A 57,671-nucleotide genomic window follows, 5' to 3' on the forward strand; every position below is an offset into this window, starting at 1 on the left:
CGATGGCGGTTGCACATACAACACTTTTGTTGGCTGACACACCGCCATCGCGAGCAGGCTCGCTCCCACAGGGTTCTGGGTGTGACAGGGCAATTTGCTACGGCGCTGTTGCTGCAGCAACAGTTCAGGCCACATTGAGGCACGTACGCCCCGCAGATCATGGCTGCCCCTCTCCGGCATGGACCATGCAATCCCCCTTGGCATCCACTGCCGATCCAAGGAGCTGTCCCATGACCGAACACCAGGTAATCAATCCGCTGTCCATTGGCACTGACTATGAAGCGCTGGCCGCAAGATTCCGTCCTGTTTTCCAGCGCATCGCCGCCGGTGCCGTTGAGCGTGAACAGTCGCGCAGCCTGCCTTACGAGCCCATTCAGTGGCTGAAGGAAGCCGGTTTCGGCGCGGTGCGCGTGCCGGTGGAATATGGGGGTGGCGGCGCCTCCCTGCCGCAGCTGTTTGAGTTGCTGATCGAATTGGCCGAAGCCGATTCCAACGTGCCCCAGGCACTGCGGGGGCATTTCGCGTTTGCCGAGGACCGCTTGAACGCCACGCCAGGGCCGGCACGGGACCTGTGGTTCAAACGCTTTGTCGACGGCGACATTGTCGGCTGTGCCTGGACAGAAATCGGCAATGTGGCGATTGGCGATGTGATCACCAAAGTCTCGCCCAACGGCAACGGCTGGCGGCTCAACGGTGAAAAGTTCTACAGCACCGGCAGCCTGTTTTCCGACTGGATCGACGTCTACGCCCAGCGCAGTGACACCGGTGGCGATGTCATCGCAGCGGTGCGCACCCGACAACCGGGGATCGTGCAAAGCGATGACTGGGACGGTTTCGGTCAGCGCACCACGGGCAGCGGTACGTCGCGGTTTATCGACGCCGAGGTGGACGCCGAAAACGTCATCGACTTCGCCACCCGTTTCAAATACCAGACGGCGTTCTATCAGCTCGTGTTGTTGGCCACGCTGGCCGGAATCGGTCGCGCCGCGTTGCGCGACGTGGCGCATCAGGTACGTGAGCGCAAACGTATTTACAGCCATGGCAATGCCCAGCGCGTCAGTGAGGACTCGCAAGTTCAACAAGTCGTCGGTGAAGTGGCTGCGCTGGTGTACGCCGCCGAAGCGAGCGCGTTGAAGGCTGCACAACCGGCGCAGCGGGCGTATCTGGCGCGGTTTTCGGGGGATGACGCGCTGGAGCGGGCGGCGAATGTTGCGGCGGAACTCGAATCGGCAAAAGCACAGGTTGTGGTGTCTGAGCTGATTCAGCGGGCGACCACCGAGCTGTTCAATGCGCTGGGGGCTTCGGATGTTCGTCAGGGGAAATCGCTGGACCGGCATTGGCGTAATGCGCGGACCGTGTCTTCACATAATCCGGTGATCTACAAGGCGCGGATTGTCGGGGATTGGGAGATTAACGGGACTGAACCGCCGTTTGTGTGGCAGATCGGGAATGGGCCGGCCGCCAAGTGATGTAGCGCCCGCGAAGAGGCCACACCAGTCGCCGCAGAAGTTGGATATAGGTAAGATATCGGCCCTTCCCCGCAGCCCTTTGCTGCACCCCGCCGAATAAGCCCATTTCCATGCCTTTCGAACTCAGCGTTGACCTCACCACCCTCGCCATCCTGGCCGTCGTCGCCTTCATTGCCGGTTTCATCGACGCCATTGCCGGCGGCGGTGGTCTGTTGACCACGCCGGCGCTGTTGACCGCTGGCCTGCCGCCGCACCTGGTGCTGGGCACCAACAAACTCAGTTCGACCTTCGGCTCGGCCACCGCCAGTTTCACCTTCTATCGGCGCAAACTGTTCCATCCCCGGCAGTGGGTGCACGCCATCGTCGGCACTTTGGTCGGCGCGTTGACCGGTGCCGTAGTCGCGCATTACCTGCCCGCCGAATGGCTGAACAAAATGCTGCCGGTGATCGTGTTCGCCTGCGGCCTCTACCTGTTGTTCGGTGGCACGCCGAAAGCGCCGCTGGACAGCAACGCACCGATCAAGAAAAAGTGGCAATCGACCCAAGGCTTCAGCCTCGGTTTCTACGACGGCGTGGCCGGCCCCGGCACCGGCGCGTTCTGGACCGTGAGCAGCCTGCTGATGTACCCCATCGATCTGGTGAAGGCCAGCGGCGTGGCGCGCAGCATGAACTTCGTCAGCAACATTGCGGCGCTGTCGGTGTTCATCTTTTCCGGACAAGTGGACTGGATCATCGGCCTGAGCATGGGCCTGTCGGTGATGGTCGGTGCGTTCTTCGGTGCGCGCTCCGCCATCAGCGGCGGAGCCAAGTTCATTCGCCCGGTGTTCATCACCGTGGTGCTGGGCCTGACTGTGCGCCTAGCCTGGCAGCACTGGTTCAGCGTGGCCTAAGCGCCGCGCCACATAGACGTCGATCAGGTAACGGGCAATCGAGCGTGACGCCGGCAACGGCGGCAGCTCGTGCACGTTGAACCACTGGGCGTCCTCGATCTCGTCCTCCTGGCAGACAATCTCGCCGCCGGCGTACTCGGCGTGGAAGCCGAGCATCATCGAGTGCGGGAACGGCCAGCACTGGCTGCCCATGTACTGGATGTTCTTGACCTCGATCTGCACCTCTTCACGCACCTCGCGAATCAGGCAGTCTTCAGCGGACTCACCCGGTTCGGCAAAACCCGCCAGCGTGCTGTAGACCCCGGTGACAAACCGTGGCGAGCGCGCCAGCAAGACTTCATCGCCACGGGTGATCAGCACGATCATGCTCGGCGAAATCCGCGGGTAATAGCGCAAATTGCACGGCTCGCAATACATCGCCCGCTCACGCGGCACCTGCAAGGTCGCCTGCCCGCAGTTGCCGCAAAAGCGGTGTTCACGGGCCCAGGTGCCGATCTGCGCGGCATAACCCAGCACTTTGTAAACCGCGTGATCGCCATCGAGCATGAACGCCCGCAAGCCTTTCCAGTTGCAGCCCGGCACTTCGCTGTGACTGCGCAGCTCCAACAGGTAGACCGGTTCGCCATCCAGATGACCGATGCCGTGCTCGGCCAGAACCGGCAGGTCCTGACGCTTGAGCCATTCACGCGGGAACAGCGCGCCATTGTCGTCGAACAGGAAGCCTTCGGGGCTGCGCGCAACGGCCCAGCCGCCCGGTTGATCGGTGTCCAGTACTGCAGTGGTCCAGCGTGAAGTCATTTTTCAATCAATCCAGAAATTCGGGTTTCTGTTTGCTCATATGGGCGGCCATGGCCACGCGCAAGTCAGTGGATTGCAGCATGGCGGCGTTCCAGGTAGCGACGTATTCAAGGCCGTCGTCAATGCGATGGTCGCGCATGTAGCTGATCATCTCCTTGGTGCCGGTGATCGCAATCGGCGACTTGCCGGCGATGTCCCGGGCAATGCCCATGACACCGTCGAGCAGGCTGGCGGCGTCGCTGTAGACGCGATTGACCAGGCCGATACTGCGCGCTTCCTCGGCACCGAACGAGCGACCAGTGTAAGCCAGTTCACGCAGCATGCCGTCACCGATGATCCGCGGCAAGCGTTGCAAGGTGCCAACGTCGGCGGCCATGCCGATGTCGATTTCCTTGATCGAGAATTGCGCGTCTTCGGCGGCATAACGCATGTCGCAGGCGGCAATCAGGTCGATCGCGCCACCCAGGCAATAACCCTGGATTGCTGCCAGCACCGGCTTGCGGCAGTTGTCGACGGCATTGAAGGACGCTTGCAGCGCGAGGATCTTGCGGCGCAGCAGGCGCGCATTGCGGCCGACGTCCTTGCCCAGCTCATTGGCCACGCCGGCCAGCATCATCAGGTCGATACCGGAGGAAAAATGTTTGCCGGCGCCGCTGAGCACCACCACCCGGACTTCGTCGGTGTCATCGATCCACTGGAAGATCTCGATGATCTCGTTCCAGAACGCGGCGTTCATCGAGTTGATCTTTTCCGGACGATTGATCTGCACATGGGCAATTTTATCGGCCAGTTCGACGGTGAACGCAGTGTACTGAGACATGGCAGTGATCCTTTACCGGGCAAAAAATGAGGCCCGAACTATAACAAGGCAACCCGCGCCGCAGTAAGGCAGCGGTTCGGCCAAAAGCGGGACCTGAGAGCGCACCACAACAGTGCGCAGTCGTAATCGCCCTCGCACATTCATGTGACTGGCAGGTTACTTTTTGGGGCTGAATCGCAAAAAAACATGCCCTTCGTCGGGGCGTTTGGCTGCCTATCCGGTACGTCCGTACCGCTTTGAACCGATTGTCGAACAATTTTGCCAACTGGCCTTCACCGCTCTAAGTTCTGGCCTAGACTCCTTTTCGCGGGGCAAAACCGGTCGGTCACAAAGTGTCAAAAAAATCGAAACTTTTGCCATTTGTGGCCGGTCCTCTGAAAGGTAGGTGCGTTGCGACTGGTGCAATCCTTGCAACGGCCACTCCAGCCATTCTGCTTTAACGCATGGGCAGCGTTTGCTCACCGATGCGTAGCGCGTTTGCGCCCGGCCACAGGATTTGGCCACGAAACACCGTTTGCCAGACCTAGAACTAGATCAACAACACGGGAGATTCATATGATCAGTACGGCATTAGATATCCAGGGAGAACGTGCTCATCAGCAGGTCGGCGAAACAAGCGCCGTGAGCGCCCCAAGTGCCCAATCGATCAACGTCACGGGTACCAAGACGTTGACGCCGGTGGTCAGTCAGAATCCCAACAGAAAGAAAGTGTTGTTTGTGACCTCGGAAATCGCCGACCTGGTGAAGACCGGCGGTCTGGGTGACGTTTCCGCGGCGCTGCCCCGGGCCATGGCGAAATTGCACGATGTGCGTGTGCTGATCCCCGGTTACCCGCAAGTGCTGCACAGCGAAAACCCGATCCACATTATTGGTGAGCTCGGCGGTCATGCCGCGCTGCCTGCCTGCAAGATCGGGCGCATGGACATGCCCGACGGCCTGGTCATTTACGTGTTGATCTGCCCTGAACTCTACGAGCGCGAAGGTTCACCTTACGGCGCCAATAACGGTCGCGACTGGCCGGACAACCATATTCGTTTCGCCCGCCTGGGCCTGGCGGCTGCCGACATCGCCGCCAACCTCGCACAAATCCACTGGTGCCCGGACCTGGTGCACGCCCATGACTGGCCCGCCGGCCTGGCCCCCGCCTATATGCACTGGCGCGGTCAACGCACGCCGACGCTGTTCACCATTCACAACCTCGCTTATCAAGGCGTGACCAGCCTGGGGTCGTGCCCCGAGCTGGGCATTCCCGCGCATGCCCTGCAACAGGAAGGCATGGAGTTTTACGGCAAGATGTCGTTCCTCAAGGCCGGCATGGCTTATTCGAGCCACATCACCACCGTCAGCGCCACCTACGCCCAGGAAATCACCACGCCGGCCTTCGGCTGCGGCCTCGACGGTTTTCTCGCCGCCAAGACCCAGCAAGGCCTGCTCAGCGGGATTCCCAATGGCATCGATGAGAGCTGGGACGCCGCCACTGACAGCCACCTGTTCCGTCCGTTCAGCATCGGTGACTGGGAAGGCAAAGCGGTCAACGCGGCGCACGTACGCGAGCTGTTCGGGCTGGACGACTCCGAAGGTCCGCTGTTCGCCGTGGTCTCGCGTCTGGTCTATCAGAAAGGCCTGGACCTGACGGAAGCCGTGTCCGAGTACATCGTCAAATCCGGTGGCCAGATCGCGATCATCGGGCGCGGCGAGCCGGAAGAAGAACAGGCAATGCGTGAACTGGCCCTGCGCTTTCCAGGGCAGATCGGTGTGCGCATCGGCTTCAACGAAACCGACGCCCGCCGCATGTTCGCCGGCAGCGATTTCCTGCTGATGCCCTCGCGTTATGAACCGTGCGGCTTGAGCCAGATGTACGCCCAGCGATTTGGTTCGTTGCCGGTGGCACGCAACACCGGCGGCCTGGCCGACACCATCGAAAATGGCGTGACCGGTTTTCTGTTCGACGAGTCCACGGTCGAGAGCTATCAGGAAGCCCTGAGCCGTGCCTTCAAGGTGTTCGCCTTTCCTGGCTTGCTCAATGCCATGCGTTGCCGGGCCATGGCCGCACCGTTCAACTGGTGCAAAGCCGTCGAACCCTACGCCGAACTCTACGAACAGCTGGTGGCTAAAGCGCTGGGGAAATCGAACAAACAGTAAGAGGTTTTCAACGATGCCGTTACGGACCCTTGAGACCTGGCCCCACGGCGCAATCATGCTGGACGCAGAGCACACGCGTTTTGCCTTGTGGGCGCCGGATGCTTTTTTTGTCAGTGTCGAACTGGAAGATGGACAGTCCTTGCCGTTGCTGCCTCAGGCCGATGGCTGGTTCGTGATCAAGACGCGCTGTCCTGCGGGCACGCGTTACCGCTACAACATTGATGGCGAACTCGAGGTGCCCGACCCGGCCTCCCGCGCTCAGGCCGGTGACATTCACCGGCACAGCGTGGTGGTCGATCCCCTCGCCTACACCTGGCGACACCGCGACTGGCTGGGGCGGCCCTGGAACGAGGCGGTGATCTACGAGTTGCACGTCGGTGCGCTCGGCGGTTTCGTCGAGGTCGAGCAGCACCTGGCGCGGCTTGCCGGACTGGGCGTTACCGCCATCGAACTGATGCCGCTGGCGCAGTTCCCCGGTGATCGCAATTGGGGCTACGACGGGGTTCTGCCCTACGCGCCCCAAGCCTCCTATGGCACGCCCGAGCAACTCAAGCACCTGATCGACAGCGCCCACGGCCATGGTCTGGCGGTGATGCTCGATGTGGTCTACAACCACTTCGGCCCGGATGGCAATTATCTGCATCGCTACGCCAAGGCGTTCTTCAATGAAGACAAGCACACGCCTTGGGGCGCGGCCATCGACTTCCGGCGACGCGAGGTGCGCGACTTCTTTATCGACAATGCATTGATGTGGTTGCTGGAATACCGTTTTGACGGTTTGCGCTTCGACGCGGTGCACGCGATCAAAAGCCCGGACTTTCTACAGGAACTGGCGCAACGCATCCGGCAGCAAATCGACCCGGCGCGCCACGTGTGGCTGACAGTCGAAAACGAACACAACCAGGCCAGTTTGATGCAGGAAGGTTACGACGCGCAGTGGAACGACGACGGCCACAACGCCTTGCACGTGCTGCTGACCGGTGAAACCGAGGCCTATTACGCCGACTATGCCGACAACCCTACCGAGCAGTTGGCGCGCTGCCTGAGCCAGGGCTTCGTGTTCCAGGGCCACACCAACCGCCACGGCGTAGCTCGCGGCGAGCCCAGTGGTCATTTGCCGCCCACGGCGTTCGTGCTGTTCTTGCAGAACCATGACCAGATCGGCAATCGCGCATTCGGTGAACGGCTGCACCAACTCGCCCATCCCGACGCCTTGAAAGCCGCGACGGCGTTGTTGCTGTTATCGCCGATGATCCCGCTGATGTTCATGGGCGACGAGTTTGCCGTCGAGCAACCGTTCCTGTTTTTCACCAGCCATCACGGCGAACTGGCGGAACTCGTTCGCGAAGGTCGGCGTAACGAATTTTGCGCGTTCGATGCATTTTCGGACCCGGCCAGGCGTGAACAGATTCCCGACCCGAACGCGCAGCAAACCTTCGAAGACTCACGACCGAATCTGACGGCGAGCGGGCAATCGGCCATTTACACGCTGTATCGCCAACTGCTGAAAATCCGCCACGAGCAGATCATCGCGCACCTGCCCGGTGCACACCCGTTGGGTGCCGAGGTACTGGCGCCAGGCGCGGTGAGCGCACGCTGGCAACTGGGCGATGGCAGCCTGCTGCGCATTGACCTGAACCTCAGCGACAAGCCGGTGGTCCACTCCCCACAGGCCGGCACTTCGTTGTTGTTCGAACACCCGCCGAAGTCCGCCGACCTGCTGAATCAGGGCACCCTTGCCCCGTATTGCGCGCTAGTCAGCCTCACGACCGCAGCCCCTTTGCTACCCCCGGATGGAGAGCGCCCATGAGCGATGCGCAATTGGAAATACTGGCCAGCCGCGCTGGCCTGGCCGTCGACTGGATCGATGCCAACGGCCGCCCACAAAAAGTCGCGCCATCGGTGTTACGCAATGTCCTGACCGGGCTCGGCCATCCGGCCGGCAGCGCCCAGGAGATCGATGCCAGCCTGCAAGAATTGCAGCAAGTGCAACAAACCCGGCATTTGCCGCCGCTGCTGACCGCGGACGTTGGCGTGGGCCTCAACCTCGCACATTATTTCGAGCCGCAGACCCCCTGCGAGATCCACCTTGAGGACGGATCGCGGCTCAACCTGAAACTCGATGCCCAGGCGATGTTGCCCGGCCTGATTCCTGTCGGTTATCAGCACGTCAGTATCGAAGGCCAATCCTTTACGCTGGCCGTGGCGCCGGCACGCTGCTACAGCGTCAGCGATGCGGTCGACAGCCCGATCCCTCGCGCCTGGGGGCTGAGCGTGCAGCTGTACTCGCTGCGCCGTCCCGGCGATGGCGGTTTTGGCGACACCCAGGCGCTGGAAGACCTCGCCCGCGTTGCCGGTGAGCGTGGCGCCGAAGCGCTGGCGATCAGTCCGCTGCACGCGATGTTCAGCAGCGACACCCAGCGCTATAGCCCTTATTCGCCGTCCAGCCGCCTGTTCCTCAACAGCCTGTACGCAGCACCCGGCGCGATCCTTGGCGAACGAGCGATGCGCACGGCGATTGACGCCACCGGGCTCGCCGCCGAGCTCAAGCATCTGGAACAACAGCCGCTGGTTGACTGGCCTGTGGCGGCCGACGCCAAGCACCGTTTGTTGCAGGCGTTGTACGAAGGCTTTGTCCAGGGCGAACACCCGTTGCACGCCGACTTCAGCAGCTTCCGCCACGCGGCTGGCGAAGCGCTGGAGAACCACTGCCGTTTCGAAGCCATTCAGGAGGCCCGTGCCGCCAAAGGTGAAAACCTCGACTGGCGCGAGTGGCCCGAGCAATGGCGCGACCCGCGCAGTGCTGCGCTGGCTGAATTTGCCGAAGAGAACGCCGGGCGCATCGGCTTCTTCGCCTTCTGCCAGTGGTTGATTACCCGTTGCCTGGAGCGCGCACAAACCGCTGCGCGCAGTAGCGGCATGAGCATTGGCCTGATCGCTGACCTCGCGGTCGGTGCCGACGGCGGCGGCAGCCAGGCCTGGAGTCGCCAGGACGAATTGCTCGCCTCGCTGACGGTGGGTGCACCGCCGGACATTCTTAATCGCACCGGGCAGGGCTGGGGGATTTCCGCGTTCTCGCCCGAAGGCCTGGTGCGTCACGGATTTCGTGCGTTCATCGAAATGCTCCGGGCCAACTTCGCCCATGCCGGTGGCCTGCGCATCGATCACGTCATGGGCCTGCAACGGCTGTGGGTGATCCCCAACGGCGCGTCACCCGCCGATGGCGCTTATCTGTATTACCCGGTGGACGATCTGCTGCGCCTGCTGACCCTGGAATCCCATCGGCATCAAGCCATCGTCCTCGGCGAAGATCTCGGGACAGTGGAAGACGGCCTGCGGGAAAAACTCATCGCCCGTTCGATTCTCGGCATGCGCGTGTTGCTGTTCGAGCAGGACAACACACACTTCAAGCCGATCCTCGACTGGCCGGACAACGCACTGGCCACCACCAGCACCCACGATTTACCGACGCTCAACGGCTGGTGGCATGGCCACGATATCGACTGGAATGCCCGATTGGGCCTGGTCGACGCCACGGGTGAAATCGAGTGGCGCCGTCACCGCGAACGCGAGCGTGAAGGCCTGCGCCGGGCGTTGAGCCAGGACCCGCAGAACTTCCGCGAAGAGTCCCATGAGACCGATCAGATACTCGACGCAGCCATTCGCTTCCTCGGCCATACCCGCGCGCCGCTGGTGTTGCTGCCGCTGGAGGATGCCCTGGGTATCGAACAGCAGGCCAACCTGCCCGGCACCATCGACACCCATCCGAATTGGTCGCGCCGCTTGCCCGGCGCCAGCGAAGCCCTGCTCGATGACCTGGACGCGGCCCGACGTCTGGAATTGCTTGCCTGCGCGCGGCTTCAGGCGGCCGAGCGTGACCGATGAATCAACCACGCGCGACCCTGCGTTTGCAGTTTCATAAAGGCTTCACGCTGGACGACGCGGTGCCGCTGGTGTCCTATTTCGCCCGCCTCGGCATCAGCCATGTCTACGCCTCGCCGCTGCTGAGCGCACGCGCAGGTTCCATGCACGGCTATGACGTGGTGGACCCCACCACGGTCAACCCGGAACTGGGCGGCGAAGCGGCGTTGCGCCGTTTGGTCAGCGCGTTGCGTGAGCAGAACATGGGGCTGATCCTCGACATTGTCTCCAACCACATGGCCGTCGGTGGCGGCGATAATCCCTGGTGGCTGGACTTGCTGGAATGGGGCCGGTTGAGCCCGTACGGCGAATTTTTCGACATCCAATGGCATTCGCCCGATCCGTTGATGGAGGGTCAGCTCTTGCTGCCATTCCTCGGCAGCGACTATGGCGTGGCGTTGCAGGACGGCACCCTGCCCTTGCGCTTCGATGCGCAGCACGGTGCTTTTTACGTCCAACACTACGATCATCACTTCCCGATTTGCCCGATGAACTACGGCGAATTGCTCAAAGACGATACCGAGCGATTCAAGTCACTGGCCGACCGCTTCAGCACCTTGAGTTACCAGACTGACGCCCACCGCCTGGCCAAACCGTTGAAAGACGAGCTGCGCGAACTGGCCAGCGACCCGGCCCTGCTTCAAGTCATCGAGCAGAACCTGCAAGCCTACGATTCGCTCACGCCGGACGGTTTCCAGCGCCTGCACCAGTTGCTGGAACGTCAAAGCTATCGCCTCGCCAGTTGGCGCACGGCGGCGGATGACATCAACTGGCGGCGCTTTTTCGATGTCAACGAACTGGGCGGTCTACGTGTGGAGCGCCCGGCGGTGTTCGAAGCCACTCACGCAAAAATCTTCGAACTGGTCGCCGAGGGCCTGATCGACGGCCTGCGCATCGACCACATCGATGGCCTCGCCGATCCACGCGGTTATTGCCGCAAACTGCGACGCCGGGTCGACAGCCTGACGCCGGGCCGACACCTGCCGATCTACGTCGAGAAGATTCTCGGTGAAGGTGAAACCCTGCACCGTGACTGGTCGGTGGATGGCACCACCGGTTATGAATTCATGAACCATGTGTCCTTGCTGCAACATGATCCCGCTGGTGAGAAAACCCTCGGCGAATTGTGGAACCGCTACAGCGAACGGCCCGCCGATTTCCGTCAGGAAGCACACCTGGCCCGTCAGCAAATTATCAACGGCTCGCTTGCCGGCGACTTCGAAAGCGTCGCCCAGGCGCTGCTGCAAGTGGCCCGGGATGATGTGATGACCCGCGACCTGACCCTCGGCGCGATTCGTCGGGCGTTGCAGGAACTGATCGTGCACTTCCCGGTGTATCGCACCTACATCAGCCCTTGTGGGCGTTCCGCTGAGGACGATGGTTTTTTTCAGCAAGCCATGGACGGCGCGCGGCAAAACCTCAGCGAAGCCGATTGGCCGGTGCTCGATTGCCTGGCCCGATGGCTGGGCGGCGAACCCTGGCGCAAACGCCCGGTGGGCCGCCCGCGCAAGATGCTCAAGCATGCCTGCGTGCGTTTTCAGCAGTTGACGTCACCGGCAGCGGCAAAGGCTGTCGAGGACACCGCGTTTTATCGCTCGGCGGTTTTGCTGTCGCGTAATGACGTGGGGTTCAACACGGAACAATTCAGTGCACCGGTGGCTGACTTCCATGCCGCGTGCCTCAATCGTCTCGAAGAATTCCCCGACAACCTGCTGGCCACCGCGACCCACGACCACAAACGCGGCGAAGACACCCGCGCCAGGCTGGCGGTGTTGAGCGAGCGCAGCGCGTGGTTCGCCGAGCAGGTGCCGCTCTGGCAGACACTGGCCCGGCCGGTGCGCGCCGACGATGCGATGCCGTCGGCGGGTGATGAATTGATTCTGTATCAGACGATTCTCGGCAGTTGGCCGCTGGAACTGCGCGTCGACGATCGGCCCGCGCTCGAGGACTACGTCAAACGTCTCTGGCAGTGGCAGCAGAAAGCCTTGCGTGAAGCCAAGCTGCAAAGCAGCTGGAGCGCGCCGAACGATGCGTATGAACGTGCGACCCAGGCGTTCATCGAACGTCTGCTGCTAAGCCCCGAAGCCGAGCTGCTGCGCGCAGCCCTGAGCAAAGCCGTGACGTCCATCGCTGCCCCCGGCGCACTTAACGGATTGGCGCAAACCTTGCTGCGCATGACCGTGCCGGGCATTGCGGACCTTTACCAAGGCAACGAGTACTGGGACTTCTCGCTGGTCGATCCGGACAACCGTCGCCCGGTGGATTACGCAAGTCGCCAACACACCATGCAACGTTCGCCAGAACTGCCGGAACTGCTGGCCAACTGGCGTGACGGACGCATCAAACAAACCCTGATCGCGCGCACATTAGGCCTGCGCGCCCAACAGGCCGAGCTGTTTCAACGCGGGACGTATCAAGCGCTGGAAGTGGTCGGCTGCGAGGCACACCGGGTGCTGGCATTTGTGCGCTCGTACAACCAGAAGCAGGCCATCGTGATCGTCCCGATTCGCTGTGCAGGCCTGCTGAAAAACAGTGCCATACCCCATGTCGGCGCGCCGCAGTGGGGCGATACGCGAGTCAAATTACCGTTTACCACCCCTGCCGAAAATCTGAAGGGACTTTTTTCCAGCGTCGCAGTCACAGAACACAAGGAGCTGATGATTGGCGCCGCGCTGGGGGATTTCCCGGTCAATCTCTTTATCCAAAACTTTGAGTTCAGTTCAGGAGCATAGCGATGAGTACCGACGATAAACGCATCCGCGAATTTGCCTATCAGATCTGGGAATCGGAAGGAAAACCCGAGGGCCATGAAGCCCGGCACTGGGAGATGGCTCGAAAACTGGCAGAAGCCGAAGCCCTGGCCCCCAGCAAATCGCCCAAGGCGGCCGGCAGCAAAGCGGCAGGCACCAAGCCTGCCGTCAGCAAAACCGCCAACGGCAAGGCTGGCGAGCCGAAAACCAAAGCCAAGGCGAAACCCGCCGCTGCGGCAAAGGTGATCCCGCCCGGGGAAAAATCCACCGAGAAGAAACCTCGCGCAGCGCGTAAACCGCCTGCGGTCTGACGCTTCCCGGCATTGCCCTGACTGACCTTGTGGCGAGCGACCTCTCGCCACCGTGGGCGCGTTCGCCCCCGATAAACCTGTAGGAGCATCTATGACCAGTCCAAAAAAAGCCGCGCCAGAACCTCAGGCCGAGGCTTCGCGAATCCGGGAAGGCCTGCCCTTCCCGCTGGGCGCCACCTGGGATGGTCTGGGGGTCAACTTCGCCTTGTTCTCCGCCAACGCGACCAGGGTCGAACTGTGCATCTTCGATGACGCCGGCGAAGTTGAACTGGAGCGCATCGAACTGCCGGAATACACCGACGAGATCTACCACGGCTACCTGCCCGACGCTCATCCGGGGCTGATCTACGGCTACCGTGTTTATGGCCCGTATGACCCGGCCAACGGGCATCGCTTCAATCACAACAAACTGTTGATCGACCCCTACGCCAAACAACTGGTCGGCAAGTTGAAGTGGTCCGAAGCGCTGTTCGGCTACACCATCGGCCACCCCGACGCCGACCTCAGTTTTGACGAACGCGACAGCGCGCCGTTCGTACCGAAATGCAAGGTGATCGACCCGGCGCACACCTGGGGCCACGACCATCGCGTCAGCGTGCCATGGGACAAAACGATCATTTACGAAACTCACGTGCGCGGCTTCAGCATGCGTCACCCGTCCGTCCCCGAGAACGTGCGTGGCACCTTCGCCGGGTTGATGGTCGATGACATGCTGGAACACATCCGCAAGCTCGGCGTTTCGACCGTGGAATTGCTGCCGATTCACGCGTTCGTGAATGACCAGCACTTGTTGCACAAAGGCATGACCAATTACTGGGGCTACAACAGCATCGCGTTTTTCGCCCCGGACCCGCGCTACCTGGCCAGCGGAAAGATCGCCGAGTTCAAGGAAATGGTCGCGCACCTGCACGAAGCCAATCTGGAGGTGATTCTCGACGTGGTGTACAACCACACCGCCGAGGGCAACGAACAGGGCCCGACCCTGTCGATGCGCGGCATCGACAACGCCTCGTATTACCGCTTGATGCCCGACGACAAGCGCTTCTACATCAACGATTCCGGCACCGGCAACACCCTGGACCTGAGTCACCCGTGCGTGCTGCAAATGGTCACCGACTCCCTGCGTTACTGGGCGTCGGAAATGCACGTGGACGGGTTCCGCTTCGACCTGGCGACCATTCTCGGGCGCTACCACGACGGTTTCGATGAACGTCACAGCTTTCTCGTTGCCTGCCGCCAGGACCCTGTATTGCGCCAGGTGAAAATGATTGCCGAGCCGTGGGACATTGGTCCCGGTGGCTATCAGGTCGGTCGCTTTCCACCGGGCTGGGTTGAATGGAACGACAAATTCCGCGACACCGTGCGCGCGTTCTGGAAAGGCGACGACGGCCAACTCGCTGACTTCGCCAGCCGGATGACTGCCTCCGGTGAAATGTTCAATCAGCGTGGTCGGCGGCCCTACGCGTCGGTGAACTTCGTCACCGCTCACGACGGCTTCACCCTCAACGACCTGGTGTCGTACAACGAAAAACACAACGAAGCCAACGACGAGAACAACCAGGACGGCAGCAACAACAACCTGTCCTGGAACCACGGCGTCGAAGGCCCGACTGACGACCCGGAGATCAATGCGCTCCGCCAGCGGCAGATGCGCAACTTCTTCGCCACCCTGCTGCTGTCCCAGGGCACGCCGATGCTGGTGGCCGGTGACGAGTTCGCCCGCACCCAGGACGGCAACAACAATGCCTATTGCCAGGACAGTGAAATCGGCTGGGTCAATTGGGACCTGAGCGAAGATGGCAAGGCGTTGCTGAAGTTCGTCAAACGCCTGATCAAGTTGCGCCTGGCCTACCCGATCCTGCGACGCGGGCGCTTCCTGGTGGGCAATTACAACGAGGACATCGGCGTCAAGGACGTCACCTGGCTGGCGCCGGATGGCAGCGAGATGAGCACCGAACAATGGGAGGAATCCCACGGCAAATGCCTCGGCATGTTGCTCGATGGCCGAGCCCAGGAAACCGGGATTCGCCGCAAGGGCGGTGACGCCACCTTGCTACTGGTGGTCAACGCGCACCACGACATCGTCAACTTCACCTTGCCGCAAGTGCCGGATGGCAGGTTCTGGACCTGCATGGTCGACACCAATCAGCCATCGATCCGCGGTCAGGAGCGCTTCGAGTTCGGCCATGAATATTCGGTCACCGGCCGTTCGCTGCTGCTGTTCGAATTGCAGCGTGAGGAAGAAGAGTGAAATGAATTTACGGAGGTTTCTACATGGCCAGGCAGCGGCCGGATACGGGAGCGACTCCAGCGAAAATTGCGCGATCTGGCACAGCCCGGAGAAAAATATGCACCGGTGGGAACATCGACGCGACGAATAGCGTGACTTGAGCAATACTCTGCTCGCGGCAATCCAGGGTTCGGAGAGCGGCACATTGCTATCAATTAGAACAAGGACGTAGCCCGATGAAATCCGTTTCCATCAGCGACAGCAGCCTTACTGCACAGATCTGGAACAACGCGCCTCAGCTCGACAACATTCCCGTCATCAACACCCAGACCCTGGTCCCGCCCGGCGCCCGCGCCGTGGTGATCGCGCCGCACCCCGGCGATGAAGTCGTGACCTGCGGCGGACTGCTGCAATTACTCAGCGCTCTGGGCCATCCCCTGCAATTGATCTCGATCACCGACGGCAGCGCCAGCCATCCGGGGTCACAGCAATGGTCGGAGAAACGCCTCAGCGTGTTTCGTCCCCAGGAAAGCGTCGAAGCCTTGCGCCGCCTCGGTTTGCCGATGCACAGCCTGAAGTGGATTCGCGGTGGGTTCACCGACAACGCCCTGGCCGAGCGCGAACTTCAGTTGACTCAATTCATCGCGCGGTACTTGCGGCCTGGTGATGTGGTGTTCAGCACCTGGAGCGAGGACGGCAATGTCGACCACGACGTCGTCGGCCGCGCCAGTGCCAAAGCCGCCGCCTCGGTCGGTGCTGCGTTCAACGAAGTGCCAGTCTGGGCGTGGCATTGGCCCTCGCGTGATCGAGGGCTGATCCCGTGGCACCGCGCCCGCAAGGTTCGCCTCGACACCTGGACCGTCGCGCGCAAAAGCCACGCCACCCACGCCTACGCCAGCCAGCTCGACGGCGAACCCGCCATCGGTATCGCCCCGCTGCTGCCCCGGGTGCTGCTGGAACGCATGCGGTTGCCCTATGAAATCGTCTTCGTCTAAACCAACACCCCCTGCAGGAGCCGGCTTGCTGGCGATAAGGCCCTTGAACCGTGCGCTATTCTTGCGGAAGCCATCGCCGGCAAGCCAGCTCCTACAAGGTTGTGTCGATCACAGGTTTGAAATTACCCCCACCCCTGTAGGAGCCAGCTTGCTGGCGATGAGGCCCTCGAACCTTGCGCTAATCTTGAAGACGCCATCGCCGGCAAGCCAGCTCCTACAAGGTTGTGTCGATCACAGGTTTGAATTTACCCCCGCCCCTGTAGGAGCCAGCTTGCTGGCGATGGGGCCCTTGAACCTTGCGCTAATCTTGAAGACGCCATCGCCGGCAAGTCGGACCGCAGCGCCCGCTCAAACTGAACTGCCCGCCCCCGCATCAGTCGCATACATAAGCCAGTCTGATTCAGAGGAGTCAAAGTGACCAGTGATTCCAAGCGCCAGACCGTCGAATCGACGCCATTGAACACGCCGCCGGCGATTAATCGACTCAGAGTACTGACGGTCAACACCCACAAGGGCTTCACCGCGCTAAACCGACGCTTCATCCTCCCGGAACTGCGTGAAGCGGTACGCAGTACGTCCGCCGACCTGGTGTTCCTGCAGGAAGTCGTCGGTGAACACGAACGCCATTCTTCCCGCCTCAACAACTGGCCGCAGACCTCGCAATACGAGTTCCTCGCCGACAGCATGTGGAGCGATTTCGCCTACGGCCGCAATGCGGTCTACCCCAACGGTCACCACGGTAACGCGCTGCTGTCAAAATACCCGATCCGCGAATACCGCAACCTCGACGTCTCGATCACCGGCCCCGAACGCCGCGGTCTGCTGCATTGCCTGCTCGACGTACCGGGCCACGCCGAAGTCCACGCGATTTGCGTACACCTGAGCCTGCTGGAAAGTCATCGTCAATTGCAGCTCCAGTTACTCTGCCAACTGCTCGAGTCTTTACCCGACGATGCACCGGTGATCATCGCCGGCGACTTCAACGACTGGCAGCTACAAGGCAACGCCGCCCTCGCCCGCCACGACTACCTGCACGAAGCCTTCGAGCGCCACCATGGTCGCCCGGCAAAAACCTACCCAGCACGGTTTCCGTTACTGCGCCTGGACCGGATCTATCTGCGCAATGCCAGCAGCCATGAGCCGCGGATATTGGGCAGCAAGCCGTGGACGCATCTGTCGGATCATTTGCCGTTGGCGGTGGAAGTGCGTCTTTAGTGTTTCAGGCATGATCCGTCAGGCATCATTGATATTGACAGTAATGTTCTAAGGGATGCGCCCGTGAATCTCGCCGTTCACATCGACTTTCTTACCGACCGTCGGCTGCTCAAACGCCTCTGGAACAATACTTTCACGATGATTTTTCGTACAAACAAGAACTTAGATAAGCGCCAAAAAACAATCAGTTGCAACGGCTAAATTAGACATACCGCTTATCGTTCATTTTCTTGACGCGACGCCATCGGTCTTCTTGACTTGACGTTACTACCCCCGGAAGTACCACCCGGAGCAACCCCCAGACACCCGTCAAAACGGGCCGCCAGCGGCTTGCCCCAGTCCATTCGGTCGCCCCTCAATCAGGGGTAGGAGAGACGCCAGAGCGAGATACCACATGCGACTGCAAGGTAGACCTCCATGAAAACTTCATTCACCCCACAAGAGATCAAAGTTACTTTTTGCACAGTGTCGAGTTCACTCTTGCTGTGTTCATCCATGGAAGTGCAGGCCTCGCCTGCCGAGGAAGAAACAACCCCCTGGTATGACCAGGAGGTCCCGGTGCTCACCTTGCCCTCGCTCGCTACCAACTACCCCGGCCGCTTCAGCGCCAACCCTGATCTGCGAAGTTCACACCTGACCATCGAAGACGCTGCGCCCTCGGCCTGGGATCAGCTCTATGGACAGGTATCGCGTCAGGCACAAACCGATTATCTGTCCCAGGGATTCAGCATTCCTGGCGCCAACGAATTCAAAGGCCCGGCGATCCTCACCCTGCAAAGCGGTAGCGGCCATACCCAGCAGGTCGGGCTGATCGGCGGGATGAGCCAGTTTCAAGGCAACAGCAACGGCCTGCTGACCAGTCGCGCCCTTGCCGACCCCAACACCGACACCCTCAACCTGCAAGGCCAGAGCCTCGGCGCCTACTGGAGCCTGACCGGCCCACAGGGCTGGCACGTCGACTTGACGGCCAGTGGCGGTCGGGTCAACGGCTTCAGTCGTAATGAACAGGGAGCCCGACAAGCCACCGAAGGCAGCGCAGTCACCTTCTCGGTGGAAGGCGGCTTTCCGATTGGTCTGGGCGACAACTGGGTGGTCGAACCCCAGGCTCAGTTGATCAATCAGCGCATCACCCTGGACACCCCGTACGCCGGTTCCGGTAATGCTTCCTCCAGCGACCTGACATCCTGGAGCGGTCGGGTCGGTGCACGGTTGAAAGGTAGCTACGACATCAACGGCCTCGGGGTCGAACCGTATGTGCGGACCAACTTGTGGCACACGGTGTACACCGGCAATACCGTGACCCTGGATCAAGTCGACAAGATCAGCACCAGCCGCTATTCATCGACGGTCGAAGTGGGTTTGGGCCTGGTGGCCAGAGTGACTCCCGCCGTTAGCCTGTATGTCAGCGCCGATTACAGCAGCAGTGTGGATGAAAATGATTTGAATGGGCTGATTGGCAGTTTGGGTGTGCGGATGCGTTGGTGAGCGTCGGTTTTCAAGAAATGCGTTGTCCCGGCTGACACCATCGCGGGCAAGTCGGGTCGTCGCACCGCTGCTCCCACAGGTACAGCGTGACCCCTGTGGGAGCGAGACCGGCTTGCCGGCGAATGGCAGCGACGCGGTTTCAGATCACCCCTCCGGCCGCAACATCAACACCGCCAACGGCGGCAAATTCAGCACCAGCGAAAGCGCCTGCCCATGGCTCGCCTCTTCCTCGGTAGACGCCCCGCCGCTATTCCCGTAATTCGAACCGGCATACGTCGCCGCATCACTGTTGATCACCTCAGTCCAGCGCCCCGCAAACGGCACGCCAATGCGATAAGCCTGACGCGGCACCGGCGTAAAGTTGGCCACCACCAGCACCGGCCGACCATCCTTGCTCCAGCGCAGGAACGCATAAACGCTGTTGATCGCGTCATCGCCAATCAGCCACTGGAACCCTTGCGGCACGTCGTCCTGCTCATGCAACGCCGGTTCTTCGCGGTACAGCCGATTCAGGTCACCGACCAATGTCTTCACACCTTGGTGTTCCGGGTACTGCAGCAAGTACCAATCCAGCTGCTGATCATGATCCCACTCGCGCCACTGGCCAAACTCGCAGCCCATGAACAACAGCTTCTTGCCCGGATGCGCCCACATGAAACTCAGGTACGCGCGCAGGTTGGCGAATTTCTGCCAGCGGTCGCCGGGCATTTTGTCGATCAGCGAGTGTTTGCCGTGGACCACTTCGTCGTGGGAGATCGGCAGGATGAAGCGCTCGGACCAGGCGTATACCAGGCCGAAACTCAGTTCGTTGTGATGATGCGCGCGGTACACCGGATCCTGCTGGATGTAATGCAGCGAATCGTGCATCCAGCCCATGTTCCATTTGTAATCGAAACCCAGGCCGCCCTGCTGCGTGCTCTGGCTCACGCCTGGCCACGCGGTGGATTCTTCGGCGATCACCAGTGCGCCAGGGGCTTCGAGGTTGACCACGTCGTTGAGGTGGCGCAGGAAGTCGATCGCTTCAAGGTTCTCCCGCCCGCCGTGACGGTTCGGCACCCATTCGCCGGCCTTGCGCGAGTAATCGCGATACAGCATCGACGCCACCGCATCGACGCGCAGGCCATCGACATGGAAATGCTTGAGCCAGTGCAACCCCGACGCCAGCATGTAGCCGTGCACTTCGGTGCGTCCGAGGTTGTAGATCAGCGTGTCCCAATCCTGGTGGAAACCTTCCAGCGGGTTGCCGTATTCGTACAGCGCGGTGCCGTCGAATTGCGCCAGGCCGTGGACATCGGTCGGGAAATGCGCCGGCACCCAATCGAGGATGACGCCGATGTCGGCCAGGTGACAGGCGTTGACGAACGCGGCAAAGTCATCCGGTGAACCGTAGCGCGCACTTGGGGCAAATTGCGAGAGCAGTTGATAGCCCCACGAACCGCCGAACGGGTGCTCCATGATCGGCATCAGCTCAATGTGGGTGAAGCCCAGATCTTTCACGTACGGGATCAACCGTTCACCCAGTTCGTGCCAGGTGTACTGGCGCGCGACTTCGCCCAGATCGTCCAGTTCGCACTGCCAGGAGCCGGCGTGCAATTCGTAGATCGACAGCGGCGCGCTTGGTTGTGAACGCTCGACGCGTGCCTGCATCCACGCGTGATCCTGCCATTCGATGCTCAGCGGTGAGGCAACTTTCGACGCGGTGTCCGGCGGCAGCGCGGTGGCCAGGGCCATCGGATCGGCCTTGAGTGGCAGAATGCCGTGGGCACCGAGGATCTCGTACTTGTAAGCCTCGCCTGCCTGCATGCGCGGGATGAACACTTCCCAGACACCGGTCGGGTGACGCGAGCGCATCGGGTGCCGGCGGCCATCCCAGTTATTGAAATCGCCGACCACCGACACCCGTCTGGCGTTGGGTGCCCACACGGCAAAACGCACGCCGTCGACGCCGTCGACGTTTTTCAGCTGCGCACCGAGGCAACTGCTCAAGTCGCGGTGATTGCCCTCGGCGAACAGGTACAAGTCCATTTCACCGAGCAACGGGCCAAAGCTGTAAGGGTCCTCGGACACCTGTTCGCCACCGGCCCAACGGGTGCGCAGCACGTACGGCTGCGCGTGCTCGAAATGCCCGACAAACAACCCCGGCGTCTGGGTGGCTTCAAGGCTGCCGAGTTCTTCGCCGGAGTCCTTGGCCAGCACCTGCACGCTCAGCGCGTCAGGCAGATAAGCTCTTATGAATTGCCCGCCAGCACCATCGCCATGGGGGCCGAGGATTGCAAAGGGGTCGTGATGTTCAGCGCGTACCAGCGCATCGATGTCCCGGGATCTGGGCAGTAACGCCTCTCTAGCGTGACCCTGTTCCTTGTTCGAGAAACTCATGACTACTCTCCACCAAGATCGGAAAAGGGTTTAAGCCCACTCAATAATCCATATAAACCGTGCAACGGCACGGGCAACCAGGTGGGCCGATTCTCTGCCTCATAGGCCACCTCATACGCCGCTTTCTCCAGACCGAACAACGCCAGCGCGGCGTCCTCGCCTTCCGGATCTTGCCACGCATGAGCAAGACTAGCTGCCGCCAGCCGATAAGCGTCGACAAATGCCTGTCGCGCTTCACTTAAATAGCGATCGGCAACGCGCTGGCGAGCCGCCTGCACATCGGCGGTGTGATCAGCGTTGTGCACGTTGATCGTCATCGCCGCAGCGTAGTCGAAGGAACGCAACACGCCGCTGACATCTTTATAGGGGCTGTGTTTGCCGCGCCGTTCGGCCAGTGGCCGCGCCGGCTCGCCTTCGAAGTCGATCAGGTACGCATCACCCTTGATCACCAGCACCTGCCCGAGGTGCAAGTCGCCGTGGACACGAATCCGCAGACCACCGACTGCTTTTTTACCCAGTTCCTGGACGTGGGCGAGGATGGCTTTTTTGTTGTCCTGTAAACGGCTGACCAGGGTTTTGTCCGCCGGGTTCAGTTCGCTTTGATGCTGTTTGAGCAACTTCAGCGCGTGCTCCAGTTGCGCCGCGACATCCTTGGCCGAGGCCAGGGCGTCTTTTTGCGTAGTGACGTGCGGGGCGAAGTCCGGGTCGTCGGTAGACGCCGCCAGCACCAGGTGCATTTCACCCAGACGCTGACCAAGTATTGCGGCGAAGTCTTTCAACTCGCCGAGGGCGTTGTAATGCTGTTCCTGCTCGGACATCGCGTCGGCCAGTTCATCACGCAGCGCCCGTTCGAGGTTGTTCTGCGTCCATTCCCACGCATCGCCCTGATTGCTCAAATAGCCTTGAGCGATCATCAGCAGATTGTCTTCGCCCTTGACGTCGCGGCGAACCACCGAGCCCAGCAGCGGCGAGATATTGGCAAAGCCTGCGTTGGTCAGGTACGCGCTCATTTCCAGTTCCGGGTGCACGCCCGAGGCGATCTTGCGGATCAGCTTCAGCACCATGGTTTTGCCCACTACCACCGAACTGTTGGACTGCTCGGCGGACAGGTAACGCACTTCCGATTCCGCCGTCAGCCCCAGGCCGGCCAGTGCGGCAGTCGGCTCGAAACGGATTTCGCCGCCATCGGAAGGCAACACCGTGTTGCCCTGCATGGCTGAGAGCACGGCGCGGATGAAGTGTTCGAGGCTGAAGGCATCGGTGATCAAACCCACCTGCGGTCCGCGTCGCACGCGCGACAACGCCAGCTGCTGCGGCAATGCCGGCCCGACCTGATCGTCCGCAATGAAGCCGAACGGCAACTGGTAACGACTGGTCTGGTCGCCGCTGGTGACTTCGATTTCACTCAACAGCACCGGATGCTGCGCATCTCCAAAACGCACGCCGTAGGCCAGGTTGACCTTGTCGATGGCAGCGTCCTTGCCGGCAAACCAACGCCGGTTCTGCAACCAGCTCGGCAAGATGCTCTGCTCCAGCGTGCCACGGGACGGCGCTTCGAGCAGTTCCTCCATACGTTTCTTCAGCACCAGCGTGGTGAAATCCGGCAGGCTTTGCGCCGGTTCGACGTGCCAGCTCGGCATCTGGTTTTCTGCTGCCAGCACGAACCAATAGAAACCGTACGGTGCCAGGGTCAGGAGAAAATTCAGCTGACCAATCGGTGGGAACGCATTCCCGCCGAGCATCTCCACCGGCACCATGCCGACGTAGGCCGACAGGTCGAGCTCTGCCGCTTGCGCGCTGCGGGACACGTTGGCCACGCACAGGATGATTTCGTGCTTGCCGTCGGCCCCGGTGAATTCACGGGTGTAGGCCAGAATCCGGCGGTTGCTCGGCGACAGCATTTTCAGGGTGCCACGACCGAAGGCCTTGGACTGCTTGCGCACCGCGAGCATGCGGCGGGTCCAGTTCAGCAGCGAATGCGGGTCGCCGGCCTGGGTTTCGACGTTGACCGACAGGTAACCGTATTGCGGGTCCATGATCGGCGGCAGCACCAGGCTCGCCGGGTCGGCGCGGGAAAACCCGCCGTTACGGTCGATCGACCATTGCATCGGCGTGCGCACGCCATCGCGGTCGCCGAGGTAGATGTTGTCGCCCATGCCGATTTCATCGCCGTAATACAGCGTCGGCGTGCCGGGCATCGACAGCAACAGGCTATTGAGCAATTCCACGCGACGACGATCACGCTCCATCAGCGGCGCGAGGCGACGGCGAATCCCCAGGTTGATCCGCGCTCGACGGTCGGCGGCGTAGTAATTCCACAGGTAATCGCGCTCCTTGTCGGTGACCATTTCCAGGGTCAGCTCATCGTGGTTGCGCAGGAAAATCGCCCACTGACAGTTGGCCGGGATTTCCGGGGTTTGACGCAGAATGTCGGTGATCGGGAAACGGTCTTCCTGGGCCAGCGCCATGTACATTCGCGGCATCAGCGGGAAGTGGAACGCCATGTGGCATTCGTCACCGTTCAGGCCTTTTTTATCGGTTTCACCGAAGTACAACTGGGTGTCTTCCGGCCATTGGTTGGCCTCGGCCAGCAGCATGCGGTCGGGATAATTGGCGTCGATTTCGGCACGTATCTGCTTGAGGACATCGTGGGTCTCGGGCAGGTTTTCGTTGTTGGTGCCGTCGCGCTCGATGAGGTACGGAATCGCATCCAGACGCAAACCGTCGATGCCCATGTCCAGCCAATAGCGCATGACCGAGAGCACGGCTTTCATGACCTGCGGGTTATCGAAGTTCAGGTCCGGCTGGTGGGAATAGAAGCGGTGCCAGAAATACTGACCGGCGACCGGGTCCCAGGTCCAGTTGGATTTCTCGGTGTCGAGAAAAATGATGCGGGTGCCGTCGTATTTTTGATCGTCATCGGACCAGACGTAAAAGTCCCGCGCGGCCGAGCCGGGCTTGGCTTTGCGCGCACGCTGGAACCAGGCGTGCTGGTCCGAGGTGTGATTGATGACCAGTTCGGTAATCACCCGCAAGCCACGTTTGTGCGCTTCAGAGATAAAGCGTTTGGCGTCGGCCATGGTGCCGTAATCGGGGTGCACGCCGCGGTATTCGGCAATGTCGTAACCGTCATCGCGTCGTGGTGAGGGATAAAACGGCAACAGCCAGATGGTGTTGACGCCGAGGTCGGCAATGTAATCGAGTTTGGCGATAAGGCCGGGAAAGTCGCCGATCCCGTCGTTGTTGGAGTCGAAAAAAGACTTTACGTGAACCTGGTAGATCACCGCATCCTTGTACCAGAGCGGGTCCTTGATAAACGTGGCTGCCTTGGGTTTCTTCGCCATTTGAAACTCCTGTTGAGTTCGAGAAGGTCGCTGGGCCGTACACAGTCCTCCGACGCGATGATTTCCCTGTAGGAGCCGGCTTGCCGGCGATAGCGCTTTGCATTCAACAGTTCCGTTGACTGACCCGTCGCCATCGCCAGCAAGCTGGCTCCTACAAGTCCTGCGTTTAGACGGTGATGCGCCAGATCCCGAACGGCTGATGCGCCGGGTCGATCCGCATGAACTGGTACTTGCCGTGCCAGGTCCAGCGATGCCCGTTCATCAAATCCTCACCCTGGGTGCTGGCGTCGTCGGACAAACCCATTTCCCACAGCGGCAATTCGAAGTTCGCTTCCTGAACGTTGTGCGGATCGAGGCTGACGGCCACCAGAATGAAATTGCTGCCATCGGCGCTGCGCTTGCCGAAATACAGAATGTTGTCATTCCAGGCGTTGTAGACCCTTAGCCCCAAATGCGTGTGCAGCGCCGGGTTTTGCCGACGAATGCGATTGAGCTGCGCGATCTCGGCGATGATGTTGCCGGGCGCATTGAAGTCCCTTGGGCGGATCTCGTACTTCTCGGAATCGAGGTATTCCTCCTTCCCCGGCACAGGCGCGGCTTCGCAGAGTTCGAACCCGGAATACATGCCCCACAACCCGGAGCCCATGGTCGCCAGCGCCGCACGGATGAGAAAACCGGCGCGCCCCGACTCATGCAGAAACGCCGGGTTGATGTCTGGCGTATTGACGAAGAAATTCGGCCGGTAGCATTCGCGCCACGGCGATTCGTTGAGCTCGGTGAAGTACGTCGACAGTTCATGCTTGGTGTTGCGCCAGGTGAAGTAGGTGTAGCTCTGCGAATAACCGACCTTACCCAGGCGCGCCATCATCGCTGGCGTGGTGAAGGCTTCGGCGAGAAAAATCACCTCCGGGTACAGCGCCCGCACATCGGCGATCAGCCACTGCCAGAACGGCAACGGTTTGGTGTGCGGGTTGTCGACGCGAAAGATCTTCACGCCCTCCTCGACCCAGCCGACCACGATGTCGCGCAACTCGACCCACAGACTGGGGATCGCCTCGACCGCATAGAAGTCGACGTTGACGATGTCCTGGTATTTCTTCGGCGGGTTCTCGGCGTATTTGATGGTGCCGTCCGGGCGCCAGTTGAACCAGCCGGGGTGCTGTTTGAGCCACGGATGGTCCTGGGAACACTGGATGGCAAAGTCGAGCGCGATTTCCAGGCCATGGTCAGCCGCTGCAGCCACCAGCCGACGGAAGTCTTCGCGGGTGCCCAGCTCCTTATGAATTGCCTCATGCCCGCCCTCTTCACTGCCAATGGCATAGGGGCTGCCCGGATCGTCGGGGCCAGCGGTGAGCGAGTTGTTCGGGCCTTTGCGGTAGCTACGCCCGATCGGGTGGATCGGCGGAAAATACAGCACGTCGAACCCCATGTCGTGGATCATCGGCAGCCGCGAATGCACGTCGTTGAAGGTGCCGTGACGGGCCGGGTCATCGGTGATCGAACGCGGGAACAACTCATACCAACTGGCAAACTGCGCGAGCTCGCGTTCGACATCCAGCGGATACTCGGCGCTCAGGCTCAAAAAAGCGTGGTGATCGGCCTCGGCCATCAGGTCAGCGCTACGCTGGTGCAAAAACAGTGCGACCTGCTCGGTTTCGAGCAACCCGGACAATTCATGGTGCAGCGCGGCCAGCGCTTCGCTGAGTGGTCCTTCAGTGCGTTCGGCCGCCTGCTTGACCTGATTGCGCCCCTCCTGCAACTCAAGACTGACCGGCACCCGGGCCGTGTACTTTTTTTCCAGCTCATAACAGAAGCTGGCGAACTGATCGACCCAGGCTTCGATGCAGAACACATAACGGCCCTGGCGGTCGACGCGGAACTGGCCTTGATAACCGTTGTTGCCCAACTCGCCCATGACGTCGCTCTGCCAGACTTCATCGTCGGCGGCGCGCCAGCGGACCCGGACCGCCAGTTTGTCATGACCGTCGGCGAAGACTTTGCTGGTAACGACCACGTCTTGCCCCACCACCGCTTTAACGGCGAATTGCCCGCCATCGAGGGTCGGCATGGTGTTTTCGATCGCGATGCGCGGTAGCAGTAATGCCTGCGACAGCGGCATATGAGGGTTGTAGTTGAGCTCTGTGGGTTTCTCAGCAGTCATCGAGCATCTCTCCTTCACGCCCCATGGACGCTCTTGTACCTGGTCGTCATTCGCGCAAGGCCAGCGGCCCCGGAATGAACTCACTTAAGTTCCGAGCGATCGGCGCCGGTAAAGTTCACGGGGATTTGCCTGGGTATCCGGTGGAATCAATTCCTGCACGAAGTGGTCAACACACTTAAGCACGACTTGCGCCATGTGCCACTGGAGGCTTCAACGATGAGTATTCCAATCCCGGCAGAAACGCCCGATCCGAACATCGACCAACCGACCATTCCGCCGACTGAGCCACAGCCTGTACCCGAGCAGGACCCGCCGGGCACTACCCCTCCACCGCGTGAAGATCCGCCAGAAACCATCCCGCCGGTAATCGTCAGTCCCGAATGATGCCGCGCCCCCTGTAGGAGCCAGCTTGCTGGCGATAGCGGTTTACAACGCACCATTTATATTGATTGACACACCGCCATCGCCAGCAAGCCGGCTCCTACAGGACCGTGTCAGTCTTTGTTTTCGAGTAGCTTCACGATCCTCGGCATCACACTGAAAATCCCCAACGCCAGCAACGTACTGAACACCGCCGTCGCCTCGCGCCCCAACCCGGCGGAAACACCAATCGCCGCAGTCATCCACAACCCGGCGGCGGTGGTCAGGCCTTTCACGTGGCCTTCATCACCGTCCTGGTTTTTCAGGATGGTCCCGGCACCGAGAAAGCCGATCCCGGCGATCACGCCCTGCACCACGCGGCTCATGGCATCCGCCTGAGAACCGGACATTTGCGGCACCAGCACAAACAATGCCGCGCCAAGCGCGACCAACATGTGCGTTCGCACTCCGGCCGCCTTGCCCTTGTGTTCACGCTCGAACCCCAGAATCCCGCCCAAAATCGCCGCTATCAGCAATCTGACGGTAATTCGTGTCAGTTGTGAGGCGTCGCCGATGTCGGCGAACTCCGCTTGCAGCGTCACCCAAACCTCATGCCACCAGGCGTTCATGGTGCAATCCTTGTAGATGCTCGATAGAGGATGGACCGCGCCGACCATTAATCGGTTGCACAGAACGATGGCGGCCGCGGGTGCCCTAACAGTCATGAACCCGCAGAAAAAGGACCTCTCCATGACTGTGCGCATCGAAAACCAGACCTGCTTCTTTATCACGCAGAACGGCGAAGAAATCCGTCTGTGCCCCGACGTCACCATCATCACCGACGGCGCCAAGGCCATGTCGGCGGTAGACATCGACGGCCAGCGCATTTACATCACCGAAGCAGAAGCCGATGCATTGACCGTAGCAGGTGCAGTGGACGGTCGACGGCATCTGAAGGCCACCAACAGTGATTCGGTGATTTGACTGACCCGGATCAACATCACGCGCGGGCGCCTGATATAGGCGCCCGCGCCCCGTTTTGACGGGTGCATCAACTTGTCGCAGGGCTAGGCTCAACGCTCATCTGATCCGCTTTTTATTGCGATATCTGAGTCTGTTATGCAAACAGATCGCCGCTCATAGTGCTCATGCCTGATGGAGGCTGATGAGCGAAAGACCATGAGCGAAAGAATCCCCGTCCGAACCGTAGAAACATTTGAACCTTCGCGTCCAAAGATGAAGGCCAAGTCCAGCGACAACCTGATCCACACCCGCAGCTTCACCGGCCTGTTCCGAACCCTGCGCTTGAGCGGTGCGGGGTTTCTGTTTCTGCTGTTTTTCGGCACCGTGTGGTTGAACTGGGGTGGCCGTCAGGCCGTGCTCTGGGACCTTTCCGAAAGCAAATTCCACATCTTCGGTGCGACCTTCTGGCCGCAGGATTTCATCCTGTTGTCGGCACTGTTGATCATTGCCGCGTTCGGTCTGTTTGCGATCACCGTATTTGCCGGCCGGGTCTGGTGCGGCTACACCTGCCCGCAGAGCTCCTGGACCTGGATCTTCATGTGGTGCGAGAAGATCACCGAAGGCGAGCGTAACCAGCGAATCAAGCTGCAAGCCGCGCCCTGGGGCGTGAATAAACTGATGCGTCGCTCGGCCAAGCACACGCTGTGGCTGGCGATCAGTTTGATGACGGGCCTGACGTTTGTCGGTTACTTCACGCCGATCCGTCCGCTGGCCGAAGAGTTGCTGACCTTGCAGATGGGCGGTGTCAGCCTGTTTTGGGTGCTGTTTTTCACCGGCGCGACCTACATCAACGCCGGTTGGCTGCGCGAAGCGGTGTGCATGCACATGTGTCCGTATGCACGGTTCCAGAGCGTGATGTTCGACAAGGACACGCTGACCATTTCCTACGATGTCGCCCGTGGTGAAAACCGTGGCCCGCGCAAACGTGAGGTGAAACCTGCCGACGTCGGCCTTGGCGATTGCATCGATTGCCAACTGTGCGTACAGGTCTGCCCGACCGGCATCGACATCCGCGATGGCTTGCAGATGGAGTGCATCGGGTGCGCCGCGTGTATCGACGCCTGCGATTCGATCATGGACAAAATGGGCTATGCCCGTGGCCTGATCAGCTACACCTCGGAGCACGAGTTGCAAGGTGGCAAGACGCATCTGCTGCGGCCAAGGCTGATCGGCTACACCGCGGTGTTGCTGGTGATGATCGGCGCCCTCGCCCTCGCGCTGGTGGAACGGCCGATGGTGTCGCTGGACGTCAGCAAGGACCGTGGTCTGTTCCGCGAGAACAGCCAGGGGCAGATCGAAAACATCTACAGCCTTAAGGTCATCAACAAGACCCAGCAACGTCAGGACTACCGCTTGACCCTGGTCGATGGTGACGGCTTCCAGTTGCAAGGCAAGACCGAACTGAGCCTGGCGCCGGGCGAAATTGTCGACGTGCCGGTGTCCGTGGCGATGACCACCGAACGGCCGAGCAGCAGCTCGCAGAGCATCAGTTTCAAGATCATCGACAGCGATGAACCTGAGATTTATAGCGTGGCCAAAAGCCGGTTTGTTGCGCCGATGAACCGTTGATCCCTTAGACTGCGGTGCTGCCATTCGCGGGCAAGCCTCGCTCCTACAGTCTCCACCGTACTGTAGGAGCGGTGCTTGCCCGCGAAGAAGTCACCTCGATTTCACTGAACCACAATGAACCGGGCACTCGATGAAACGCTACGAAAAATTCGCCGACGACATCGCTGAACTGATCCGCTCCGGCGTCCTCGGCCCCGGCCAGCGCGTGCCCTCGGTGCGCTACGCCAGCCAGACCTACGGCGTCAGCCCGTCCACGGTGTTCCAGGCCTATTACCTGCTGGAGCGCCGTGGCCTGATCCGCGCCCGCCCGCGTTCCGGCTACTTCGTCAACACCCATGCGCCGAGCCCGTTTTCAGAGCCGGTGATCAGCAGCCAGGTCAACGAGTCCACCGAAGTCGACGTCAGCGAACTGGTGTTCTCGGTCCTCGACTCGATCAAAGACCCCAACACCGTGCCCTTCGGCTCGGCGTTCCCCAGCCCGACCCTGTTTCCGTTGCAACGCTTGTCCCGTTCATTGGCCAGCGCCGCCCGGGACATGGACCCGCGTATGGTCGTCACCGACATGTCGCCGGGCAACCCGCAACTTCGCCGACAAATCGCCCTGCGCTATATGGTCGGCGGCCTGATGCTGCCCATGGAAGAACTGCTGATCACCAACGGCGCCCTCGAAGCGTTGAACCTGTGCCTGCAAGCCGTCACCGAACCCGGCGACCTGGTGGCCATCGAAGCCCCGGCGTTCTACGCCTGCCTGCAAATCCTCGAACGGCTGAAACTCAAAGCCGTGGAAATCCCCGTGCACCCACGCGACGGCATCGACCTCGGCGTGCTCGCGCAAACCCTGGAACGCCACCCGATCAAGGCCTGCTGGTGCATGACCAGTTTCCAGAACCCCATGGGCGCCACCATGCCCGAGGCGAAGAAACAGGAACTGGTGGAGCTGTTGCGCAGCCACCAGGTGCCGCTGATCGAAGATGACGTTTACGCAGAACTCTATTACGGGCAGCAGGCGCCAAAACCGGCGAAAGCGTTCGATACCGAAGGGTTGGTGATGCACTGCGGCTCGTTCGCCAAGAGCCTCGCCCCTGGTTATCGCATTGGCTGGGTGGCTGCCGGGCGCTATGCGCAGAAGATTGAGCGGTTGAAGTTGATGACCTCGCTGTGCGCATCGATGCCGGCGCAGGCGGCCATTGCCGATTACCTGCAACATGGCGGCTATGACCGGCATCTGCGCAAACTGCGTTATGCGCTGGAAGAGCAGCAAAGTGCGATGCTGGCGGCGATTGCGCGCTATTTCCCGGCGCAGACTCGCGTCAGCCAACCGGCTGGCGGGTATTTTTTGTGGCTGGAGTTGCCGCCGCAGATGGATTCGTTGAAGTTGTTTCAGATGGCATTGGCGCAAGGGATCAGCATTGCGCCGGGGCCGATATTTTCACCGGCGCAGCGGTTCAGGAATTGTATTCGGCTGAATTATGGCAGCCCTTGGGATGAGGCTGCGGAGAAGGCGATGGAGACGTTGGGGCGGATTGTGCGGTCGTTCTGAAGGTTTGATAGTGTTTGGTCTATCGCCTTCGCGAGCAGGCTCGCTCCTACAGTTGACCGTATTCCACTGTGGGAGCGAGCCTGCTCGCGATGAGACCAGAACAGGCACCACAACACTTGAAGGCTAACGCCCGCCACCAAGATCAACAAACGTCCCCGTCGCATACGACGCCTTATCCGACAACAACCACACAATCGCTTCCGCCACTTCATCCGGCCGGCCACCGCGTGCCATCGGTATTGCCGATTCCAGTTTGCTGACCCGGTCCGGATCGCCGCTCAGCGCGTGAAAATCGGTGTAGATATAGCCAGGTCGCACGGCGTTGACGCGGATGCCTTCGCCGGCCACTTCCTTGGACAGGCCGACGGTGAAGGTGTCGAGTGCGCCTTTGGAGGACGCGTAGTCGACGTATTCGTTGGGGGCGCCCAAGCGTGCGGCCACCGAGGAAACGTTGACGATGCTGCCACCCTGGCCGCCATGTTTGGGCGACATGCGCAGGATCGCGTGTTTGGCGCAGAGGATCGGCGCCAGGACGTTGGTTTTGAGAATTTTGAGGATGCGGAATTCGGACATTTCGTCGACCCGGGACTTGTGCCCCACGGTGCCGGCGTTGTTGACCAGTGCGGTGACCCGGCCCAGTTCGGTGTCGACCCGGTGAAACAAGGCGATCACTTCGTCTTCGATGCTGACGTCGGCACGGACCGCGATGGCTTGGGCGCCAAGGGCGCGGACTTGCTCGAGCACACGGTGCGCAGCTTCTTCGTCGGATTGATAGTTGATGCAAATCCGATAGCCCTGTTCGGCGGCCAACAAGGCTGTGGCGGCACCGATGCCGCGGCTTCCGCCGGTGATGACGATGACTTTGTCCATGCGAGCTTTCCCCGTTCAAGCGTAAGCAGTCGGGGGCAAGAATAACCGTCATCGGCGTTTTTTGCATGGGGTGTGTGGAGACTGGACGGGCCCCATCGCCGGCAAGCCGGCTCCTACAAGGTTTTGTGGCGGGCCTGAACGATCTGAACTACACGGTCCTCTGTAGGAGCCGGCTTGCTGGCGATAGCGCCCTCGAAATCGACGTAACTCTCACGGGGCCCATCGCCGGCAAGCCGGCTCCTACAGGGGGAGTGACTCGGCGGTAAGCGGTAACGCGGCCGCACGCTCCGCTCGAAGGATGTCCACCATGAAGCGCTCCGCCGGCAGCGGGTGCCCCAGCAGGTAACCCTGCAACGAATCACAGCCCAGCTGGGTGAGGAAATCCTGCTGCACGTCGGTTTCCACCCCTTCGGCGACAATCCGCAAACCCAGTGCCTGGCCCAGCGCGACGATGGCGGAAACGATCGCGGCGTCGTCGCTGTCGCGTTCCAGGTCGCGGACAAAACCGCGGTCGATCTTCAATTCATTGGCCGGCAAGCGCTTGAGGTACATCAAACTCGAATAGCCAGTGCCAAAGTCATCGATGGACAGGTCGACGCCCATCTCCGAGAGCTCGTTAAGCACCGTCATGCTCGCATCGGCGTCACTCATGGCGGTGGTTTCGGTGATTTCCAGAGTCAGGCTGTTGGCGGGCAAATGGTGCGTGGCCAGGGCTTTGGCGACACTTTGAACCAGGCCGGCATGACAGAACTGCAGGGCCGAGAGGTTCACGGCGATGCGCCAGTCGGTGTAGCCGAGCACGTACCACTCGCGCATCTGGCGGCAGGCTTCGTTGAGCACCCAGTCGCCAATCGGGATGATCAGCCCGGTCTTCTCCGCCAGCTCGATGAATTTGTCCGGCAGCAGCATGCCCTGAGTCGGGTGCACCCAACGCAACAGCGCTTCGGCGCCGACCGGCCGGCCATTGCTGGCGTCGAATTTGGGCTGGTAATAGAGGCTGAATTGTTGCTGGTCCACGGCATTACGCAGGTCTTGCAGCAATTGCAGTTGTTTACGCGCGTTGCTGTTCATCGAGGCGTCGAAGAAGCTGTAGCCGTTTTTGCCCGCGCCCTTGGCGTGATACATCGCCGCATCGGCATTCATCAGCAGCTCTTCCGCCGTCTGGCCGTTGCCCGGGTAGAGGGCGATGCCGACACTGGCTGAAATCTGCAAATCATGTTCGGCGACACGGAACGAGCGCGCGATCATTCCGACCTGACGGGCCGCCAGGTTCAGGGCGTCATGTTCGTCGCGCAGTTGCACCAGCAAGACAAATTCGTCACCGCCGATCCGCGCCAGGGTGTCCTGGCTGCGCAGATCCTCGCGCAGGCGCAAGCCGACTTCCCGCAGCAGCAGGTCGCCCATGTGATGGCCGAAGGCATCATTGACTGGTTTGAAACCGTCCAGATCGATGAACATCAATGCAAAACAACCGCCCTGCTCCTGCACCTTCGACATGGCCTGGCCGATGCGGTCGGCCAGCAATATCCGATTCGGCAAACCGGTCAGGGTGTCGTGCAGCGCCAGTTGGGTGAGTTCACGATTGGCTTCGGTGAGCGAGCGGGCCAGGTCGGCGGTGCGCGCCTCCAGACGCGCATCCAGAATCGAGGTGAGCAAGGCGATGCTCAACACCGCCAGCGTGGTGATCAAGACCAGGCTGTCCAGGCCCTTGCCGCTTAAACCGTTGACCGCCGCGCCACAAAAACTGCCGTCCGGAAACTGCGCCGCAGCCATGGCGGTGTAATGCATGCCGACGATGGCGATGCCCATGATCACCGCCGCGCCGCCGCGAATCAGCCGGACGTAAGGCGTGTGCTTGCGAAGGCGGAAGGCGATCCATAACGCCGCGCCCGAGGCGCCAACGGCTATCAGCAGCGATGCGCTGAACAGCGTCGGGTCGTAATCGATGCCCGGCTGCATGCTCATGGCGGCCATGCCGGTGTAGTGCATGGCGCTGATGCCGGCACCCATCACCAGTGCGCCGAACGCCAGTTGCCAGGCCGGTAATTGTGGCTGGCTGACCAGCCACAGGGCGAAGCCGCTGGACAGGAACGCGGTCAGCAGCGACAGCGACGTCAGCGTGACATCGTAGCCAAGGTCAATCGGCAATTTGAACGCGAGCATGCCGATGAAATGCATCGACCACACACCAATGCCCATCGCAAAAGCCCCGCCCGCCGTCCACAAATGCACGGCCCGACCTCGGGCAGTGGCAATGCGCCCGGTCATGTCGAGTGCGGTATAGGAGGCGAGAATCGCTACGAAGAGCGAAATGATAACCAGCGTGGGTGAATAGCTACCGATGAGCATTGGATTTCTCGCGACTACCCCGCCGTACTGCTTCCGTTCTCGGGGGGCAAATCGGGCGATTGTACTGATTGCACAAAAGAACGCACTGAGAAAATTAGCAAAGGGCCATCAAGCCGATGAAACGCTTGTTTGATCACCCGCAATACCTCTGAAACGTTACGCCCGAGCCCCAACTCCCCTGCTCTCCTGTAGGAGCTGTCGAGTGAAACGAGGCGGCGATTCTTTCAGGCAATGAAGATCTGGAGCAAGATCAAAAATCGCCGCCTCGTTTCACTCGACAGCTCCTACAGGGATACGGGGGAAAGCGGGAATTCGGGGGTCAGTTGTTGAGTTCGAGCTGGCCGTCCCATCCGCCGCCCAGCGCCGCAATCAATTGCACGCTGGCGATCAGCCGGCTCTGCAACAAGTCCAGCATATTGCGTTCATTGTTCAGCGCCGTGGCCTGCACCACGACCACATCCAGATAAGCAATCAAGCCGGCCTTGTACTGGTTCTGGGTCAGGCGCAGGGATTCACGCGCCGCGTCCAGTGCCTGTTGACGCACGGCGGACTCGTCTTCCAGGACCTTGAGCTGCACCAGGTAGTTTTCCACTTCACGGAAACCGTCGAGCACGGTCTGGCGGTACTTGGCCACGGTTTCGTCATAGGCCGCTTCGCTGCGGTCGACTTCCGCTGAACGCTGGCCGCCGTCGAACAAGGTCATCGCCAGTTGCGGGCCGACCGACCAGAAGCGGTTCGGCACACTGATCCAGTTCGAAGAGGTGCTGCTGCTGTAACCACCGTTCAAACTCAACGTCAGGTCCGGGTAATAAGCGGCCTTGGCCACGCCGATGTTGGCGTTGGCCGCCATCACCGAGCGCTCGGCGGAGGCGATGTCCGGGCGACGTTCGAGCAATTGCGAAGGCAGGTTCAGCGGTACGTCGGGCAGCAACGGGATGTCCGTGGTTTCTGCGAGGCTGAACTCAGCGGGCGCCAGTCCGATCAGCACAGCGATAGCGTTCTCGAACTGGGCGCGCTGCCAGATCAGATCGACCAACTCGGCCTCGGTGCTCTTGAGCTGAGTGGTGGCCTGTGCCACCGCGTCCTTGCCGGAAACACCGGCGCGGTACTGGTTTTCGGTCATTTTCAGCGAGCGCTGATAGGCCTCGACCGTCGCTTGCAGCAGGCGCCTTTGCTCATCGATCACGCGCAATTGCAGGTAGTTCTGCACCAATTCCGACTGCTGGCTCAACCGCATCGCCGCCAGATCGGCAAAACTTGCCTCGGCGTTGGCGGTGTCGGCCTCAAGGCCTCGGCGCAATTTACCCCAGACATCGGCCTCCCAACTGACCCCGGCCTGGGCCGTGTAGGTGTTGCGAATACCGCTGGAGGAACTGCTCAGGCTCGAACTGCTGCTGCCGGTGCCCTGGCTGGAACGGTTTTTCCCGACGGTCAGGTCCACCGTCGGGAAGAAAGCGCCACGGGCACTGCGCACCAAAGCCTGGGCCTGACGGTACTGGGCTTCGGACTGGGCGACGGTCTGGTTGGCGCTGTTGAGTTTGTCGATCAGGCCGTTGAGCTGTTGATCGCCATACAGCTCCCACCAGGCGCCGCGGGCCAGGGAATCGCTGGGATTGGCCTGACGCCAACCGGCCGCCTCCTTGTACTGCACCGGCGCGGCGGCCGTCGGGCGCTGGTAATCCGGGCCGATGGCGCAGGCACTGAGCAGCGCCACGCACAGCGACAGGCTCAACAAACGCGAGCCTCTGGCCGTAATCAGCGGTGCAGACAGGTTGATAAGCGAACGGTCAGTCATAGCGGAGTTTCCAGAGCAGCATCAGTACGCACCCCACGCCATTTATTGAAACGATGGCGCAGTTTGTCGAGATAGAGGTAAACCACCGGGGTGGTGTAAAGAGTCAGCACCTGACTGAAGATCAGCCCGCCGATGATGGTCAGGCCCAGCGGCTGGCGCATTTCCGCACCTTCGGCACGGCTCAGCAGCAGCGGCAACGCCCCGAGGATCGCGGCCAGCGTGGTCATCAGAATCGGACGCAGACGTTGCAGGCACGCGCTGCGAATTGATTCCAGGGGTTCCAGGCCCTTTTGCCGCTCCAGTTGCAGCGCGAGGTCGATCATCAGAATGGCGTTTTTCTTCACCACCCCGATCAGCAAAAACAGGCCGAGCAACGAGATCAGGCTGAACTCGCCGCCCAATGCATAGATCGACAACAACGCGCCGACCCCGGCCGACGGCAAGGTCGAGAGAATGGTCAGCGGATGAATGTAGCTTTCATACAACACGCCCAGCACCAGATACACCGCCACCAGCGCGCCAAGAATCATCCACGGCTGGCTCTTTTGCGTGGCGGCAAAGGCATCGGCTGTACCGGCCATTTTCACGATGACGTCTTCCGGCATGCCGAGCTTGGCAATCGCCCGTTCGATGGCCGCACTGCCCTGCTCCACGGTCACGCCTTCGGCCATGTCGAAGGAAATGCTTTCGGAGGCGAACTGGCCTTCGTGGCTGACGCGGTCATCTTCCAGGCTGTTTTCGTAATGGGCGATGGTCGATAGCGGAATCCGCGCGCCGTCGGCGGTGATCACCTGGACCTGCTTGAGGGTAATCGGGTCCTGGGCGTACTTCGGATTGACCTCCATCACCACCTGATACTGGTTAAGGCTGTCGTAGATCGTCGAAATCTGCCGCTGGCTGTAGGCGTTGTTCAACACGGCGGTGACCATGTCCATATCGACGCCCAGGCGTTTGGCCTGATCGCGGTCGACGATCAAGGTCACTTGCTGCGCGCCGCGCCCTTCACGGGCATCAATCGCGGTCAGCTCCGGCAACGCCTTGAGCGCGGTGACGACTTTCGGGTACCACTGGCGCAATTCGCCAAGGTCGGCGCTTTGCAGGATGTAGGAATACTGCGAACTGGTCTGTTCACGACCACCGCCAAACTGCAGGTCCTGATCCGCCATCAGCATCAACTGTGCGCCGGGAACCTTGGGCATTTCCTTGCGCAGGCGTTCGATGACCTTTTGCGCGGACAAGGCCCGTTCCTTGATCGGCTTCAGACGCACCAGCATGAAGGCGTTGTTGGTGCCGTTAGTGCCACCAATGAAGCCGGCAACGCTTTCCACTGCCTCATCTTTCAACACGGCACGGCGGAAGATTTCCATTTTCGGCTGCATAACGCTGAACGACAGACCATCGTCGCCGCGCACGAAACCGATCAGTTGGCCGGTGTCTTGCTGAGGCAAAAATGTTTTAGGAACAACAACATACAGCGCAATATTAACGCCAACTGTCACGATCAAACTGAGCAATGTCAGACGACGGTGACGCAGCACCCAATCGAGGCTGGTGGCGTATTTGCCGACCATCCACTCATTGGCGCGCTGACTCCAGCGCTGCAAACGGTTTTCTTGACCCGGCGTATGTGGCTTCAGCCAACGGGCGCACAGCATCGGTGTCAGCGTCAGCGAGACCACCAGCGACACCACGATGGACGCCGCCAGCGTGATGGAAAACTCACGGAACAGGCTTTCGATGATCCCGCCCATAAACAGGATCGAGAGAAACACCGCCACCAGCGAGACGTTCATCGACAGCAGCGTAAAGCCGACTTCCTGTGCCCCGAGGTAAGCGGCCTTCATCGGCGGCACGCCTTCGTCGATGTGCCGGGAAATGTTCTCCAGCACCACGATGGCGTCGTCCACCACCAGCCCGGTGGCCAAAATCAATGCCATCAACGACAGGTTGTTCAGCGAGAACCCGTAGAGGTACATCACCGCGAAAGTGCCGACCAGCGACACCGGCACCGCGAGGGTCGGAATCAGCGAGGCTCGGAAGTTACCGAGGAACAGGAACACCACCAGAATCACCAGCGCCACGGCAATCAGCAGGGTCATTTCCGCTTCATGCAGGGTCGCCTTGATCACCGGCGAACGGTCCATGGCCAGGTTCAGTTTGACGCTGGCTGGCAGCACGGCTTGCAGTGCCGGGAGCTGGGCCTTGATCTCGTTGACGGTCTCGATGATGTTGGCGCCGGCCTGACGGTTGATCACCAGCAGCACCGCCGCGTCGTCGTTGAAGAAACCGCTGTTGTAGCGGTCCTCGACGCCGTCGCTGACCTTGGCCACATCCTTCAGGCGCAATGCTGCACCGCCGTTGTAGTGGATGATCAGCGACTCGTAGTCCTTGGCCTTTTCCAGTTGATCGTTGGCCTGAACCTGCCACAAGCGCTGGCCGTCCTCGACCGAGCCCTTGGGCCGGCGCACGTTGGCGTTGGCGATGGTGTTGCGCACATCGTCCAGCGCCACGCCGTACTGGTTGAGCGCCTGCGGTTCGAGTTCGATACGCACCGCCGGCAAAGAGCTGCCGCCGATCTGTACTTCGCCCACGCCTTGCACCTGGGACAGGCTCTGGGACAGGATCGTCGAGGCCAAATCGTAGAGCTGGCCCTTCTCCAAAACGTCCGAAGTCAGCGACAGCACCATGATTGGTGCCTGGGACGGGTTGACCTTCTTGTAGGTCGGCATGCTGCGCATCCCGCTCGGCAGCAGGTTGCGCGAGGCGTTGATCGCCGCTTGCACTTCCCGCGCCGCGCCGTTGATGTCGCGGTCGAGGTCAAACTGCAAAATGACCCGGGTCGAGCCCTGGCTGGAGCGGCTGCTCATGGTGTTGACCCCGGCAATGGCGCCGAAGGAACGTTCGAGCGGCGTGGCCACGGTCGAGGCCATTACCTCCGGGCTCGCGCCGGGCAGACTGGCCTGGACCACGATCACCGGGAAGTCCATTTGCGGCAGCGGCGACACCGGCAGCAGGCCGAAGCTCACCCCGCCCAGCAGCATGATCGCCAGGCTCAGCAACATGGTGGCGACCGGGCGCTTGATGAAAGGTCCGGAGAGGTTCATGGCTGCTCGACCACTTCCACGGACTCGGACTTGCGGCCCCAACGACGACCGAGGCGGTCGAAGTACAGGTAGATAACAGGCGTGGTGAACAGCGTCAGCACCTGACTCACCAACAAACCACCGACCATCACCAGACCCAACGGCTGACGTAATTCAGCGCCGGAACCGGTGGCGAGCATCAACGGCACCGCGCCGAACAACGCCGCGAGCGTGGTCATCAGAATCGGCCGGAACCGCAGCAACGCGGCTTGATAGATCGCTGTTTCCGGGTCCATGCCCTGATTGCGCTCGGCGTCTAGGGCGAAGTCGATCATCATGATCGCGTTCTTCTTCACGATACCGATCAGCAGGATGATGCCGATGATCGCGATCATCCCCAGGTCATTGCCACTCAACAGCAACGCCAGCAAGGCGCCGACCGCCGCCGAGGGCAAGGTCGAGAGGATGGTGATCGGGTGGATGTAGCTCTCGTAGAGCACGCCGAGCACGATGTACATGGTCACCACCGCCGCCAGAATCAGCAGCAAGGTGCTCGACAGCGAAGCCTGGAATGCCTCCGCCGCGCCCTGGAACTGGGTCTGCACGCCAATCGGCATGCCGATGTCCTTTTGCACTTGCTCGATGATTTGCACCGCATGCCCCAGCGCCACGCCGGGTGCGAGGTTGAAGGACATCATCACCGCCGGGAACTGGCCGATGTGGGTGATCGCCAGTTGCGCCTGACGTTCTTCGATGTGCGCCAGGCTGGAGAGGCGCACTTGCCCGCCATCGGTGGTCTTGACGTGAATCTGGTTCAGCGCGTCCGGGCCGATTTTCTCGCCGGACTGCGACTGCAGGACCACGCGATACTGGCTGGCCTGGGTGTAAATGGTCGAAATCTGCCGTTGGCCGAAGGCGTCGTACAGCGCGTCGGTGATGTTCGACACCGATACGCCGACCCGCGACGCGGCATCGCGGTCGATCACCAGGTAAACCTGCAAGCCTTTGTCCTGAAGGTCACTGGCGACGTCGGTCAGTTCCGGCCGTTGGGCCAAAGCCTCGACCAATCGACTGCTCCACAGGCTGAGCAGCTCGGAATCCGGCGACGACATGCTGAACTGGTACTGCGTACGGCTGACCCGGTCCTCGATGGTCAGGTCTTGTACCGGCTGCATGAACAGACGGATACCGACCAGTTTGTCGAGTTCCGGTTGCAGGCGGGCAATCACCTCGGTGGCGCTCAAGTCGCGATTGCTGTGTGATTTGAGGTTGATCAGCAGGCGACCGCTGTTCAACGTCGAGTTATCGCCATCGACACCGATGTAGGACGACAGGCTTTCGACGGCAGGATCCGCGAGGATCACTTTCGCCAGTTCCTGCTGCCGCTCGCTCATCGCCGCAAAGGAAATCGACTGCGGCGCCTCGGAAATCCCCTGAATCACCCCGGTGTCCTGCACCGGGAAGAAGCCCTTCGGCACCACCATGTAAAGGAACACGGTCAGCGCCAAAGTGCCGATGGCCACCAGCAACGTCAGCGGTTGATGCTTGAGAACCCACTTTAACTTACGCCCGTAAGCCGCGATCATCCAATCAATTGCTTCGCCGCTGGCCCGGTAGAAACGGCCCTGCTCTTCTTCCTTGGGTTCACGCTTGAGCAACCGCGCACACATCATCGGTGTCAGGGTCAACGACACGACCAGGGAAATCAGGATCGCCACCGCCAGGGTGATGGCAAATTCGCGGAACAGGCGCCCTACCACGTCGGCCATGAACAGCAGCGGAATCAGTACCGCGATCAGCGACAGCGTCAGGGAAATCAGGGTAAAGCCAATCTGCTTGGCACCCTTGAGCGCCGCGTTCAACGGGCTGTCGCCCTCTTCGATGAACCGGGAAATGTTCTCCAGCATGACGATCGCATCGTCCACCACGAAACCGGTGGCGATGGTCAGCGCCATCAGCGTCAGGTTGTTCACCGAGAAACCGGCGAGGTACATCACGCCGAAGGTGCCGATCAGCGACAGCGGCACGGCCACCGATGGAATGATCGTGGCGCTGGCCCGGCGCAGGAACAGGAACGTCACCATCACCACCAGCGCGATGGCGATCAGCAGCTCGTGTTGCACGTCGGTGACCGATGCGCGGATGGTCTGGGTGCGGTCGGTCAGTACGGTGACCTCGAGACCGGCCGGCAGGTTGTCGGTGATGCTCGGCAGCAAGGCCTTGATCCGGTCGACCACCTCGATGACGTTGGCCCCCGGCTGACGCTGAATATTCAGCAACACCGCCTGATTCTCATTGGCCCAGGCCGCCAGGCGCTCGTTCTCTGCGCCATCGACGATTTCCGCCACGTCCTTGAGCCGCAACGGCGCGCCGTTGGTGTAGGCCAGGATCAGGTTGGCGTAATCCTTGGGCGAGGTCAGTTGATCGTTTGCATCGAGCATCGAGACCCGGGTCGGGCCGTCGAAGTTGCCCTTGGGCTGGTTGACGTTGGAGGCGCCGATCAAGGTGCGCACATCCGACAGGTTCAGGCCGTTGGCCGCCAGGGCCTCGGGGTTGACCTTGATCCGTACCGCCTGACGCTGACCGCCGGCAATGCTGACCATGCCGACGCCGCTGATCTGGGCGATTTTCTGCGCCATGCGCGTATCGACCAGGTCATTGAGCTTGGGCAACAGCATGGTTTTGGAGGTGATCGCCAGGGTCAGCACCGGGGTGTCCGCCGGGTTGACCTTGTTGTACACCGGTGGTGCCGGCAGGTCCTTGGGCAGCAGATTGGTCGCGGCGTTGATCGCGGCTTGCACCTGCTGCTCGGCGACGTCCATGTTGATGTCGAGGCTGAACCGCAGGGTCAATACCGAAGCGCCGCCGGAGCTGGTCGAGGCCATTTGCGTGAGCCCCGGCATCTGCCCGAACTGACGTTCGAGCGGCGCGGTGACGGCGCTGGTCATGACGTCCGGGCTGGCGCCGGGATAGAGGGTCATCACGCGAATGGTCGGGTAATCAACCTGTGGCAACGCCGATACCGGCAACAGCCGATAGGCGATCACGCCGGCCAGAATAATGGCCAGCATGCTCAGGGTCGTGGCGACCGGGCGAAGGATGAACAGACGCGAGATGTTCATGCGCCGCCCTTTTTCGCCTTGTCGGTGGTCGCCGGCTCAGTCGCATCGGCCGCCGATTTACCTTGCAGGTGCCCGGTCGGGGTGGTCGGCACATCCTTGGTGTCGTTGACCACTTCCACTTCGCTGCCTTCCTTCAGGCGGTCGGTGCCCTCCAGGACGACACGATCGCCGGCAACCAGACCTTCGGTAATCACGGTGTTGTCACCGTCGCTGGCGCCGACCTTCAACTGGCGGATCGTGACTTTCTTGTCGCCATCCATCGCATAGACGAAGGTGCCGTTGGTGCCGAATTGAATCGCTGCCGACGGCGCGAGTACCACGCCTTTGAGGGTGTCGGCCAACAGGTGGACGTTGACGAACTGATTGGGGAACAGCGCCTGATCACGGTTTTCGTAGCGCGCCTTGAATTTCAAAGTGCCGGTGGTGACGTCGATCTGGTTGTCGAGGCTCTGCAATACACCGGTGGCCTGTATTTGGGTGTCGCCACGGTTCCACGCTTCGGCGGGCAATTTGGCGCCGCTGCGATAGCGGGTCAGCACCACGTCGAGGCTGTTTTCCGGCAAGGTGAACGCCACGCTGATCGGCTGGGTCTGGGTGATGATCGCCAGCGCCGTGGTGTCGTTGGCCGCTACCAGGTTGCCGACGTCGAGTTGACGCAGGCCCACACGCCCGGTTATCGGCGCACGGATTTTGGTGAATTCGAGATTGAGCTTGGCGTCGTTGACCGCTGCCTGATTGGTCTTGACCGTGCCTTGGTACTGGCCGACCAGCGCTTCGGCGGTGTCCAGGGTTTGCTTGGCGATGCTGTCTTCGCGGTACAGGTTGCGATAACGCTCGACATCGACCTGCGCGTTTTTCAGTTGCGCCTGATTCTGCAACAAGGTGCCTTCGGCTTGCAGCAAGGCGTTCTGGTAAGGGCGCGGATCGATTTCCGCCAGCAAGTCACCGGCCTTGACCATCTGCCCTTCTTCGAACGACACCTTGATCAGTTCGCCGCCCACCCGACTGCGCACATTAATGGTGTTCAGCGCCGTCACGGTGCCCAACGCCTTGTAATACAGCGGGAAGTCACCCTTGACCGCCGGCGCCACACGCACCGGAACCGGCCCGGTCGCCCCACCGAAACCCGGACGCATGCCACCCGAGCGGCCAGTGTGCCCGGCCACGGCTTTTTGTCCGCTGCCTTCTTTGGGCGCAGCACTGCCAGGCCAGAACTTCCAGCACAGGCCGGCGATGACCAACAGGACAAGCAGGCCGAACAGCCAGCGACGAGGACTACGGGGAGCAGAGGATTGCATTGAATGATCAACCATTGGGCGCGTGGGCTTTTTCTACGGGAGGCTGAACGATAAGCACTGGCGGGGATTTAGCAAAGCGCCTTTACCGGCAATTTACCTTCGGCTTACGTAACAGGAGATTTATCTAAGACACTGAAGCACAAATGAAAACGGCCTGGACAGGGCCAGGCCGTTAACAATTGTAAAGGTATGCTTATTTCAGAACAGCGAGTGCCGCTTCGTAGTTCGGTTCTTCAGCGATTTCCTTGACCAGCTCGCTGTGCAGCACGTTGTCGTTCTCGTCCAGTACCACAACGGCACGGGCGGTCAGGCCTTTGAGTGGGCCATCGGCAATCGCAACGCCGTAGTTCTCGATGAACTCGGCACCGCGCAGGGTCGACAGGTTCTGCACGTTTTCCAGGCCTTCGGCGCCGCAGAAACGGGCCTGGGCGAACGGCAGGTCAGCGGAGATGCACAGCACCACGGTGTTGGCGACATCGTTGGCCTGGGCGTTGAACTTGCGCACCGACGTGGCGCAGGTTGGCGTGTCGACGCTTGGGAAGATGTTCAGCACTTTGCGCTTGCCGGCGAAGCTCGCCAGGGTCACGTCGGACAGATTGCCGGCAACCAGGGAAAAGGCTGGCGCCTTGGAACCGGCTTGTGGCAGTTGGCCGTTGACTTGAACCGGGTTGCCTTTGAGAGTGACTTGAGCCATGAACGGAGTCCTTCTGAACGTTGATGTGGAAAATTCGACGAGGCAGAAGTTAAGCATGGATTGCGCTGATGGCCTATGGGCCGATACAAAATAAAGAGGCTGCCAGAAAATTCTACAAAAGCTGTTCAGCGAAAGTCTAGCGTAATCAAGCACAACACGAGTAAAACTGCAAGAATCGTACTGCCAGACATAAAAAAGAGGCCTTAATATATAGGCCTCTTTTTTACTTATACAGCCATCGATGTTTCTTTCATGAAACCAATAACAGCCTGAATAGCTATATCCTTTCCAAATTAACAATACCACGAGATTCTTTTCCATCAAGAAACGCAAATATTACTGGAAGAGCCCCTTTGGGGGCAGTATCTTTCAACCTAATATATCTTTCACTTTTCCCTGGACCACCGATTGGATAAACTACATGGGCGCCAATCATTAGCCATGGCACATGTGGCCCATCAAAATTTTCAGCATCCTGCTCCGGGAACACATCCATCCACTCGGGAATACCATAAATGACACCTATCGCCCCATTTTCTTCGGCATCAAGGGGGCTAACTGAAATTTTATATACCCTATTCGCCTCCATCATTATCGGAAGAAACTCTCCGTGATTAGCTCCATCACTACTGAACGTAGCCCAAGCCTTATAAATTTCAAAATGAATTGTACCCCGATACAATCCACCCCCATCCTGAAGATAAACCGGAACATTGCCAGGATAACCAGTAATAACTTTCGACTCCTGGGGATTATACTGGATAACATCAGGCTCAAACCCGACCCAATTATTCCGCGCTACAAGCCGTCGCCCCATGCTTTCATGCTCGAACGTAAATACAACATTTTTCTCATCAACGGGTACGGCAATAAAATGACCTCCTTTACCCGCCGCTCTTTCATCACCATTCTCAAGACGAATACGGCAGTTTTTTATACGATCTGCCTCAACATCGACCGAAACAATCAGAGCACCTTGACTTCCTTCTACTCCCAACTCAAGCCTACTTTTACCAACGTAATCTCGCGTCATTAACACCAGCTCGATGACACTACCTCCCGGAACTGAAAGATGTGAACTAATAATTTCGACGGCCCCAGGAGGGTCACCGTTCAAGCATCTGAGATCGCACCTACCCGTGAACGATGGTCCATCCTTTCGCCCGAAAACTTTTAATTTATAGCGCTGCCCGCAACGAAGTTCCAGCGTTGGCTTTTCAATATCAATTTCATATTCATTGAGCTGAATAGAGTCGAAAAAATCACTTAGCGCTTGATTACTCATTTTTATCATCCTCTGCAATTAGCACGCCGAAAGCCATTAAACAAATTTAAACCACGACTCATGCATCATCTTTCAAATCAACATCCAAAACCCTCATCGGAATACCTACTAAAGCCAAACCTTTAACCAACAATCCGAGATTAAACCCAGGGTTGGAAATGGCGCCATTCTTCACCACCCTTACATTTATTTTCGTACCGCCTGCGCTGGGTGGCTTAATGGTGAGCCAATCGCCGACCTCGGAAAATATTTGTACTGAATACCCGACAGTGGAGGGGGCCGAGAAAGAACACTTCCAACCCACAAGAACACTGTCCTCCGTTCTCGGCACCACAATCAACTCATACATCGTGCTAAGTTTCAGGTATGCAGGAACACCGCCATGCTCAACACCTTCAAACAGCACCTTGAGACCTTCATTGCTCGGACTCAAATATTTGAAGTCCCACGGATTAGTTTCTGCTCCACCATAGTCAAGGCAAAGCCGATGCACCTTATTTGAGTCCGCATGCTCTTTCCCTTGAAACTCAACGACACCAGAATCGTTTATCTTTACGGGATTTGGAACAATATCCATTGACGAGTTCTGCCCGTCCGCCCATTTGAATGACACTGTTCTCCCTTTAACAGGACTATCGGCGTTGGCAACAAATGTCAGTCGAGACCTTGGCGACGTGAGCATTATCCCATCGCCATACAAATCGACATCAGTGTCCGGACTACCATCAACCGATAGGGTAATAGCACTCAACTCATCGGAAAGGTTTTTCGATAAAACAACAACCGCCTCCATATCCAGCTTCGCATCCTGCCCGCAAGCAACTTCCGCAATTAATGTACCGCTTCGATTGGCAGGGCCAGTGAACGCCCATTGATACTGAGTTGTTGATTCGCCGAATGGGGGCTGGCAAGTCACATCACTCACAGGCAGCGTGCCCCCTGCGTACTTCATCGCAAGAGGTTTACCGGCAATGGGGCTATTCGCCTTGGGCACCAATGAAAATGTTCCCGGCTGGCCGCGCAACAGCACAACCCCTTGAGCCGGCACTGGCTTGCCGGCAAACAGGAGGTCGGCTTCGTCGCGCAAGTTGGCTGACAGCACGGTACTGAGCGCGAGGGTGATCAGCGTAACGCCGCTCGGACCGGCCACTGTAAAGTGGAAGGTGCCGCTCTTGGTCACGGGGGCTGTGATGCCCCAGCTGTGTGATGCGGTCGCCTGCCCCAATGCCGGTACGCATTGGAAGTCTCCTTCGACCAAACCGGTGCCGTTGCCCCATAGCAAGCTCATCAGCAGATTGGCCACCGGACTGCCCGCTTTCGGCTCCAGGGTCAACGTACGCGGTTTGCCCCGGATGAACACCTTGCCTTCGGCCGGGATAACAGCGCCATCAAGCTTGACGGTCACGTCATCCTCAAGGTTGTGCGACAACAACATGCAGACTGCCAACTGCGTCAGCGTGACCCCGCCCGGGCCAACCAGTTTCAACTGGAACGTACCGCTTTTGGTGGCGGAACCGGTCATTTGCCAACTATTGAGCTTTGTGGCCAGGTCGAGTGCCGGGGTGCATGTCAGATCTGCTTTGACCAATCCCGTGCCGGCAAGCCATTGCAAGCTTTTGGTCAAATTGGCGAGCGGGCTGCCCACCTTCGGCACCAGGGTCAGGGTTCTTGCAACGCCTCTGGTGAAAACCGTATTGTCCGACAGCTCCACATCGTCGACCAAGAACGCCCCCTCATCGGCGAAGTTTTTCGACAGCAACACACACTCTGGCAATTCAATGGGCGTACTCATGCCCTCGCCAACGAACCCGAATTGGCACATGCCGCTCTTGTCTGCGGGGCCGGTGATGCTCCAGCTGCGGCCTTCGGTATAAGTGTCCAGGGCAGGTTCGCAAGTAAACGCTTCGGGCTCCAGTTCCCCTGTGATCCATTGCAACTTCAGAGGTAGACGGCCCAGTGGACTGCCCGATTTGGCAACCACTGTCAGCGTTTGTGCTTCCCCCCGGAAGAAGACCCACCCTTCGACCGGGATTTCCACGCCGTCGATCCGCACATCGGCTTCGTCATTCAGATCAGTCGACAACAAGGCATTGAGTGCCAGCGTAAGCGGCACGGCAATGCCCTGGCACGTGAATATCAGCTGGAAAGTTCCACTCTTGTTGGACCCGGTGACGCTCCAGCGATGATCTGGCGTTGAAACGCCAAATCCAGGGCTGGACACCAAGTCTGCTTCATCGAGACCGCTGGTGATCACGCGTGTCAGCGTCACCCCAAGGCCCTCTATCACCGAGCTGCTCTCTTTGGACTCCAACGTAATAACACCAGGCCGACCGCGGATGAAAAAGTTGACGTCCGACGTGACAGGTTTGCCGTCAATCCGGACCTCCACTTCATCAGCAAGATTGTTTGCAAGCACCCGCCCGTCGTGCTCCCAAGGCTGGGCCACTTCCTGGCTATAGATGACTAACTTGACTCGACCACTCTTCTGCTCGTTCGAGGTGAGGGTCCATTTGAACTCTCCGGACACTGGATCCGGTTGCTGCCATACAGTGTCCGCAGGCACGGCAACAATGTTCAGCCCTTCCTCATTAATCAACGCCAGCCTGAGTGTTTTTGCGATTGCCGGCTCAACTTTTACGGTCACTTCATTCGCTTGCCCACGACGCAATAGAACGGATGAACGCCACGGTACGAGTACATTGTTTACTTTCAGCTCCGCTTCTTTCCAGGGACTATCGGCGTACACCTTGATTGGAAAACTATGTTCGACCCACGTGTCGTTATAGGGATTAAACACCTTGGCCGAAATCGACTGTTCGCCGTCCGCTGTGAAGGTGTGACTGAATGTGCTCCAGCCCAGATCGTTGGTTTTTTTGGAGACTGCGGGTTCCCCACCGACGAACCACTGAACCTCGACATCTTTCAGTAGTTTTTGGGTGTAGGCAGACACGACCTGGACCTCGGCGGTGACTTCATCACCGATCAGGGGCGCACCGATCGGATTGCGCCTGCCCAGGAATTCACGCAGGTAATGCCCCAACTTCACCGGAATACTGTAGGGCTCGGCGGTAAACTCGGTCTGTATCCTGCAATCGAAGGCGAGCTCTTCGCCGTCGTTCGGACAATTGACCTTCCACTCACATCCCTGCTCCGAAAACTTCTGGTAATCGCCAGACGCGGGGACGGTCTGGAACGGAAGGGTTTGCCCGGCAGCGGGATTTACGCTGACGCCGTGTCCGACCCACGGGCTGCTGGCTTCGCCGACTGCGGTGAGCGTATGCCCGCGCTCGCCTGAAGCCCCGTAACAAAAATAAACGGGAGAAGTTTCGGTAGCTCCGATTTTAAGATTCGAGGTCATGACACGTTTCCGATAGTTGGAAGTGGACAAAAAACTGGCCACTCGACTATCGAGAAATAAAGCAGCGGGGGGCACTGTCAGAAATGACAGTTGATAAGATCCATTCACAATAAATGTTCGAGAAATACCGTTGTATTGGAATAAGGACTTGAGCCGCGTTGTTCCGATGACGCGCGATACTTTGGGAAGTGCTGTCGATTTAAACCTCGGCCAATCGACCATGCTGTGAGTCACTCACATCCATTGGAGACAACCCCATGCGATTCATGATCATTGTCAAAGCCAGCCCAGACTCCGAGGCGGGCGTCATGCCCAGCGAAGAACTGTTGACCGCGACGGGCAATTACAACGAGGAGCTGATCAAGGCCGGGATCATGCTGGCCGGCGAAGGCCTGCACCCAAGCAGTAAAGGCGCGCGCGTGCGTTTTTCGGGCGACCAGCGCACGGTGATCGACGGTCCGTTTATCGAGACCAAGGAATTGATCGCCGGCTACTGGCTGTGGCAAGTGAAGTCGAAAGAGGAAGCGATCGAATGGGTCAAGCGCTGCCCTAACCCGATGCCGGGTACCGAAGCTGAGATCGAGATCCGCCAGGTGTTCGAGGCGGAGGATTTTGGTGCAGAGTTCACGCCGGAACTGCGGGAGCAGGAGGAGCGGCAACGAGAGCAGATGGACAAGCGCTGAGCCCCGCCATAGCGCCGCGATCACGTCCAGGTCCTGTGCCATTGAACGGACGTGATCGGGAACTCTACGTTCACACGTTTAACCTGATATTTATCGGGGCGGCATACTCGAGGAGCAATCTTTCGCGTGGGTAACGCCCCCCACTATAGCTGCAACTTTTTTACGGTTAAACGATATTAACGGTTCTTGAAAAACTAGGTTTTCCGCGAACAAAGATGCGGGCAGTAATCACGCCGACCAATTCACCCTGTTTAAACTGTATAGAGCTTTTTGCATTTTCACCGGTGTATTCAAGTTTCAGACGACTAGCATCGGCCCTTAGCCATTCAACTTTAACCCCCGCCCCCAACTGAAACCCCTTCATAACGCTAGTCGTCAATGTTATTGACCTGCCAACCGTCAGCTGAACAATGGTTGTCAGTATGACACCACTGTCTTGATAGCCCACGTCCACTGGCAGATCAATAAATTCTAGCTGGCTACTCTCCAGACTCAATCTGATTGATAGATTTCCATCCGTTTCGTCACCGCAATCCAGGCTCCAACGAGCAACGGGGTTAAGTGTTTGAGATCCTTCTGGCGGTTCGAACACTGGCCCCAGATTCGGGGGTGTCACTGCATCCGATGACAATACAATGTTCTGGCCTATTAGCGGGCTACCAGGAAGAGGTTCCACCTCAATTAAATTGCTGCTATCTCTCACCGCATAAATAACATCGCCAGACTTTATCTCTGAGCCATTAATCCGGATGACTAACTGTTCAATTGGCTTGGGCGACATGACCTGACATGAAATTTCCAATGGCATATTCAATTGCCGACTCATTAGAGCGAGCACAAGAGCACCGCTCTTTCCAACTTCCGGACTGATTTTATAACTTAACTTTCCATCGACCAGCTTGTGCCAGGATTCCAATTCCGGTTCCACCAGGAGTTTAACGCCCTCATTATTATCCACGACCGCCAGATAAATCTCTTCGGCGACTTCCGGTGTGGCTTCTATATCGAGAGTATTGTCCTCTCCATAAAGCAGGGCGATTGTCTCGTTCGGCAATACCGGCTTGCCGTTGAAAAGAATCGTGGCTTCGTCCCAGGAACGATCGGGGGCTGATTTTTTATTGGGCTGGTTCATCATGGTGTGTTCTCGATAATCGTCGGTGATTGAAAACTGGGCATTTAACTATCAGCGAAAAACACGCCGCCGAAAACTGTCACAAATCACAGGTCGCAAAGACTCATCGGCAATATGCCGGCTGCTTTTTATTCGAATACGGAATGCCATCCCACGTTTTGTTTGAAGCGCTTGATCATCATCAACAACCACTTCACAGGCAGAGAAGTGCGCCCTTCGACTGGATTACCCGCCGACAACTGCTAACGTCATCAGACATGTCCTACAGGCTTGATAGGAAAGAGATTACGCATAACGGCCGCCAAGTGCCGAGTAGGCCAATGAGCCACCAAGGAACCGGGGAATCATGTCGAACACTCCAGGAGCGAGCGCCCTTTTGTTGGCGGTTTCAATAACGTCCGCCGTGTGTGCCCAGGCGGACAACGCTGACACGGCCAACAAAAGTAACAACCCGTTGAACCTCGCACCGGGGATGAACCTGCAGGACTACTACACCCCGAAGTACTACGACTCGAATATCCACACCAACGATTTGCTGGTGCGCGGGACGCTGCCGATTGCGCCCAACGACTTCATCGGCGTCCCGCAGTTGCTGCGCGCCACCGCACCGATCAGCACCCGTCCCGATCCGCACGGTGGCTACAGCACCGGCGAAGGCGATCTGAACCTGTTTGATATCTTCCTGCTCAAGACCGAAGGCGTGCAGTTGGGCATTGGCCCGATGATCACCGCGCCCTACGCCGATCGGGACGAGCTCGGCACCGGCAAGTGGCAAGCGGGGCTGGCGGCCATTGCGATTGATTCATCGCCCCGTGGCTTGCTCGGTGCGTTAGTGCAATACCAGAGTTCTTTTGCCGGCGACAGCGACCGCCCGCATGTCGAATCGGCAACCCTGCAGCCGTTTGTCATTCACAACCTCGATAGAGGCTGGTACCTGCGCTCCACTGCCATCTGGACCTTCGACCTGAAAAACGACACCCATTACATCCCCCTCGGTCTGGGTGCCGGCAAGGTCTGGAAGTCCGGGTCCAGTATTCTCAACGCCTTCATCGAGCCGCAGTGGACCGTCGAGCGCAAGGGCGATGGCTTGCCGCAGTTCACGCTGTTCGCGGGGATCAACGTCACCTTCGGCAAATAATAAGGACCCTATTTATGCACGGTGCAATTCGCGCAGCCGGTTACAGCTTGATGAGCATGTTTGTCAGTTGCGGCGTTGGCGCTCAAGACGTCAGCGTCAGCCAAAAGACCGGATTCACCGCCAGCCCGGAAGAAGCGCGGGCCATCGCCAAGGAAGCTTATTTGTACGGCTACCCGGTGGTGGAAATGTACAAGACCCTCTACACCCAGGCGGTCGACAAGAAGAGCCCGAACTTCAAGGCACCGCTCAATCAGATCGGCAACACCGCACAGGCTTTCACCGCCAAGGACACGGCCTTCGTCACGCCCAACGCCGACACGCCCTACTCGTTTATCTGGATGGATCTGCGTGCCGAGCCGGTGGTGCTGACCCTGCCGCCCATCGAAGAACACCGTTACTACTCGGTGCAACTGATCGACGCCTACACGCAGAATTTTGCGTATCTGGGCACCCGCAGCACGGGCAACGCCGGCGGGCATTTCATGATCGCCGGGCCGAACTGGCAAGGTCAGCAACCGGTTGAAATCGACCGTCTGCTGCGCAGTGAAACCAACATCGCCTACGCGCTGTATCGCACGCAGTTGTTCGACGAAAAAGACCTGGGCAAGGTCAAGGGTATCCAGAAGGGCTACAAGATCGAGCCGCTGAGCCACTACGTTAAACAAAAGGCCCCGCCTGCCGCGCCGAAGGTCGACTGGCCCAAGCCCACGCCGACCATGAGCGAAACCCCGGAGCTGTTCGGCTACCTGAATTTCATGCTGTCGTTTGCCCCGCCCCAGGACGCGGAAAAAGACTTGCTGGCGCGCTTCGCCAAAATCGGCATCGGAGCCGGCAAGCCGTTCAAACCCAACGAGCTGCCTGCCAGTCAGCGCAAAGCCCTGGAAGACGGCATCGCCGACGCCAAGGCCGAATTCGCACAGTTTAAAAAGGACAAGGTCGACAGCCATCAGGTCAGCAGCGGCGATTTGTTCGGCACCCGTGACCACCTCAACGGTAACTACCTGTACCGATACGCCGGCGCCAACATGGGGATCTTCGGCAACTCTGCCGAGGAGGCGAATTACATCGGCTATTTCGTCGATAAGGACGGCCAGCCAGTCGACGCCTCGAAACACGACTACACGCTGCATTTCGACAAGGGCGCCCTGCCCCCGGCCGACGCGTTCTGGTCGCTGACGATGTACGACGGCAAGAACAAATTGCTGGTCGCCAACCCGTTGAATCGTTACCTGATCAACTCGCGAATGCTGCCGGATCTCAAGCTGGATGCCGACGGCGGCCTGACCCTCTATGTGCAGCACAAAGCCCCGCCCAAAGACCTGCAAAGTAATTGGCTGCCAGCGCCGAACGGGCCTTTCTACGGTGTCCTGCGCCTGTACCTGCCAAGACCGGAAGTCTCCAGCGGCGAGTGGAAAATGCCCTTGTTGACGCCAGTCACCCCACAAAATCAATAAGCGGAGCCAGCCATGGTCAGGTCTTTTGTGGTACGTCCTTTGTTGGCCCTCTGCGTGGTCGGCAGCAGCCCGCTGGCACTGGCGGCAGAAGGCGGTGGCGGTCGGCCGATGACCGGCTTGCAGGTATTTTCCAATGCCGGGATCGTGCCACCGGAACCCGGCTGGGTAATGTCGTTGAGCAGTTTCTGGTACGACGGCGAGCTCAAGGGCAACGTGCAAGTGCCTATCGTTGGCGCCTTGAGTGCCGGCCTGGACCTGAAAGTGTCTTACACCATGGCCAACTTCACCCATGTCTGGGACACCGGCAAGGGTCGCTGGAACTACGCGTCGGCGATTGGCGTGCCGGTGCAGTACACCGACATTACCGCGAGCGTCACCGGGCCTCGTGGCCGGACGCTGGGAACGGAAGATACCGGCACCCAGTTCGCCGACCTGCTGGTGACGCCCATTGCCGCCGGCTACCACTTCGACGAGGTCAACCACCTCTCGTTGTCCTTGCCGATCTACCTGCCGACCGGCGCTTACAACGATGATCGCCTAGCCAACGCCGGGCAGAACACCTACACCTTCATGCCCACCGTGGCCTTCACTCACCTCGACGGCAAGGGCGGCGAGTTCACCTTGTCTGGCGGGCTTGAGTTCTACACCGAAAACAACGCCACGGACTACAAGAACGGCAACCTCTTCACCCTCGATGCGCTATGGACCCACGGTTTCGGCAACGGCTGGAACGCCGGCATGGCCGCGGGCTACATCCAGCAGCTCACCGACGACTCCGGGTCAGGCGCCAACAGCGGCTTTCGCGGACGCTCGGTGGGCGCCGGACCGACGGTGGGCTGGGCCGGCAAATTCGCCGACGCCCAGGCCAGCGTCAACGCTCGCTGGATCCCGGAGTTCGACACCAAGAACCGGCCTGAAGGCAACGGATTCAGCGTCAACCTGACTTTGGCGTTCTTCTAGAAGTGAACAGGGATCGCCAGTTTTATCGATCAACCTGCCAACGCCTTTGGCGACTTGAATAAAGGCCCCTCAATGACCGCACTCAACGACCTCAATGCCCTGCAAGCCAGCATCGCCGAAGCGGTGCTGGGCCAGGATCAAGTGATCCGGCAGATTCTGCTGGGTCTTCTCGCTAACGGCCATTTGCTCCTGGAAAGCTTGCCCGGGCTGGCCAAGACCCGCACGGTGAAAGCGCTGGCCAAGCATCTGGACGCGAAGATGAGCCGCATCCAGTTCACCCCTGATCTCCTGCCGTCGGACATCACCGGTGCCGAAGTGCTGCACCAGATCGAAGGCAAGAACGAGATCCGGTTCCAGCCCGGTCCACTGTTCGGCAACCTGATTCTGGCCGACGAAATCAACCGCGCACCGGCCAAGGTCCAGGCAGCCCTGCTGGAAGCGATGGAAGAACGGCAAATCACCGTGGCCGGCAACAGCCATGGGCTGCCGGAGTTGTTCATTGTGGTCGCCACCCAAAACCCCATCGAACAGGAAGGCACTTACCCGCTTCCGGAAGCGCAGATGGACCGTTTTCTGATGAAGGTGCTGCTCGATTACCCGAGCGCGGAAAACGAGAGCCAAGTACTGCGACTGCTGCGTGAAGAGGAGTTTGCGACAGGCGCCAAGACCGCGCCGGTGCAGGGTTTCGCGCTGTCGCAGGACGTGATTTTCGCTGCACGCCGGGAAGTCAGCGCCATCCATGTGTCCCCGGCCATCGATCGTTACCTGATCGACCTGATCAACGCCACCCGCCATCCGACGGATTACGACGCGGACCTTGGCCGCTGGATCGCCATCGGCGCCAGCCCGCGCGGCGGCATCGGCCTGGACCGTTGCGCCCGCGCCGATGCCTGGCTGCAGGGGCAGGATTTTGTCTCGCCGGACAACGTGCGCGCCGTGGTGCATCCGGTGCTGCGGCATCGTTTGCAGCTGAGTTATGACGCGGTCGCTGATGGCGTCACGGCCGATCAGGTGCTGGATCGCCTGCTCGATAACGTTGCGATTCCTGCCTGATGTTGAAAATAAAAAGTGTCGACGGTCTGGTCTATGTCTCTCTGGCGCAATTGATGGCGCTGGAATTCAAGGCCCGTGACCTGAGTTTCCTCGCACGCCAGCCGCAAGGCAGCATCCTCGCCGGCAACCACGCTTCGCGGCTGCGGGGGCGCGGGCTGAATTTCGATGAGCTGCGCCGCTATCAACCGGGGGACGACTTGCGTCACCTCGATTGGCGCGCCTCGCTGCGCACCGGCAAACCGGTGGTGCGCACGTTCACCGAAGAGCGCGATCGCCCGGCGTTGATCCTCGTGGACCAGCGCATGTCGATGTTTTTCGGCTCGCAACGCAGTTTCAAATCCGCGGTTGCCGCCGAACTCGGCGCACTGGCGGCGTGGATGGTGTTCAACGCGGGCGACCGGGTTGGAGGGTTGGTATTCAACGACTCACGGATCGACGCGATTGCCCCGTTGCGCAGCCGCAAACGGATCGAAGCGCTGTGCAGTCGCATCGTCCAGCAGAATCAGGCATTGAGCGCGGCCAACCCGGACGCCGAGGGCGAGGATCAACTCGATAAAGTCCTGCAACAGTGTCTGGCAGTGGCCGGTCACGATCACCTGATCTGCATCGTCAGCGACTTTGCCGGTGCGGGCGAACGCACCTTGCAACTGATGCGGCAACTGGCGGCGCATAACGATGTGATTGCCATGCAGGTGTACGACCCGTTGGCGTTGAACCTGCCGAAAAATGGTCGTTTGCTGATTACTCAAGGTCAGTTGCAAGTCGAGCTGGCGGTCGAGCAACGCAGTGTTCATCAGCCGCTGGGGGATTTTCTCAGCGGTCGGCTCAAGGACGTCGCCACGCTGCTGCGACGCAGTCAGGTGCCGTTGATGATGTTCAGTACGGCGACCGAGGCGCAGGCACAACTGCGCGCGGAACTGGGCAAACTCGGCGGGGGGCGGCGATGAACCCGAACGTGCCGAGCATTGAGCAACTCAAGGAAATGGCCCTGCCGGCGCCCGTCAGTTATGCGCCGCAGACGTGGGGCTGGTGGGTGTTGTTGGCGGTGTTGATGGCTGCTGTGTTGCTGGTGGGTGCACGGCGGTATTGGCAGTGGCAGCGGGATCGGTATCGGCGCGAGGCGCTGGTGCGGTTGGCTGAACTGCAAAGCAGCGATGATCAAATCAGCGCCCTGCGCGAACTCCCCGAACTGCTCAAACGTGTAGCCCTGTCGATGCCCTCAAATTGGAACACACCCTCTGTAGGAGCCGGCTTGCCGGCGATGGGGCCCTTGAGATTTGCACAGCCCTCGCGGACGCCATCGCCGGCAAGCCGGCTCCTACAAGGTCCTGCGGCGTTAGGTAATGAGCGTTGGCAGACATTTCTGGCGCAGCACAGTGCGCAGCCGTTGCCTGCGGATTTCAGCCGGCAATTGGCGTTGCTGGCCTATGCGCCGGATGCAACATTGCTGGCGTTGCCCGATGATCAGCGTCAGCAGCTGTTCGACACCTGCAAACACTGGGTGGAGTCGCACCATGTGGCAGCTTGATTACCCCTGGCTGTTACTGCTCCTGCCGTTGCCCTGGTTGGGTTACCGCTACCTGCCCGATTACCGCGAAGCCCGCAGCGCCGTGCGGGTGCCGTTTTTTGGCGCCATGAGCCGCGCGGTCGGTCAGGCGCCAAGCGCCGCCGGCACACGCAACAATCGTTGGCAATTGCTCCTGAACCTGCTGGTCTGGGCGCTGTTGCTGCTCGCGGCCGCACGCCCGGTGTTCGTGGAAAAACCCATCGAACGCCAGCAACCGGTGCGCGATCTGATGCTGGCCATCGACATCTCCCAGTCAATGGAAACCACTGATTTCACCGATGCCAACGGGCAGAAGATCAATCGTCTGGCGGCGGTCAAGGACGTGGTCCACGGTTTTATCGACAAGCGTAAAGAGGATCGCCTGGGCCTGATCGTGTTCGGCAGCGGCGCGTATCCGCAGGCGCCACTGACACTGGATCACGCCAGCCTGT

Annotated in this window: 39 protein-coding genes (1 of these 39 running past the window's edge); 23 read left to right on the plus strand and 16 right to left on the minus strand. The window is 59.9% G+C overall.

Annotated elements, in window-relative coordinates; all coding sequences use genetic code 11:
- The first annotated feature begins 230 nt into the window (after positions 1 to 230).
- Positions 231 to 1,469 (plus strand): acyl-CoA dehydrogenase family protein, encoded by a 1,239-nt coding sequence (locus KGB27_RS06470; protein ID WP_223553622.1) that lies wholly within the window; start codon positions 231 to 233, stop codon positions 1,467 to 1,469.
- A 110-nt stretch (positions 1,470 to 1,579) separates the two neighbouring features.
- Entirely contained in the window at positions 1,580 to 2,359 is a 780-nt protein-coding gene (locus KGB27_RS06475; RefSeq protein WP_223434540.1) for a TSUP family transporter, read from the plus strand.
- On the opposite strand, the gene nudC is transcribed toward KGB27_RS06475, so the two are convergent.
- Together nudC and KGB27_RS06485 are read right to left on the minus strand one after the other, a co-directional pair.
- A complete protein-coding gene (gene nudC / locus KGB27_RS06480; RefSeq protein ID WP_008026265.1) occupies positions 2,327 to 3,157 on the minus strand; it encodes an NAD(+) diphosphatase in 831 nt (276 codons plus the stop codon). The two genes, KGB27_RS06475 and nudC, sit on opposite strands and share 33 nt — an antisense overlap.
- A gap of 7 nt (positions 3,158 to 3,164) precedes the next feature.
- Complete coding sequence (locus tag KGB27_RS06485) at positions 3,165 to 3,977, minus strand: crotonase/enoyl-CoA hydratase family protein (protein ID WP_223434542.1); 813 nt, start codon at positions 3,975 to 3,977, stop codon at positions 3,165 to 3,167.
- Between the two features lie 555 nt (positions 3,978 to 4,532).
- Between KGB27_RS06485 and glgA the strand changes: the two genes are divergently transcribed.
- From glgA to KGB27_RS06530, 9 genes are all read left to right on the plus strand, one after another.
- Positions 4,533 to 6,119: a glycogen synthase GlgA gene (glgA, locus tag KGB27_RS06490; protein WP_207284283.1), complete on the plus strand. Its 1,587-nt coding sequence runs from the start codon at positions 4,533 to 4,535 to the stop codon at positions 6,117 to 6,119.
- A 13-nt stretch (positions 6,120 to 6,132) separates the two neighbouring features.
- Positions 6,133 to 7,929, plus strand: coding sequence for a malto-oligosyltrehalose trehalohydrolase (gene treZ / locus KGB27_RS06495; RefSeq protein ID WP_223553624.1), 1,797 nt, complete (start codon positions 6,133 to 6,135; stop codon positions 7,927 to 7,929).
- Positions 7,926 to 10,004 carry a 4-alpha-glucanotransferase gene (gene malQ / locus KGB27_RS06500; protein WP_223481288.1) on the plus strand — a complete coding sequence of 693 codons (2,079 nt, stop codon included), beginning with the start codon at positions 7,926 to 7,928 and terminating at the stop codon, positions 10,002 to 10,004. Before treZ ends, malQ begins: the two co-directional genes overlap by 4 nt.
- Positions 10,001 to 12,772 carry a malto-oligosyltrehalose synthase gene (locus KGB27_RS06505; RefSeq protein ID WP_223553627.1) on the plus strand — a complete coding sequence of 924 codons (2,772 nt, stop codon included), beginning with the start codon at positions 10,001 to 10,003 and terminating at the stop codon, positions 12,770 to 12,772. The genes malQ and KGB27_RS06505 overlap by 4 nt, the downstream gene beginning before the upstream one ends.
- Before the next feature lie 2 nt (positions 12,773 to 12,774).
- Positions 12,775 to 13,101 carry a DUF2934 domain-containing protein gene (locus KGB27_RS06510; RefSeq protein WP_008038331.1) on the plus strand — a complete coding sequence of 109 codons (327 nt, stop codon included), beginning with the start codon at positions 12,775 to 12,777 and terminating at the stop codon, positions 13,099 to 13,101.
- A gap of 91 nt (positions 13,102 to 13,192) precedes the next feature.
- Positions 13,193 to 15,352 (plus strand): glycogen debranching protein GlgX, encoded by a 2,160-nt coding sequence (glgX, locus tag KGB27_RS06515; protein WP_223553629.1) that lies wholly within the window; start codon positions 13,193 to 13,195, stop codon positions 15,350 to 15,352.
- A gap of 215 nt (positions 15,353 to 15,567) precedes the next feature.
- Positions 15,568 to 16,326 (plus strand): PIG-L deacetylase family protein, encoded by a 759-nt coding sequence (locus KGB27_RS06520; protein WP_192227257.1) that lies wholly within the window; start codon positions 15,568 to 15,570, stop codon positions 16,324 to 16,326.
- 414 nt (positions 16,327 to 16,740) lie between these two features.
- The gene (locus tag KGB27_RS06525) at positions 16,741 to 17,541 is read left to right on the plus strand and encodes an endonuclease/exonuclease/phosphatase family protein (protein WP_008041048.1); all 801 of its coding nucleotides are present in this window, start codon (positions 16,741 to 16,743) and stop codon (positions 17,539 to 17,541) included.
- A 417-nt stretch (positions 17,542 to 17,958) separates the two neighbouring features.
- Positions 17,959 to 19,026 carry an autotransporter outer membrane beta-barrel domain-containing protein gene (locus KGB27_RS06530; RefSeq protein WP_008041049.1) on the plus strand — a complete coding sequence of 356 codons (1,068 nt, stop codon included), beginning with the start codon at positions 17,959 to 17,961 and terminating at the stop codon, positions 19,024 to 19,026.
- Between the two features lie 144 nt (positions 19,027 to 19,170).
- On the opposite strand, the gene glgB is transcribed toward KGB27_RS06530, so the two are convergent.
- The 3 genes from glgB to KGB27_RS06545 form a co-directional block, all read right to left on the minus strand.
- Positions 19,171 to 21,402: a 1,4-alpha-glucan branching protein GlgB gene (glgB, locus tag KGB27_RS06535; RefSeq protein ID WP_008035616.1), complete on the minus strand. Its 2,232-nt coding sequence runs from the start codon at positions 21,400 to 21,402 to the stop codon at positions 19,171 to 19,173.
- A 2-nt stretch (positions 21,403 to 21,404) separates the two neighbouring features.
- Positions 21,405 to 24,746 (minus strand): maltose alpha-D-glucosyltransferase, encoded by a 3,342-nt coding sequence (gene treS / locus KGB27_RS06540; RefSeq protein WP_223553631.1) that lies wholly within the window; start codon positions 24,744 to 24,746, stop codon positions 21,405 to 21,407.
- Positions 24,747 to 24,912: 166 nt separating this feature from the next.
- Positions 24,913 to 26,907, minus strand: coding sequence for an alpha-1,4-glucan--maltose-1-phosphate maltosyltransferase (locus tag KGB27_RS06545; protein WP_223553634.1), 1,995 nt, complete (start codon positions 26,905 to 26,907; stop codon positions 24,913 to 24,915).
- Positions 26,908 to 27,123: 216 nt separating this feature from the next.
- On the opposite strand from KGB27_RS06545, the gene KGB27_RS06550 reads away from it, so the two are divergent.
- Positions 27,124 to 27,291 (plus strand): hypothetical protein, encoded by a 168-nt coding sequence (locus KGB27_RS06550; protein WP_192227263.1) that lies wholly within the window; start codon positions 27,124 to 27,126, stop codon positions 27,289 to 27,291.
- A 110-nt stretch (positions 27,292 to 27,401) separates the two neighbouring features.
- Here KGB27_RS06550 and KGB27_RS06555 read toward each other — a convergent pair whose 3' ends face one another.
- Entirely contained in the window at positions 27,402 to 27,896 is a 495-nt protein-coding gene (locus tag KGB27_RS06555; RefSeq protein ID WP_207284273.1) for an MgtC/SapB family protein, read from the minus strand.
- A gap of 121 nt (positions 27,897 to 28,017) precedes the next feature.
- On the opposite strand from KGB27_RS06555, the gene KGB27_RS06560 reads away from it, so the two are divergent.
- The 3 genes from KGB27_RS06560 to mapR all read left to right on the plus strand — a co-directional run bounded on the left by KGB27_RS06560 (position 28,018) and on the right by mapR (position 31,399).
- Positions 28,018 to 28,251, plus strand: coding sequence for a DUF3203 family protein (locus tag KGB27_RS06560; protein ID WP_008035603.1), 234 nt, complete (start codon positions 28,018 to 28,020; stop codon positions 28,249 to 28,251).
- Positions 28,252 to 28,446: 195 nt separating this feature from the next.
- Positions 28,447 to 29,859: a cytochrome c oxidase accessory protein CcoG gene (gene ccoG, locus KGB27_RS06565; RefSeq protein WP_192227264.1), complete on the plus strand. Its 1,413-nt coding sequence runs from the start codon at positions 28,447 to 28,449 to the stop codon at positions 29,857 to 29,859.
- Between the two features lie 130 nt (positions 29,860 to 29,989).
- A complete protein-coding gene (mapR, locus tag KGB27_RS06570; protein ID WP_207284271.1) occupies positions 29,990 to 31,399 on the plus strand; it encodes a GntR family transcriptional regulator MpaR in 1,410 nt (469 codons plus the stop codon).
- 123 nt (positions 31,400 to 31,522) lie between these two features.
- Here the strand turns inward: mapR and KGB27_RS06575 are convergent, their stop codons facing one another.
- The 9 genes from KGB27_RS06575 to KGB27_RS06615 form a co-directional block, all read right to left on the minus strand.
- Complete coding sequence (locus KGB27_RS06575; protein ID WP_008035597.1) at positions 31,523 to 32,269, minus strand: SDR family oxidoreductase; 747 nt, start codon at positions 32,267 to 32,269, stop codon at positions 31,523 to 31,525.
- A 240-nt stretch (positions 32,270 to 32,509) separates the two neighbouring features.
- Positions 32,510 to 34,618 (minus strand): putative bifunctional diguanylate cyclase/phosphodiesterase, encoded by a 2,109-nt coding sequence (locus KGB27_RS06580; RefSeq protein ID WP_223553637.1) that lies wholly within the window; start codon positions 34,616 to 34,618, stop codon positions 32,510 to 32,512.
- Between the two features lie 319 nt (positions 34,619 to 34,937).
- Positions 34,938 to 36,413, minus strand: coding sequence for an efflux transporter outer membrane subunit (locus KGB27_RS06585; RefSeq protein WP_008036281.1), 1,476 nt, complete (start codon positions 36,411 to 36,413; stop codon positions 34,938 to 34,940).
- Positions 36,410 to 39,517 carry an efflux RND transporter permease subunit gene (locus KGB27_RS06590; protein ID WP_223450229.1) on the minus strand — a complete coding sequence of 1,036 codons (3,108 nt, stop codon included), beginning with the start codon at positions 39,515 to 39,517 and terminating at the stop codon, positions 36,410 to 36,412. Before KGB27_RS06590 ends, KGB27_RS06585 begins: the two co-directional genes overlap by 4 nt.
- Positions 39,514 to 42,618: an MdtB/MuxB family multidrug efflux RND transporter permease subunit gene (locus KGB27_RS06595; protein WP_008030209.1), complete on the minus strand. Its 3,105-nt coding sequence runs from the start codon at positions 42,616 to 42,618 to the stop codon at positions 39,514 to 39,516. Before KGB27_RS06595 ends, KGB27_RS06590 begins: the two co-directional genes overlap by 4 nt.
- Positions 42,615 to 43,931 (minus strand): MdtA/MuxA family multidrug efflux RND transporter periplasmic adaptor subunit, encoded by a 1,317-nt coding sequence (locus tag KGB27_RS06600; RefSeq protein WP_207284268.1) that lies wholly within the window; start codon positions 43,929 to 43,931, stop codon positions 42,615 to 42,617. The genes KGB27_RS06595 and KGB27_RS06600 overlap by 4 nt, the downstream gene beginning before the upstream one ends.
- Positions 43,932 to 44,109: 178 nt before the next feature.
- Entirely contained in the window at positions 44,110 to 44,610 is a 501-nt protein-coding gene (tpx, locus tag KGB27_RS06605) for a thiol peroxidase (RefSeq protein ID WP_008030203.1), read from the minus strand.
- A gap of 277 nt (positions 44,611 to 44,887) precedes the next feature.
- Positions 44,888 to 45,895: a hypothetical protein gene (locus KGB27_RS06610; protein WP_223553639.1), complete on the minus strand. Its 1,008-nt coding sequence runs from the start codon at positions 45,893 to 45,895 to the stop codon at positions 44,888 to 44,890.
- Positions 45,896 to 45,953: 58 nt separating this feature from the next.
- Positions 45,954 to 49,475 carry a hypothetical protein gene (locus KGB27_RS06615; RefSeq protein ID WP_223553641.1) on the minus strand — a complete coding sequence of 1,174 codons (3,522 nt, stop codon included), beginning with the start codon at positions 49,473 to 49,475 and terminating at the stop codon, positions 45,954 to 45,956.
- A gap of 35 nt (positions 49,476 to 49,510) precedes the next feature.
- Between KGB27_RS06615 and KGB27_RS06620 the strand changes: the two genes are divergently transcribed.
- Positions 49,511 to 49,936, plus strand: a complete 426-nt coding sequence (locus KGB27_RS06620) for a YciI family protein (protein WP_223553644.1) — start codon at positions 49,511 to 49,513, stop codon at positions 49,934 to 49,936.
- Between the two features lie 166 nt (positions 49,937 to 50,102).
- Here KGB27_RS06620 and KGB27_RS06625 read toward each other — a convergent pair whose 3' ends face one another.
- Positions 50,103 to 51,071, minus strand: a complete 969-nt coding sequence (locus tag KGB27_RS06625) for a hypothetical protein (RefSeq protein WP_223553645.1) — start codon at positions 51,069 to 51,071, stop codon at positions 50,103 to 50,105.
- A gap of 343 nt (positions 51,072 to 51,414) precedes the next feature.
- On the opposite strand from KGB27_RS06625, the gene KGB27_RS06630 reads away from it, so the two are divergent.
- The 7 genes from KGB27_RS06630 to KGB27_RS06660 form a co-directional block, all read left to right on the plus strand.
- Positions 51,415 to 52,206, plus strand: a complete 792-nt coding sequence (locus KGB27_RS06630) for a hypothetical protein (protein ID WP_223553646.1) — start codon at positions 51,415 to 51,417, stop codon at positions 52,204 to 52,206.
- A gap of 14 nt (positions 52,207 to 52,220) precedes the next feature.
- The gene (locus KGB27_RS06635) at positions 52,221 to 53,660 is read left to right on the plus strand and encodes a DUF1254 domain-containing protein (protein WP_411736697.1); all 1,440 of its coding nucleotides are present in this window, start codon (positions 52,221 to 52,223) and stop codon (positions 53,658 to 53,660) included.
- A 12-nt stretch (positions 53,661 to 53,672) separates the two neighbouring features.
- On the plus strand, positions 53,673 to 54,620 hold the full coding sequence (locus KGB27_RS06640) for a transporter (RefSeq protein ID WP_223553647.1): 948 nt from the start codon (positions 53,673 to 53,675) through the stop codon (positions 54,618 to 54,620).
- A gap of 72 nt (positions 54,621 to 54,692) precedes the next feature.
- Positions 54,693 to 55,673 (plus strand): AAA family ATPase, encoded by a 981-nt coding sequence (locus KGB27_RS06645; protein ID WP_223480946.1) that lies wholly within the window; start codon positions 54,693 to 54,695, stop codon positions 55,671 to 55,673.
- Complete coding sequence (locus KGB27_RS06650) at positions 55,673 to 56,620, plus strand: DUF58 domain-containing protein (protein ID WP_008030187.1); 948 nt, start codon at positions 55,673 to 55,675, stop codon at positions 56,618 to 56,620. Before KGB27_RS06645 ends, KGB27_RS06650 begins: the two co-directional genes overlap by 1 nt.
- Entirely contained in the window at positions 56,617 to 57,201 is a 585-nt protein-coding gene (locus KGB27_RS06655) for a DUF4381 domain-containing protein (protein ID WP_223553648.1), read from the plus strand. Before KGB27_RS06650 ends, KGB27_RS06655 begins: the two co-directional genes overlap by 4 nt.
- Positions 57,188 to 57,671 carry the 5' portion of a vWA domain-containing protein gene (locus KGB27_RS06660; protein ID WP_223553649.1) on the plus strand. The gene runs 509 nt beyond the window's last position, so only the first 484 of its 993 coding nucleotides appear in the window; it begins with the start codon at positions 57,188 to 57,190; its stop codon lies beyond the right edge, outside the window. Before KGB27_RS06655 ends, KGB27_RS06660 begins: the two co-directional genes overlap by 14 nt.

It is taken from the genome of Pseudomonas sp. BF-R-01 (genome assembly GCF_019946615.1).
GTDB classification, from domain to species: domain Bacteria; phylum Pseudomonadota; class Gammaproteobacteria; order Pseudomonadales; family Pseudomonadaceae; genus Aquipseudomonas; species Aquipseudomonas migulae.

Excerpts from the sequence above, each read along its gene's own strand:
- KGB27_RS06470 (WP_223553622.1), top strand. The coding sequence starts at position 231 with ATGACCGAACACCAGGTAATCAATCCGCTGTCCATTGGCACTGACTAT.
- KGB27_RS06475 (WP_223434540.1), top strand. The coding sequence starts at position 1,580 with ATGCCTTTCGAACTCAGCGTTGACCTCACCACCCTCGCCATCCTGGCC.
- nudC (WP_008026265.1), bottom strand. The coding sequence starts at position 3,157 with ATGACTTCACGCTGGACCACTGCAGTACTGGACACCGATCAACCGGGC.
- KGB27_RS06485 (WP_223434542.1), bottom strand. The coding sequence starts at position 3,977 with ATGTCTCAGTACACTGCGTTCACCGTCGAACTGGCCGATAAAATTGCC.
- glgA (WP_207284283.1), top strand. The coding sequence starts at position 4,533 with ATGATCAGTACGGCATTAGATATCCAGGGAGAACGTGCTCATCAGCAG.
- treZ (WP_223553624.1), top strand. The coding sequence starts at position 6,133 with ATGCCGTTACGGACCCTTGAGACCTGGCCCCACGGCGCAATCATGCTG.
- malQ (WP_223481288.1), top strand. The coding sequence starts at position 7,926 with ATGAGCGATGCGCAATTGGAAATACTGGCCAGCCGCGCTGGCCTGGCC.
- KGB27_RS06505 (WP_223553627.1), top strand. The coding sequence starts at position 10,001 with ATGAATCAACCACGCGCGACCCTGCGTTTGCAGTTTCATAAAGGCTTC.
- KGB27_RS06510 (WP_008038331.1), top strand. The coding sequence starts at position 12,775 with ATGAGTACCGACGATAAACGCATCCGCGAATTTGCCTATCAGATCTGG.
- glgX (WP_223553629.1), top strand. The coding sequence starts at position 13,193 with ATGACCAGTCCAAAAAAAGCCGCGCCAGAACCTCAGGCCGAGGCTTCG.
- KGB27_RS06520 (WP_192227257.1), top strand. The coding sequence starts at position 15,568 with ATGAAATCCGTTTCCATCAGCGACAGCAGCCTTACTGCACAGATCTGG.
- KGB27_RS06530 (WP_008041049.1), top strand. The coding sequence starts at position 17,959 with ATGAAAACTTCATTCACCCCACAAGAGATCAAAGTTACTTTTTGCACA.
- glgB (WP_008035616.1), bottom strand. The coding sequence starts at position 21,402 with ATGAGTTTCTCGAACAAGGAACAGGGTCACGCTAGAGAGGCGTTACTG.
- treS (WP_223553631.1), bottom strand. The coding sequence starts at position 24,746 with ATGGCGAAGAAACCCAAGGCAGCCACGTTTATCAAGGACCCGCTCTGG.
- KGB27_RS06545 (WP_223553634.1), bottom strand. The coding sequence starts at position 26,907 with ATGACTGCTGAGAAACCCACAGAGCTCAACTACAACCCTCATATGCCG.
- KGB27_RS06550 (WP_192227263.1), top strand. The coding sequence starts at position 27,124 with ATGAGTATTCCAATCCCGGCAGAAACGCCCGATCCGAACATCGACCAA.
- KGB27_RS06555 (WP_207284273.1), bottom strand. The coding sequence starts at position 27,896 with ATGAACGCCTGGTGGCATGAGGTTTGGGTGACGCTGCAAGCGGAGTTC.
- KGB27_RS06560 (WP_008035603.1), top strand. The coding sequence starts at position 28,018 with ATGACTGTGCGCATCGAAAACCAGACCTGCTTCTTTATCACGCAGAAC.
- ccoG (WP_192227264.1), top strand. The coding sequence starts at position 28,447 with ATGAGCGAAAGAATCCCCGTCCGAACCGTAGAAACATTTGAACCTTCG.
- mapR (WP_207284271.1), top strand. The coding sequence starts at position 29,990 with ATGAAACGCTACGAAAAATTCGCCGACGACATCGCTGAACTGATCCGC.
- KGB27_RS06575 (WP_008035597.1), bottom strand. The coding sequence starts at position 32,269 with ATGGACAAAGTCATCGTCATCACCGGCGGAAGCCGCGGCATCGGTGCC.
- KGB27_RS06580 (WP_223553637.1), bottom strand. The coding sequence starts at position 34,618 with ATGCTCATCGGTAGCTATTCACCCACGCTGGTTATCATTTCGCTCTTC.
- KGB27_RS06585 (WP_008036281.1), bottom strand. The coding sequence starts at position 36,413 with ATGACTGACCGTTCGCTTATCAACCTGTCTGCACCGCTGATTACGGCC.
- KGB27_RS06590 (WP_223450229.1), bottom strand. The coding sequence starts at position 39,517 with ATGAACCTCTCCGGACCTTTCATCAAGCGCCCGGTCGCCACCATGTTG.
- KGB27_RS06595 (WP_008030209.1), bottom strand. The coding sequence starts at position 42,618 with ATGAACATCTCGCGTCTGTTCATCCTTCGCCCGGTCGCCACGACCCTG.
- KGB27_RS06600 (WP_207284268.1), bottom strand. The coding sequence starts at position 43,931 with ATGGTTGATCATTCAATGCAATCCTCTGCTCCCCGTAGTCCTCGTCGC.
- tpx (WP_008030203.1), bottom strand. The coding sequence starts at position 44,610 with ATGGCTCAAGTCACTCTCAAAGGCAACCCGGTTCAAGTCAACGGCCAA.
- KGB27_RS06610 (WP_223553639.1), bottom strand. The coding sequence starts at position 45,895 with ATGAGTAATCAAGCGCTAAGTGATTTTTTCGACTCTATTCAGCTCAAT.
- KGB27_RS06615 (WP_223553641.1), bottom strand. The coding sequence starts at position 49,475 with ATGGTCGATTGGCCGAGGTTTAAATCGACAGCACTTCCCAAAGTATCG.
- KGB27_RS06620 (WP_223553644.1), top strand. The coding sequence starts at position 49,511 with ATGCGATTCATGATCATTGTCAAAGCCAGCCCAGACTCCGAGGCGGGC.
- KGB27_RS06625 (WP_223553645.1), bottom strand. The coding sequence starts at position 51,071 with ATGATGAACCAGCCCAATAAAAAATCAGCCCCCGATCGTTCCTGGGAC.
- KGB27_RS06630 (WP_223553646.1), top strand. The coding sequence starts at position 51,415 with ATGTCGAACACTCCAGGAGCGAGCGCCCTTTTGTTGGCGGTTTCAATA.
- KGB27_RS06635 (WP_411736697.1), top strand. The coding sequence starts at position 52,221 with ATGCACGGTGCAATTCGCGCAGCCGGTTACAGCTTGATGAGCATGTTT.
- KGB27_RS06640 (WP_223553647.1), top strand. The coding sequence starts at position 53,673 with ATGGTCAGGTCTTTTGTGGTACGTCCTTTGTTGGCCCTCTGCGTGGTC.
- KGB27_RS06645 (WP_223480946.1), top strand. The coding sequence starts at position 54,693 with ATGACCGCACTCAACGACCTCAATGCCCTGCAAGCCAGCATCGCCGAA.
- KGB27_RS06650 (WP_008030187.1), top strand. The coding sequence starts at position 55,673 with ATGTTGAAAATAAAAAGTGTCGACGGTCTGGTCTATGTCTCTCTGGCG.
- KGB27_RS06655 (WP_223553648.1), top strand. The coding sequence starts at position 56,617 with ATGAACCCGAACGTGCCGAGCATTGAGCAACTCAAGGAAATGGCCCTG.